Raw genomic sequence first — 57442 nt, forward strand, 5'->3', positions numbered from 1 at the left:
TGCAGAGAGTGAATACCAAGAGTCTCTTACCAAAATCGGCCTGATTCTGGAAACACTCAAGCAGCTCTGAACGCCTGCAGCGACACCCCAAACGGGTGCCACTGGCTGAAGCCGGCTTACAGGCTCAGATCGCGAATACTGGCCTTGATAAACTCTTGCTTGAGATCTTCATAGGTGTGGACCGCGGGATACTGCGGAAACTCGTCTATTACGTTTTGCGGTGACTTAAATAGAATACCGGCATCTGCTTCCGCCAGCATGGTGGTGTCATTGTAAGAATCGCCCGCCGCGATAGTGCGATAATACAGGGATTTAAAGGCAACGATGGACTGGCGCTTAGGATTGGCCTGACGGATGTTGTAATCAGTCACCCGACCGCTGCCATCAACAGTGAGCTTGTGGCACAGCAGCGTTGGGTAACCCAGCTGCTTCATCAGAGGGCCGGCAAACTCATAAAAGGTGTCAGACAGGATGATGACCTGAAAACGTTCCCGCAACCAGTCGATAAATTCCCCGGCACCTTCCAGGGGGCTCAGAGTGGAGATCACATCCTGGATTTCATTCAATCCCAATTTGTGTTTGTCGAGCTCAGCCAGACGCATGGTCATCAGCTCATCATAATCCGGGATGTCCCGGGTAGTGGCTTTGAGGGCTTCGATGCCGGTTTTCTCAGCAAACTTAATCCATATTTCCGGGATCAACACCCCTTCAAGATCCAAACATGCCAGTTCCACAAGTGACTCCTGTTGATTGCACAAGGTTTACTTTATCGCAAAGCGGGCAATCTACCTGTTTCGCCGCAGCTAGGCAATTTCAGATCGAGACAGTTTTAGGCAGGTTTAACGGTTTTCACGTGAAACACTTAATATATTACTTTAAGTCTTCATCATAAGCTTACAGTTTATAATTTACACAAATCAATGAGATCCCCTTTATTAGATAAAGCAATATGGTTAGCATATACTGACATGCTAGAGATAAAACGACGGATATGCCGGCAACATGACCAAACATCAATCGATGTTTCACATAAGCAATCCGCCACTGGATAACAGCGTCAGTGACAACATCTGCGCAAGTCTTCCGGGCGTCGAGCTTTGGTTATAAGACTATTGCCCTAGATTATTTTTAAGTTATGAAAGCCTCTGGTATCCTTCGCCGCCATTCCAATGCCAAAACAGATTAGCCCGAATTTCAGGAAGTACCACATGTCAAACCTGCTCGACACTGTTGACCTGGACCAGCAACTGCAACAGCAGTCACCCCAGGAAATCCTTCAGTTCGCCATCGAACAACATGGCAACATTGCCATCTCCTTCAGTGGCGCCGAAGATGTGGTCCTGATCGATATGGCCCACAAGATCGACCCCGACGTTGAGGTGTTTTGCCTGGATACCGGTCGCCTGCATCCGGAGACTTACCGGTTTATCGAGCGTGTGCGCGAGCACTATGGCATCTATATTGACGTCCGCTACCCCGACGGTGAAGCCGTGCGCGAACTGGTCCAGGAAAAAGGCCTGTTCAGCTTCTATCAGGATAATCACCAGGAGTGCTGCAGTATCCGCAAAATTGCACCGCTGCGCGCCAAGCTGCTGGAAGTGGACGCCTGGGTCACCGGTCAACGCAGGGACCAAAGCCCCGGTACCCGTGCACAGATCCCGGTGATACAGGAAGACAAGGTGTTTGCCAGGGAAAATGACACGCTGACCAAGTTCAACCCACTGGCAAACTGGACCTCAAAACAGGTGTGGAACTACATTCGCACCTATGACGTCCCCTACAATGAACTGCATGACCGCGGTTTCGTCTCCATCGGCTGCGAACCCTGCACCCGCCCTATTGGCCCTGGACAACACGAGCGCGAAGGTCGCTGGTGGTGGGAAGAAGCCACCAAGAAAGAATGCGGGCTTCATGCCACCAATATTGAACAATAATCAATATTGATCAACAGAAACGGCAGTCTTGCCCCAGTCGGGACGAGACAGAGCCAAGAGTACGAAAGGAGCTACAGGTGAAAATCACCCTGGTTAAGAAAATAATGGCTGATGGCTCACCCTGCAAAAAGTGCGGTGATGTACTTCAAAAGCTTGAACAGAACAATCAGATGCAATACATCGACGAAGTTCTGGTGGCTGACGAGCGCGACAGCAACAGCGACGGCATGCTGCTGGCAGCCGAGCACAACGTAAACCGCGCGCCCTTTTTCGTTGTCGAGGAAGAGGGTCAGCCTGTCAAGATTCACACTGTCTATTTTAAGTTTGCCAAGGAAGTTCTGGCCCAAAAGACCAGCGAGAAGGAAGAACTGAAGGAAATCATGAACGACAACCCGGATCTGGACTTTATCTGATCCGGAACTCGGGACTCTAAATCAGGGAGGCTGTTGAAGGCCTCCCCTATTCACGCTGCCAAGATCAATAGGTTGGCAACTCAATACTGGAGAACAGCTCCTCCACTTCCACCTTTGAATGACGGTTGTAGGCCTCAGTCACAATATCCTTGTGCAGATGCGGCGCAAACAACTCGATAAATTCGTACATATAACCCCGCAGGAATGTACCTCTACGGAAGCCAATCTTGGTCACACTGGACTGGAACAGATGGCTGGCATCCAGTGCCACCAGATCCTCATCCAAGGTCTCGTCATAGGCCATTTTGGCGATAATTCCCACACCCAGCCCCAGTCGCACATAGGTCTTGATCACGTCGGCGTCGGCAGCAGTGAACACCACCTTGGGTGCCAGCCCCTTCTCAATAAAGGCCTCATCGAGCTTGGAGCGCCCGGTAAAACCGAACACATAGGTAACAATTGGGTGCTTGGCCACCTCCTCCAGCGTCAGCTCAGACAATTGACACAGAGGGTGATTACGGGGCACCACGATACAGCGGTTCCAGCGATAGCACGGCATCATAATCAGATCACTGAACAGCTCCAGAGCCTCAGTAGCCACGGCAAAATCAACAGTGCCATCGGCGGCCATTTCAGAAATCTGCATAGGGGTGCCCTGATGCATGTGCAGGGATACGTCGGGGTAACGGTTAATGAAGGTCTCAATCACGCTGGGTAACGCATAGCGAGCCTGGGTATGAGTCGTGGCCAGAGACAGGCTGCCTTTCTTCTCGTTGCTGAACTCCTGGGCAACCTGCTTGATGCTCTCCACCTTGCGGAGAATTTCGCCTGCGGTTTTCAGAATGGCCTCACCGGCCGGGGTAATTCTTGTCAGATGTTTGCCGCTGCGGGAGAAGACCTCCACACCCAGCTCATCTTCCAGTAATCGAATCTGCTTGCTGATACCTGGTTGCGAGGTGTACAAGCTTTGGGCAGTCGCGGAAACATTGAGATCGTGATGAGCCACTTCCCAAATGTAGCGCAGTTGCTGCAGTTTCATAAGCCCTCCAAATGGCCCAATTCTGTCGATCGATTATAAAAATATAAAAAAATATTCTTTTCCAGAATAGTAACAAATGGATATATTTGCCAACCAATTTTTACGAAAGCTTATAGCAAGCATCGTTATACATAACCATAGCCTATATATTGATGGAAATCTTACTTTATATTTTTGCAGGAGCAGCCGTTGGATTGGCCGTGGGTGTGACCGGTGTGGGCGGTGGTTCGCTAATGACTCCGCTGCTGATTCTGTTTGGATTTCCCTACCATGTGGCGATAGGCACCGACCTCCTCTACGCCGCAGTTACCAAGGCCGGCGGAGTGGTCGCGCACCATAAGCACGGCACCATTAACTGGCGAATTGTGGGTTTGCTCGGGGCCGGCAGCATCCCCGCCTCCATCGCTACTGCCATGCTGCTGGATTCCGTTTTTAATGGTGCGGCCGACTATAAGCCACTGCTGACCACCAGTCTCGGTGTGATGCTGATTCTGACTTCCGCGGTTCTGCTGTTTAAGTCGCGACTGCAGGCACCGCAAACTACGGCATCCACCAGCTGGCTGAGACGTCAGGCGGCACCGGTAACGGTGGTAATGGGGCTGTTGCTGGGAATCTTCGTCACCTTGAGTTCGGTGGGCGCCGGCGCCATCGGCACCGCAATTCTATTGGTACTCTTTCCGGCGCTAAAAGCCAAACAGATTGTGGGCACTGATATCGCCCACGCTGTCCCGCTGACTCTGATCGCGGGGCTGGGGCACCTGATTTTCCTTGGGAACGTAGACTTTGTACTGCTGGCCTGCCTGTTGATTGGCTCTCTGCCCGCCGTCAGCCTGGGAACCAAACTGGGTGCCAATCTGCCCAACCGGGTGCTGCAGCCAATTCTCGCCATTATTCTGATGTTACTGGGTGTAAAATTCGCGCTGTTCTAACCCCTGCCGGCATTCCGGGGCACAGAAGCTCAGGCCCCTCGATGATATACCCCTTCATCAGACAACTTGCACCAGTTGCGGGGACTGATCATGGGCACCATATAGACCGGAACTTTGGACAACTGCAATACGCGGGAAGTCACCGATCCCAGCATATTATTGCCCATGGCCTCCGGGCCATGGCTGCCCATGACAATCAAGTCTGCCCCTACCCTGTTTGCCTCTCTGAGGATCACTTCTGCAGGCCGTCCCTGGACCACACACACATCCGAGAAATATTCAAAACTGAGATCCGAATCGGAACACTCATCTGCCAGGGACCGCAAGATACGGGATTTGATGGAAGCGAGCAGAGGCGCTGAGCCGTCTCCCGGCGAGGTGGTTTCGTCCAGATAGGTGGATACCATAGCCTGAGCAAAGCTGTTGAGAGGTTCGACGGCGTGTACTACGACCACCCTGGCCCGATGACTGACCGCCAGATCCACCGTATGCTCCATAGCATGTGCCGAAAACGGCCCCAGATCAGTTGCGAACAGTATTGTCTGAATCATCCTAACGCTCCCATACCTCAGCGCCAATTGACCTTCAGTTAGTCACTCTTAACTAGAAGAATAGCATCCTATGGGAGTTTTCAAGGTGGAAATTACAAAAAAGCGAAAACAGGCGGTGAATTAAACTTCAGATTCAGAGGCAGAGGGCTGGATATTGGGAACTGAAGGCTGGTCATTGCGAGCTGAGGGCTGGTCATTGCGAGCTGAGGGCTCATTTGCCACACCATGGGGGACGTGGCCGGTGGCGACATGGCCTCGGGCTGACTCGCAGTGGCTATGCTGGTCATCAAAAAATACGTCGGCGCCGTAGGCTTTCAGGAATGCGCCCTTGTCCAGCCCGCCCAGGAACAGGGATTCATCAATGCGGATGTCCCACGCTCGCAAGGTTCGAATCACTCGCTCGTGAGCAGGTGCTGAGCGCGCCGTGACCAGCGCCGTTCTGATCGGCATTGGCTCATCTCTGAATTCCTTTTGCAGCCCCTGCAAGGCAGACAGGAACGGCTTAAAAGGCCCCCCCATCAGCGGGTTTTTGGCCTGTTCTTTTTCCTGTTGGGCGAAGGCCTGCAAGCCCTGCTGTTTGTAGACTCGTTCCGCTTCGTCTGAGAACAGCACCGCATCGCCATCGAAAGCAAAGCGCAGCTGATCCTTTTGCTCAGTGTCCACGTTGGAGGCCATCAAAGTTGCTGCCGCCACACCATTTTCGAGGGCGTGGCGCACGTCGATCGCATCCGTCGAAAGAAAAAGATGGCAGCCAAAGGCGGACATATAGCGATAGGGGCTTTCTCCACCACAGAAAGCGGCGCGGGAAATGTCCAGACCATAATGCTCAATGGAATTAAAGACCCTTAACCCCGTGTCGGCACTGTTTCGAGACAGTAAAATCACCTCTACCCGGGGTTCACCATCAAGCAAACTATTGAGATTCAGCAGCTTCTGGACAATAAAAAACGCATCGCCGGGCTTGAGAACATCGTTTTCATGACTGACTTGATACTGGGAGTATGAAGCCAGACCCTCGCTCTCATATACCTCGTGACTCTCCCGCAGATCAAATAGCGCCCGTGAGGAGATCGCAATAACCAGCTTAGAACCAAATACAGCCGACATAGCCGCCCTACTCCTCCAGCGTCAGCACCGTTGAGCCGGTGGTCTTGCGTGCCTGCAACGCGTCCTGGGCTGCGGCAGCCTCTCGCAAGGGATACGTTTGCCCAATCTGGACCTTCACCACCCCCTGCTCTACGGCAGTAAACAACGTTCTCGACAACTCCAGCAGTTCGTCCCGATCAGCAACAAAATCCGCCAGACTCGGTCGAGTCAGGACAATGGACCCTTTTTGCAAGAGGGTCAGCGGTGCGATTGCAGGTGCCGGACCCGAGGCGTTGCCATAACTGACCAGCCACCCTCGCCGCGCAACACAATCCAAAGACTGTTCAAAGGTATCCGCACCCACAGAGTCATAAACCACTTCGACACCTTTACCTTGTGTCAACTGCCTGACCTGCTGAGCAATATCATCTTTCGCCAGGACAACATCGGTGCAGCCGGCAGCCAGCGCCTGCTGTTGCTTTAACTCTGAGCTGGTGACGCCAATAACACGCAGCCCCAAATGATTGCCCCACTGACACAGAATCTGCCCCACTCCACCGGCCGCAGCAAATACCAGAATATCCTCCCCCTTCTGCATGGGACGAAGACTCTGCAACAGGAAGGCGGCGGTCAGACCTTTCAAGGTAATCGCCGCCGCCTGCTCAAAGCTGACGGCATCCGGTAGCGGCACCAGACATCGGGCCGGCACCACGTGAGCTTCCGCATAGGCTCCAAGTGGCGACATGCAATAGCTCACCCGTTGACCGATTTTGACCTCGGTTACACCTTCGCCGACAGCCTCGACCACGCCGGCCGCTTCAAGCCCCAGGCGTCCGGGCAAATCCATAGGGTAAAGCCCCTGACGGAAGTAGATGTCGATGAAATTAACGCCGACCGCGCGGTGCTGAACCCTGACTTCACCAGGCCCAGGCGCAGGTACCGTAACGTCCCCCCAGCACAACACCTGCGATGTTCCATGTTCATTCAGTGTAAATCCCTGTACCGACATCATCTGCCTTCCTCTGTTTGAAATTGATGCTTTTGGGGGAAAATGCCAAACACGCCCCCGGTGTGCACGAACACCACATCCCTGGCACCGGCCAATGCGCCAGTTTTTATCTCTTGCACCAGTCCATAGAAGGCTTTGCCGGTATACACCGGGTCCAGCACAATCCCTTCGGTGCGTGCCAACCAGCCAATCGTTTCAAAAACTTCGGGGTCCGCCTTGGCGTAGCCGGGGCCAATGTACCCATCGTGGACGTGAATTTCGCAAGCTTCCACGTCTTCATGTCGATCGTAACCCCGTTTCCAGGCTCGCATATCCGCCCGGACCTTGTTTTGAAAATAGTCTTCATCATCGCACACGGCAATACCCAAGACCTGAGAGTCCCAACCATGGAGATAGGCACCGAGAGTCAACCCGGCCTGGGTACCGCCAGATCCCGTCGCGCACACGACGTGCGAAGGCACAATTCGATGGCGGTGAAAATCAACCTGCAGCTCCTCGGTAGCAGCAATGTAACCCCAGATCCCGACACCATCACTGGCACCCGTTGGTATAATCATTGCGTTCACACCCTTGAGCTTCAGTTCACGCTGTTTTTGCAGCAGCAAATCCTGAAGTTCGCTCGCAAACTGACGCACAGGGTAGGCATTGATATGAGCCCCCGCCAAATAGTCGAGCAGTAAATTGCCGTCGGCCGGACCTTCTGGCTCGCCTCTCAATACGAGATGCACCTCTAATCCCAACTGCGCCCCCAACAGTGCTGTGGCCCGACAATGATTGGACTGCAGGCCACCGCAGGTGATAACGGCATCGCACCCTTGGCGCATCGCTTCTGCAAAGCTGAATTCCAGCTTACGGACTTTGTTGCCACTCAGGACACTTCCGGTAAGGTCATCCCGCTTTATCCAGAGGTTCACACCCAGCTCAGCAGAGACTCTTTCCAGTTTCTGCAAGGGTGTGGGCGTCTGCGCGAGCGACAGACGTGGCGGAAATTCGATCATGGCTACCCCCAAAAACACAAAAGGCAGCTTATCGCTGCCTTCCGGTGTTGATCAACTGCGATATGCGCTTCAAATGGACTTGATAGTGCCCTTCGGAAGCACAGCGTGAACCGCCACCTTTTGGAACTTGAGCTCAACATTATTACCGGTTTCGATCACCATATAATTGTCATCCACCTTGGTGACCTTACCCAGCATGCCGCTGTTCATGACCACCTCGTCGCCCTTGCTCAGGTTCGACACCAACTCGGAGTGCTCTTTTTGGCGCTTGCGCTGTGGGCGGATCATAAAGAAGTACATAAAAACAAACAGGCCACCAAACATCACCAGAGTGATCATGGGGTTGCCCTGAGGGGCTGGAGCCTGGGCTTGTGCCATGGCGGCAGGAATAAAGAATTCCATCAAGGTTCCTCAATTGCTACGGAATGGTTATAAAAAAGGTGATCGCTCAAAGGGTTGAAACTCTACCGGTTTTGCGGAACTCAGGCAATCTGAATTGACCGGAATTGACGTTATGACGGACTCACAACAGGAAAACCCACCGCGGCATAGCCGGGGTGGGTTCAAAATGTTTACCGGCGCGACCTTGGATCCCTGGTCGCTGCTCGAGTATGTCAGGCGTAGTCGCGGAACAGCTTGCGGAAAGTGCTGGGGGACAGACCTGTCCAGCGCTTGAACGCATTGGTAAAGCTGGTGCGGTCAGAGAAATCCAGAGACGCCGAAATGCTGTCAATGCTCATAGTGTGCTCAATCAACAGGTTGATCGAGTGATGAAAGCGCACTTGATCACGCAATTGAGCAAAGCTGATGCACTGCTGCTGCAAACGACGCTGCAACGTGCGCTTGGAGAGATTCATCTCCTCAGCGATAAAATCAATAGACAGCGAAGACTTGCCGATGCGCTTCTGAAGCACCTCTACAACTCTACCTGGGACGCCGTAGACCTCTGGTAAACGAGCCTGCTGAACATACTCCTCGAACGATTTGATACCCTCGGTGGCGAAACCACCGCGCATCTTATCCGGTTCAATGGGCTGAACTTTTTGTAGCTCGATCATCTTGGCCACTCCTTTTGCCATGTAGTCAATGGTTTCTTCATCTTCTCTGGTAAAGAAACTTTGATTGGCCTCCGCTTTGAAGAAGCACAAAACCCCATATATTTGACCTCCAACAAAGACAGGCGAACAAAGATATCCTCGAATAGCAAACCCATTATAGGCCATGGCGCGCAATTTCACAGAGAAATTATTCTGCACAATGGTCTTTTTTTGCTCGATGATACTGGCACACCACTCAACATCCTGGTCAAATGTGGCAATTTGTTCGCCAAGGGGCCCCTCACGCGCCTCAATCACGGCATCATCGTGAAGAAACCGGAGTCTCAACAACATGCCGGAGTCCGCACCAAACATGCTCATACCGGCCTTGAGGTAGGCGCTGGCATGCAGATCAAAGCTGTCAAACCGGTCGGTTAGCAAATCGTGAAGGTTACGCAGGCGCTCGACCAGGATGGCTTCACGGGTTAAGGGGGATTGGGCGGAGCGCACCGCTGCCGGACCGTCCATTAACGCTTCGGAATTATCTGTCATAGCTGCCGCTGCTGTCCTTTTCTGACTTCTTTTACGATTGAATTCATCGGGGGTGGAAAACTATTCCTTATATGCGGAATACGCCAGCCTGATTCACGCCAGGAGGTTGATTTAGGCGACAATACTTGCTTCCAGCCACTTTCTTCACCGAATTTCTGGGAATTACAGCAAGTCTCCTTTCAATTCCGATGATTCCGGCCAAGAGCACACCTTAATCAAGCAGGCCAGTAGGATGCTAACCGCTGGGAAATATTACGAAAGTCACTGATGAGAGATTTGTGACAGAGATTACAAACTGAAGGGATTATGGCGCCTTAAACGACGCCACAGTGGATTCTGAGGCCTGTTTTACAAATCAAGTTCGCCCAGCTGCTCCAGCACATCGTCGTGGTGAGACTTGGTTTTAAACTTGTCCATCACCGCCTTGAGACGGCCATCTTTGCCGATGATGAAAGTGGTGCGCAGGATGCCCATGAATTCCTTACCCATGAACTTTTTCAGCCCCCAGACACCGTACTTTTCAGCGATGGCATGATCTTCGTCAGACAGCAGGTCGAAATTCAATTCCTGCTTGTCGATAAACTTCTGCAACCTGGGATAGGCATCCGGGCTGACTCCCAGTACCACGGTATCCAGATCATCCAGCTCCGCCTTGGTATCCCTCAGACCACAAGCCTGGGTGGTGCATCCCGGTGTCATTGCCTTGGGGTAAAAGTAGAGAACCACATTGCTGGTACCACGAAAGTCTTTGAGACTGACCTTGGTGCCATCCTGCTTTTGCAGAGTGAATGCCGGAGCCATATTGCCGATTTTGGGGTAAGCCATATCCGTGAGCCTGTTGTGATAGTTCTAAGAGCAGCGGATTATATAACCGACGGACAGAGATAGGCTAGCAAGCAAGATAACCCCAGCGGCCGTCCCTGCGGGTGTATAGCCCCTTCTCCCGCAGCTGCTGCAGCAGCAACTGCAGGTCTTCAGCAGACAAGAAGTCGCCCAGCTCCACCAAGCCACTGTCACCGCACAGGGTCAGATGGTGAATTTCATCCATATCGTCCAGGCTGATCATTAAAGAGACCTTCTCGCGATCAAAGCGCCAGTCCCAGTGTCTGCCCGCGAACAGTTTGTGCACCTTGACCTGGGAACCGCTGATGCTCACCTCTTCACGTGCCCGGCCTCTTGCCTGCACCAGGCCCAACACCATGATAATCAGGAACAGCTCCAGCGCGATAAAGGGCACCACAAGCCAGGCACCCAACACCACGAACAGGACGCTAAGTACAATAAACAAACCCGTCATGCAGACAAGTAACAGATGATGAACCTCCGGTGAGAGGGAGTGATTGGGTTCCAGCACCAGCGAGGTGATGTTGGAAGGGTCTTCTGTGACAGTAACCATGGTCGTGCACCGCTGCCTTTTCCCTTAAGGCTAGCAGCCCCCATGCCGCCTAACAGTTCAATTGTGAATATGAACCATCGCCGCCATCGCTGAATTTGCCATAAGCGCAATCACAGCCCCGGAAATGAAAAACGCGGCCTGGGCCGCGTTTTTCATACTGTACAGATAGCCTGGAAACTATCAGGAAGGCAGCAGATCCTTAACGGCGTCGCGCTCTTCTTTCAGCTCGGTTTCAGTCGCGGTCATCTTCTCGCGAGAGAACTCATTGATGTCCACTCCCTGAACGATTTCCCAATCACCGCCCTTGCAGACGCATGGGAAGGAGTAGATCAGACCTTCTTCGATACCATAGCTGCCATCGCTGAATACGCCCATGGAAACCCAGTCACCCTCTTCGGTGCCCAGAGCCCAGTCACGCATGTGGAAGATAGCGGCATTCGCGGCAGATGCAGCGGAAGAAGCGCCACGAGCTTCAATAATAGCAGCACCACGCTGCTGAACAGTGGGGATAAAATCGTTCTCGTACCAGTCCTGCTCGATCAGGCCCATGGCATTAGCACCGTCGACCTCGGTCTGGTGGATGTCAGGGTACTGGGTGGAAGAGTGGTTACCCCAGATGGTCAGTTTGTTAACATCGTTGATGCTCTTGCCGGTCTTCTGAGCCAGCTGAGTCAGGGCACGGTTGTGGTCCAGACGAGTCATGGCAGTGAACTGACGCGGATTGATGTCAGGGGCATTGCGCTGGGCGATCAAAGCGTTGGTGTTGGCAGGATTACCCACAACCAGCACCTTGATATCACGAGAAGCATGGTCGTTGATTGCCTTGCCCTGAACGGAGAAGATGGCTGCATTGGCTTCCAGCAGGTCTTTACGCTCCATACCCGGACCACGAGGACGAGCGCCTACCAGCAGAGCGTAGTCAGCATCCTTGAATGCGACATTGGCGTCATCGGTGGTCACCATACCCGCCAGCAGAGGGAAAGCACAGTCATCCAGCTCCATGGCAACACCTTTGAGGGCGTTCAGAGCGGGAGTGATTTCCAGCATTTGCAGGATGACGGGCTGGTCTTTACCCAGCATTTCACCGGCAGCAATGCGGAACAAGAGGGAGTAACTGATTTGACCGGCGGCGCCGGTCACTGCAACACGTACGGGTGCTTTCACGATAAATCTCCGTTTAGGCTCTATTTTTTGAAGGGAACCTGTCGACGGGCCGTTTGTGGGCCAGATTTGTTGCTCGCCGAAACACCCGCCAGGCGGTGGGCCATTATAGGGATTTTGCGGGAAATTGCACGTCAATCCGGTGCGCCTACGACTAAAGGTGAGTGTCAGGTCACAGGCACACCCGCGGTGCACTCATCTCATCAGACTGACAAGCGCGCACCATTAGCTGGCAGATGTTGATTCAGGCCTGAACTGCCTGATAGCGCTGGCTCAGGGCCCGATACAGCTGGTCCTGAAAATCCGGTTCGGCGGCATCGAGGGCCTGGCTTGCCTCAACAAGGTGCTCGTTATCTTCCCGACCATCCCAGATCTTGGTGTAGGTTCCGTCCTGGTAGCCGTGATCCTGGCGGAAAAAATTCAGCACGTTCTTACCCACATAACCCTTAAACAGCATTTCGAAATCCATATCGATGCCCGCCATCAGACGACCAAAGCTGGCTACGGAAAAGCTGCGAGTGGTCAAAACTTCACCGGCAAAGCGCTCAAGATCCAGACGAAAATCCTCTTCATCGGTTGCCAGAACCAGCTCTTTCTCAATAGTGGTGGCGATCGCTTCTGAAGACTGGCCAGACTGCAGCAGAATACTCAGGCCAAAGTGCCAGATATCGATCAGCTCCAGTTGCACCTGCTCAACATCCGGGGTCTGCTTTTTCCACCACTTCCAGCCATAGTGATCCAACAACTCACCGCACTCAATCCAGATAGCCCGGTACCACTCAAACCCCTGCGACCGCCATTCACTGTTGACCTTGGTGTTCATGCTGTCCTGTAGCTCGAGCATGGTTTGGATCTGCTGCTGCATGTAACTAAGACTCCGATTGATAAGAGATAAGAAAGCTGGCAAGTCTACCAAGAAATGACCTCCCATTGGCACTTTTGCGAACAGAAAAATCCTGCGCTGAAATCAAACTGTCAAGATAATCTCACATAGCTGTCATATGCGGTGCCTAGGCTGATCACATCAAGGCGAGGTTTAAGCAAAATCACCAGAGAGCCGCAAGATACCACTATGAAACTGCTGCAAAGTCTCCACAACTACGATTTGAGCACATTTGACTGGTGTCTGCGCCGGCGACACCGCCAGCAGCTGGTGGAGATCAGCCGCTGGATATCCAAAAGTGCCGATGGCCACCTGTATGCAGTTGCCGCACTGGTCTTTCTCATCACCCGGGACTACCCACTGCTGACGTTACTGCTCATCGCCTTTGCCATAGAGCGCAGCATCTATTTTGTCGCCAAGAAGTACTTCCGTCGCAATCGCCCTCCTCAGGCGATTCCCGGATTCCAGAGTATTGTCCAGCCCAGCGACCAATTCAGTTTTCCGTCCGGCCACACGTCAGCCGCCTTTTTGATGGCAACGCTGGTATCGACGCTGATTCCAACCGCGGGGTGGATTCTGTTTCCTTGGGCCGTGATGGTGGGCATGTCCCGCGTGCTGCTCGGCGTCCATTTTCCCACCGATACGGTCGCCGGCGCCTTGCTCGGCCACAGTATCGCCCTCTTCGCCCTCACTACGCTGGGCTATTTGGCAAGTCCTCTATGAAAATACTTTACGGTGTCCAGGGCACCGGCAACGGTCACATCAGCCGTGCGCGCGCCATCTCCAAACACCTCTGCAATACCGACGCCCAAGTCGACTATTTGTTCAGCGGTCGAGACCGGGAAGCCTACTTTGACATGGAGGGGTTTGGTGACTGGCAGTGCCGCAGCGGCCTCAGCTTTGTATCGAAGGCCGGCAAGATCAGCACCTTGGCCACCATTCGCAGCAACAACCTATGGCAGTTATACCGGGATATCTGTGAACTGGATTTGAGTGCCTACGATCTGGTGATCTCCGACTTTGAACCCGTTACCGCCTGGGCGGCCCGGCGCCAGAAAAAAAACTGCATTACCCTCGGCCACCAGTATGCGTTTCAGCACGACATCCCCATTACCGGAGATTCGTTCAGCTCCAGGCTGATCATTCGCCATTTTGCCCCCGGCCAACAGCAATTGGGGTTGCACTGGCATCACTTCGGCGCTCCCATTCTGCCACCGATCATCGACCACAGTGAGGACGATCTGCCATCAATCCCCAACAAAATCCTGGTGTATCTGGGCTTTGAGGCACCGGCTCAGGTAATACCTTTGCTGCAGCAATTTCCATCCACCCAGTTCGTTTACTATGGCGAATTTGATCAACCCAGCGAACAGGGGAATGTGTCATTACGACCCTTATCTGTGGACGGATTCAAACGCGATCTGGCGGATTGCAGTGGTGTTATCTGCAACGCCGGCTTTGAACTGGCCAGTGAAGCGCTGCATATTGGCAAACGCCTGTTGGTGAAACCCCTGCACGGGCAAATGGAACAACTTTCCAACGCACTGGCCCTGGAGCAGTTACGCTTGGGCAGCAGCATGCAAAATCTCAGTGCTGCCGCCATCGGCAGTTGGTTGAAACAGCATGAATCACCACGCTGTCACTATCCGGATGTCGCCAAAGCCATCGTTGACTGGTTGCTGGAAGAGCAACGCTGCCCGATCGACGAACTGTCGCGCCAACTGTGGTCGCAGGTAAAATTAAGTGGTGTCGACTGGAGCCAGCCGCAGCTTCGACTGGCTATAAGCTGATGCTCAGCAGCGCCTGAGATCAGGCTTTGGGAAACAGCCGCTGGAAGTTTTCTCCGGTGGCCTGTACCAACGTCTCATAATCCAGCCCTTTCACCTCGGCGACAAATTCCGCCACTTCGCGAACAAAGGCCGGCTCGTTGGGTTTGCCACGATAAGGAACCGGCGCCAGATAGGGTGAATCCGTCTCCACCAGCAGGCGATCCAACGGCATCTTGCGAGCCACATCCCGCAGCTCCTCGGCATTGCGGAAGGTGACAATACCGGAGAGTGAAATATAGTAGTTCATGTCCAGCGCCGCGGACGCCATCTCCCAACTCTCGGTAAAACAATGCAACACACCGGCGTGTTCAAGGTTGCCATGCTCCCGTATCAGGTCCAATGTATCCTGTCTGGCGTCGCGGGTGTGCACAATGACCGGCAGGCCCGCTTCCCCGGCAGCCCGCAAATGTACGCCAAAGCTCTCGTGCTGCAACGCCTTATCATCGGTTGAATAGTAGTAGTCCAGCCCGGTCTCACCCAATGCAACTACACTGGGATTCGCGCCCCAGGCTACCAGCTGCTCCTCAGTAGCCAGTCCGCTGGCGACATCCAGGGGATGAACCCCCACCGAAGCCACCACGTCATCGTAGCGCTCCGCCAGGTTGACCACCGCCTCGCGGTTGTCGAGACTGATGCCCACGCACAACATTTTCTCGACGCCGCGTTGCCGGGCGTGCTCCAGTGCCGCATCCAGGTTGCCGTCATATTTATCCAGTTTGAGCCTGTCCAGATGGCAATGAGAATCCACCAACATGGTTTTTACCTTTTTTAACCTGTGTACAAAAAAAGCCAGGCATAGTGCCTGGCCTTTGGGGTTTATAACACTGTGGAATAATCTACATCGTATGTGTCGGTCGATCCGACTCCAGTGAACCTGCCAGATAGGTTTCTATTTTTTTGGCCGCGGTATCATCCTGATCACTGAACTGTACGCCCACACCTGCCGCCCGATTGCCTTGGGCCCCCTTCGGAGTCACCCACACAACCTTGCCGGCTACTGGAATTTTCTCGGGTTCGTCCATCAGGTTAAGCAGCATAAACACTTCGTCGCCCAAACCATAATTCTTATTGGTGGGGATAAACAAACCACCGTTCTGCACAAATGGCATATAAGCCGCGTAGAGCACGGCCTTATCTTTGATCGTCAGCGAAAGAATGCCATTGCGTGCGCCGCCACCCAGACCTTGCATCTTTGATATCTCCCCGGTTACTACCTCTAAATTAATCCATTAACCAGACGCTGTCTACTCTCTGACGCCTGGGAGGACTGACGGGCCAAAGCTTGCCAATCCATCATCAGCTCCTCCAGCAGCAGCTGTTTATTGGGATTGGCTGCACTTAGCAACTGTCGCTTTAGCGAGACCAGCTTATCCCAAAAACGGAATAGAATCTGGGAGGGCACTGAGGCCAGTAGTTGCTGCAATTGGTTATCTTGTTCGGATACTTGCTCAGTGGGCTGATCTTGAGCCTGCCCCTGAATGCGCAGCCCCTGTTGCAACCAGTGCATCACGCTCTCGACGACAGTCAGCGGATCGCCGGATTGCAGCTTTGCCGCCAGTTCCAGCGCCGAAATATGATGGCCTGCCAACGCCAGCAGGCCCTTTGCCAACAGTTCCCGCTGCTCCAGCGCGTCACCTTCCAGCAACTCCAGTGCCTTCAAGGGAGCCCCACCACTGCAGGCCAATAGGTATCCGGCATCCTGGCCAACCGACAGAGGCGTGAGCCAGGACAGACTCTGCTCCTGGTCCGGCATGGGGAATTCAAGCTGCTGGCAGCGACTGCGAATAGTGGCCATCACCTGGCTGGGCATATGGCTCACCAGCAGCAACAGGCTATCTCCCGACGGCTCTTCCAGGCTCTTCAGCAGCGCATTGGCCGCGTTGATGTTCAAGGCTTCCACCGGCTCGATCACAGCCACCTTGCGGCCACCCTGCTGTGACGTTTTGGCAATAAAGTCGGTCAGGCGTCGCACCTGATCGATCTTAATCACGCGACTGCCGTCCTCAGGGGCCAGCACGAACAGATCCGGATGGGTTTCGGCGCGATTCAGCTCACAGCCTTTACAGCTGCCGCAGGGCACCTGGTTTACTGGAGACAAACACAACATCAGGTAGCCAACCGCCTGTGCAAAGTGGCGCTTGCCAATCCCCTTGGGACCGGCCAACAGCAGAGCATGGGGCAACTGGTGATTAGCGCTCAACTGACACACCCGCTGCCACTGTTGCTGCTGCCAGGCATAGGGAATGGCCAGGCTGGCGGTTTGGTGTTGATCGGTCATGGCTTTCCTGTATCAGAGATTGAGAGCTGCAATAAATTCGGCCTGCAGCTTACCAACAACCCGGTAGTTTTGCGATAATCCCGCCCCGGTTTTCCACCGACCTGCAATCTTTAAACAATCAAGACCGAAATCCCACCTTATGGCTCCACTCGCTGCCCCTATAGATGTTTTGTATCAGGACGCTCATCTGTTAGCCGCCAACAAACCGCCCGGCCTCTTGAGTGTTCCCGGCAGAGGACCCGAGAACCAGGACTGCCTGATCAATCGTCTGCTGGATTCCTTTCCGGACTGTCGCACGGTGCACCGTTTGGACATGGCAACTTCCGGCATTGTGCTCTTGGCCCGCAACCTGGACAGCCTGCGGTCCCTCAGCCGCCAGTTTGAACAGCGCAAGGTAGAGAAGGAATATGTGGCGGTGACCGAAGGTGTTCTCGCTAATGACGAGGGGGAAGTGAGTTTACCGCTGATCTGCGACTGGCCCAATCGACCTCGCCAAAAGGTTTGCCACATTGAAGGTAAGACAGCCCTCACCCGCTACAAGGTGATGCAACGGGACGCGGTCAGCAATTGTACCCGGGTACTGTTAATGCCGGTGACGGGACGCTCCCACCAACTGCGGGTACATATGATGGCAATGGGCCACTCTATTCTGGGAGACGAATTTTACGCGCAGGGCGACGCCAGATCGGCGTCCTCCAGGCTACTGCTGCATGCCTCGCGAATTCGCTTTACCCACCCGATCACCGGTGATGCTATTACGCTGGAATCAGCCCCCGAGTTTTGACCCCAGCAGCTGCTCTAAAATCTGGCCGATATCCTCTTGCACCTGTTCCAACGGCTGCCCGGCATCCACAAGGCGATATCGCTGCGGTGCGGCCTCAGCCCTGGCTCGGTAACCGCCCCTGACCCGCTCGAAAAACGCCACCTGCTCAGACTCAAACCGATCCAGGTCAGCTCTGGCGCGAGCTCGGGCCAGACCAACTTCAACGTCAATATCCAAAACCAGGGTCAGATCGGGACGCAGCTCCTGTTGTACCAGCTGCTCCAGCGACTCAATCATACTCAAAGACAGGCCACGTCCTGCTCCCTGGTAGGCGTAGGTGGCGTCGGTAAAACGATCACAGAGTACCCAAGTGCCCTGCTCCAGCGCCGGGCGTATAACAGTGTTTAAATGTTGGGCCCTGGCGGCAAACACCATTAGCAGTTCAGAGACGGGATCCACTTTTTCGTCGCGTTTGCACAACAACAACTCTCGGAGTTGTTCGGCCAAAGGGGTGCCTCCGGGCTCGCGGGTAACCAGCAGTGGCACGTCGCGGTCCTGCAACCAATCCCGAATAAACTCCAGGTTGGTGGTTTTACCGACACCTTCTGTGCCTTCCAGGGTCAGGAATTTGCCTGTAGCGGTAACTGTGCCTTCTGAATGCTGGGCCAAGAGAATCTCCATTCGGTGAATATTATTATGAGTGCCTGAGTTCAGCCGTTTGGCGCCGAGCGGTAATCTTCCGCCCGTCTCAGCTGGTAACGGCGAACCGCTGCCTGGTGCTCTGCCAATGTCTCTGAAAACTGGTGGCTGCCATCACCTCTGGCGACAAAATACAGTGCTCTTCCAGGCGCGGGATGCAATGCCGCAACAATGGCCTCCCGCCCGGGCAATGCAATGGGCGTCGGAGGCAGCCCTTTAATCACATAGGTATTGTACGGGGTTTTCTGGCGCAGGTGTTTGCGCTTGATGTCGCCCCGATAGGAATCGCCCATCCCATAGATGACGGTAGGATCGGTCTGCAGCCGCATGCCCTTTTGCAGGCGCCTCACAAAGACACCGGCGATTCGCTCACGCTCCGAGGCCACTCCGGTTTCCTTCTCGATGATGGAAGCCATTATCAGCGCTTCGTAGGGGCTTGCGTAAGGCAAGTTCGGCGAACGCTGCTGCCACTCTTGCTCCAACACTTGTCGCATGCGCTTGTGGGATTGTTCAAGCAATGTCCAAGCCGACGTTTGACGGGTAAATTGATAGGTATCCGGAAACAGCCAGCCTTCCGGGTTGCTCTGTTCAATACCGAAGACGCTGGCCAGGTTTTGCACGTTGAGTTCTGTAGCGTCCGCAGCGAGATTCCTTTCAGATTTCAGTAGGGACAATACATCACTGACGCGGGTACCCTCCACAAAGGTGATACTGCGATGCAGGACCTGACCATTTACCAAGGTTTTTAATACAGACACCGGCGACTGTTCAGGCCTGAGCAAAAACTCGCCAAATTTAATGTTATTTAATCCAGTGAGACGTGCGTAGTTAATCAATAGACGCGGGTATTGCAATCCGGTTTCGCGCTTTAACCGGTAGGCCGTTCTCGCCAGGGAATCACCGGAGCGAACTTCAAAAATAATCTCATTAGCTGAATTTGCAGGTGCCACCATAAAGGGCACATGCAACCAGCGCCAGGCGAGGCAACCTACAGCGGTGATTAACAGCACCAGCAGCAAGCACAGCAATCGCAACTGTCGCGACGCCAGGATGCTTTTCAAACGCCCTCGAATCACGAAACTATCCCCAGGTGTTTTGCAAAACTCCGACTGAGTGCTTCACATAACGAAGAAGTGGGCCAGACAACAGGTTGCGACTGCATTGCAAACACGTTTGCAATGGGTGTGATGCCTCGAACACTGTTGCAAACAAATGCCGAATCAAACGATTTCAAACTCGCCAAGGGTAGAGACTCTTGCCTGACCGTTATCCCGAGCGATGGAGCCAAGGTATCGATAATCAGGCGTCGACCAACACCTCGAACCCCACACGCGTCCAGCGCTGGTGTCATCAACTCGCCTTCACGCTCGAAAAAAATATTACGACTGGTGGTTTCAATCATGTTGCCCTGAATATCCAGAGCAAGACCATCCTCAACTCCGGCATTCTGGCACTCCAATTTAAGCAGCACATTATCCAGACGATTGAGATGCTTAATGCCCGCCAGCGCAGGATTGTGGGGCAATCGATGTTGGCAAACCAACAGCTCCAGGGCCGCCTCTTGGGGCAACGTCTGGGGAAAAAATGCGCATATCACCGTGGCTTCGGCAGTACCATCGACCGCGTAGCCCCGGCCTCCCACGCCACGAGTCAGTACCAGCTTGAAAATACCCGACGAATGCTGATCGAGCTTGTTCAGCAATTGCTCGCGCCACGCATTAACGCTATCGAGACAAAACGGGATGCTGAGGCGGCTGGCTCCCTCTTCCAAACGCTGTTCATGAAGAGCCCAAAGAGGAATCCGTCCTGAGACAACCCGGGTTGTCTCAAACACACCATCGCCAAATGCCAGCCCTCGATCCAACGCTGATACAGCGTCCGAAAATTGGCCGTTAACAGTAACTAAAGGAGAAGCGGCAGCAGACATGATAAAAATCACCCGACTTGGCCGGGTGATTATTCGCAGGGAATCAGGACAGTTTGCGGAAGATCAACGAACCGTTGGTTCCGCCAAATCCAAAGGAGTTGGTCAGCACGGCGTCAATAGTACGCTCTTGTGCGGTGTGTGGAACGAGGTTGATATCGCAGCCTTCGTCCGGATTGTCCAGATTGATGGTCGGTGGGGCAACCTGGTCGCGAATCGCCAACACACTGAAGATAGCCTCAACGCTGCCAGCCGCGCCCAATAAGTGGCCGATCATCGACTTGGTTGAACTGACGGCCACCTGATCGACCGCGGACCCCATAACGGATTTCACCGCCTTACACTCGGCGATATCGCCAGCTGGCGTGGAAGTTCCGTGGGCGTTGATGTAATTGATATGGGCAACATCAATCTGCGCATCGTTAATGGCGTTTTGCATAGACATGGCCGCACCTTCACCATTTTCAGGCGGTGATGTCATGTGGTAGGCATCGCCACTCATGCCAAATCCAACCAGCTCGGCGTAGATTTTGGCTCCCCGGGCCTTGGCGGTTTCGTACTCTTCAAGCACCAGTACACCAGCGCCATCACCCAGTACAAATCCGTCGCGATCCTTATCCCAGGGGCGACTTGCCGCCTGTGGATCATCATTGCGAGTGGAGAGTGCGCGAGCGGCAGCAAAGCCACCCAGACCCACTGGTGTACAAGCCATCTCGGCGCCACCGGCTATCATCGCATCAACTTCGCCATGTTGGATCATGCGAGCCGCAAGACCAATATTGTGAGTGCCGGTTGTACAAGCGGTCACCACGGAAATATTGGGGCCTTTAAAGCCGTACTTGATGCTCAGGTTACCGGCGATCATGTTGATAATGGCGCCCGGTACAAAGAACGGAGAAATACGACGAGGTCCCTTGGTAGCGATGGTTTTTGCTCCATCTTCAATAGAGCCGATGCCACCAATACCGGCGCCGATGGCCGCACCAATTCGAGGCGCGTTTTCTTCAGTGATTTCCAGGCCGGAGTCCCGCATGGCCTGGATACCGGCCACCATACCGTATTGGATAAACGGGTCCATCTTGCGCGCATCTTTAACGGGCAAATAGGGTTCAACGTCAAACCCTTTAACCGGCGCACTGAACTGGGTGGTGAAGGGCGAGGCATCAAAGGTATCAATGGTGGCAGCGCCACTGCGCCCCGCCACAATACCTTCCCAGGTAGAAGTGACATCATTACCCAGGGGACTGACCATCCCCAGACCGGTTACTACAACTCTACGACGCGACACAGGGCCTCCTTAATCGCATAGTGGTCCTCGCCACCCCACTCAGGCCAAAAGTGATTAAAAAGTCACCAAAACAACCAGGGCGGCATTAAAAATATACAGGGGTATTAAACCAGAAAAGCCGCTCTATTTTTCAATAGTGCGGCTTTTCAGAAACGCTGTCGTCCCAGACGAGGATCTCTGTTTGACAGAGACTTCGGCTTTCGCTCAGCCGCTAACGGGAATTAACCCAGGTTAGCGTTGACGTAGTCGATGGCCAGCTGAACCGTGGTGATCTTTTCAGCTTCTTCGTCAGGAATCTCGGTTTCAAATTCTTCTTCCAGAGCCATTACCAGCTCTACGGTGTCCAGGGAGTCAGCGCCCAGATCTTCAACAAAAGAAGCTTCGTTTTTTACTTCTTCTTCTTTAACGCCCAGTTGTTCAGCAACGATCTTTTTTACGCGCTCTTCAATGCTGCTCATGTTGTTTTCAACTCCTAGTAGAAATAAATAGTTAGCAGTTTGAGCCGATTTCCCTTAACCCCAAGATACCGGCTCATTTGGGGTACGGCCAACTCGAAGGCGCATTCTACATCGAAAAAACCCGAGTTGTAACCGATCCAACTAAAAATCTTTATTACCCATTCAAAATGGCATGAATAACAAAGACTTAGGACATATACATACCACCATTTACATGCAGGGTATCACCCGTGACGTAACTGGCTGCGTCGCTGGCCAGGAAGGCCACCACGCCGGCGATTTCCTCGGGTTGCCCCAGACGACCCAATGCAATCTGCGACTGCATCAGTTCTTTCTGCTCGTCGCTGAGTTCTTTAGTCATGTCGGTATCGATAAAACCGGGGGCAACCGTGTTAACGGTAATTCCGCGCGAGCCCACTTCTTTGGCCAGAGCGCGGGCAAAGCCACCGACACCAGCCTTGGTGGCCGCATAGTTGGACTGCCCGGCATTACCCATAGAGCCCACTACGGAGCTGATGTTGATGATGCGCCCCCAACGGGCCTTCATCATGCCTCGCAGGCAGGCCTTACTGAGACGGTAGATGGCACTCAGATTGGTGTTGATCACGTCAAACCACTCGTCGTCGCTCATACGCATCAGCAGGTTGTCTTTGGTGATGCCGGCGTTGTTGACCAGAATGGCCGGCGCGCCGAATTCACCCTGGATATCCTTCAGCAGTGCCGCGACGGAGTCTGCATCGGTCACGTTCAATACCTTGCCCACACCCTGTATGCCCTTCTCGGCAAATCGCTCACTGATTTTGGCTGCACCGCCCTCACTGGTGGCGGTACCAATAACAATGGCACCTTCGGCACCCAGCTTGTCGGCAATGGCTGCGCCAATGCCACGACTGGCGCCGGTTACCAGCGCCACTTTATCTTTAATGCTCATAATCACCCTTAGTTTTGCGATAGAGGCTTAAATTGTGATAGAGGATCAACCCAGCTCCGCCAGCGCCTTATCCAGATCTGCCGGAGTTTCAGTAGCGAAGGCCGACAGACTTTTCTGGATTCGACGACAGAGGCCGGACAGTACCTTGCCGGGACCACACTCAACCACCTGGGTCACTCCGACATCCACCAGCGCGCGGGTGCAATCGACCCACAACACCGGGGTATAGATCTGCTCGATCATCAACTCCTGAATACGGGCCGGATCGGTTTCGGTCTTGGCATTAACGTTGTGAACAACGGGCACATTCGGGGTGGAAAACTCAGTCGCGCGAATCTGCTCGGCCAGATTATCGGCGGCAGGCTGCATCAGAGAAGTATGGAAAGGGGCACTCACGGGCAGCGGCATGGCGCGCTTGGCACCCGCTTCTTTACAGGCCGCAATAGCACGCTCAACCGCACCGGCGTGACCGGCGATGACCACCTGACCGGGTGAGTTGAAGTTAACCGCGGAAACCACTTCATCCCCGGCAGCCGCTTCGCAGGCCGCATTGATGGCGTCGTCGTCCAACCCGATAATGGCCGCCATGGCGCCAACGCCAGCGGGAACCGCCTGCTGCATATACTTGCCACGCAACTGCACCAGCTTGACGGCATCGGCAAAGGCAACCACTCCGGAACACACCAAAGCAGACCACTCTCCCAGGCTGTGACCCGCCATCAGCGACGGCTGAGCGCCACCCTTCTGCTGCCAAACCTTCCATAGAGCCACACTGGCAGTGAGCAACATGGGTTGAGTACGCTCGGTAAGATTCAATTCTTCCTGGGGGCCTTCCTGGATCAACGCCCAGAGATCGTATCCCAAAACGGTTGACGCTTCGGCGAAGGTCTCCTGAATAACCGGATAATCGGCGGCCAGCTCTGCCAGCATGCCGACCTTTTGGGAACCCTGACCGGGAAATACAAATGCGAGTTGCTCACTTGCCATAGAGGTATTGATTCCATATTGGACAGACAGCCATCATCAAACAAGCTCAGCTATCTGTTGATTGATTTTTTGCGGGACACCGTGGATCGCCTGCTCCCTTGCGACCTGAAGTGCGTGGCCAAAACCCCGCTCATCAGCGCTGCCATGACTTTTCACGACAATTCCCTGCAAACCTAGAAAACTCGCGCCATTATAGCGAGCAGGGTCAAATTTTGTATGCCATTTTCGCAACAGGGGACTGGCAATTTGGCCAGCCAGCCGTCCCAACCAGTGACTTTGCAGCTGTTCTTGCAGCTGTTCACCCAGAAGACGGGCCGCGCCCTCCCCTACCTTAAGTGCCACATTGCCGGCAAAACCGTCGGTGACCACCACATCAAACTCACCGGAAAAGATGCCGTCCCCCTCCACAAAGCCGCCGTAACGGATACGCGGGTTGGCGGTTAAGGAATTGGCCGCCAGGCGAATCTGTTCGTGTCCTTTTATGTGTTCAGAGCCCACATTAAGCAGCCCCACGACCGGATGCCGGATGCCGTCTGACTCCGCCAGAATGCTGCCCATCAGTGCAAACTGCTCCAATTGCTCCGAAGTACAATCCAGGTTTGCCCCCAGATCCAGCATATAACAGTGGCCGCCTCGACAGGGCACGGCCTTGCAGATAGCCGGCCGATCAATCCCGGGATAGGTTTTGAGCATAAATTTGCCCATGGCCATCAGCGCACCGGTGTTACCGGCGCTGACGCAGGCGCTGGCGCGCTCATCCGCCACTGTCTCAATGGCCTGCCACATCGACGACTGCTGTTTTTGGCGCAGTGCCAGCGCGGGCTTGTCGTCCATGGCGACCGTATCGGGAGAATGAACAAAGGTGACATTGGCGGGCAAATCGGGCAGCTGCAGCTGCTGTTCATCGCCAAACAGGGTGAGATTAAGCTCGGGGAAGCTACCGGCGAAGACAAGGGATGCCGGTAACGTAGAACGGGGACCTAAGTCCCCGCCCATCAGATCAACGGCGATCGTCAATCCGGCTGACAAACGAAAGATTCGCTGTCTTAGCTATAGTCGATATCGACGATTATTCGTCGTTACCGGTCTCAACGACCTTGCGGCCCTTGTAGAAGCCATCAGCAGTAACATGGTGACGCAGGTGCTTTTCACCAGTGGTTGGATCTACGGACAGGGTTGGTCCGGACAGGGCATCGTGAGAACGACGCATGCCACGTCTGGAACGGGTTTTCTTACTTTTCTGAACAGCCATGTTGTGCTCCTATTACTCAAAGTTCGCCGGAACCGGGGCGCCTCAGGATTTCGGCGAGCCCTTAAGTTGTTCCAGCACTTGAAACGGGTTACTGGTTTGAGAGGCCTCTTCTTCGACCTCCTCACCAAAGCTGGTCTGCTCTATGCACTCCTCTTCGTGGTAGGACACCATGGGCAGATTCAGCAATAATTCGTCTTCGATAATGGTATAGAGATCCGCCTGGCCTTCTCCGAGGATCAACCCATCCAACGCCCGCGGCAGCTGTTTGGCTCGCTCTTCGTCCCAGACAATCGCCAGATTCAGCTCCGCCGCGAGGTTAATCTCGACAGGTTCCAGGCAGCGCTGGCAGGCTACTTTCAGCCGACACTGGGCGCTACCGGTAATCAGGCGATGCTTCTCTTCGTCCACACCGAACTCAAGTGCCACCTCTACATCTGTGCTCGGATCCACCGAGGCCTCGGCCAGTCGGCTGAGCTCGCTGACGGCGACATTGCCGTTCAGACTCAGGCCCTGCTGGGCGAACTTGCGCGGGTCTATCAGACGCGGCAAATGCTTGTTAGAGGGGGTACTTGACATAAGCGCGCAATTCTATGGATCAGACCGGCCCCTGTCAAAGGAAAATAGGCGTCTAACGGCCTGATTTTGCGATTATTTGGGCAATTCTGGCCGTAAGTCTATAAAATCCCCGCTGACCCCACTTGAATGGACGCAAAAGCCCCTTATGCAACCTATTGTTCTGGCCTCAAGCTCCCCCTATCGCCGTCAATTATTGAGCAAATTGGGATTGGAATTTTCCGCCGCCTCGCCGGATATCGATGAATCACGCCTGCCCAAAGAAACACCCCTGCAGCTGGTGGAACGGCTGGCCAAAGAAAAAGCACAGGCACTGGCACAGACATTCCCAAATCATCTGATTATCGGCTCAGACCAGGTGGCCGCTCTGGACAGAGAGGTGGTCACCAAACCGGGCACCCACGAGGCAGCTGTGGCACAGTTGCGTCGAGCCAGCGGCCGCAGCCTGACTTTTTTAACCGGAGTCTGTCTGCTCAATAGCCACACCGACAACTTTCATGTGCGTATCGCCAGCTACGAGGTGTTATTTCGGAAGCTGAGTGACCAGCAAATAGAAAGATATCTGCAGGTCGAGCAACCCTATGACTGTGCCGGCAGCTTCAAGTCGGAGGGGCTGGGCATCAGTCTGTTTCAGTATATCCGGGGAGATGATCCCAACACACTGGTCGGACTACCACTGATTGAACTGACCGATATGCTTCTGAACGAAGGCGTAGATGTCTTAGCCGGCACCTAGTGTAGTGTATTAGGTAGATTGTCGATTTCAGCAAGTCGCTAAGGGGCCAGCTCCTAGGCGCGTTTGTGAAGGAATATTGGTGATCTTTCGAACAAATGCAACAACGGAGATGGCCCCTTAGCGGCTTGCCCGCAGGGTGACCCTCAAATTCGCCACAGCGTTGTCGCAGTTTTTGAAAAGGTTGACGACATTTCCTGCAAACTGCTCCTAACTGTGACGAATTTGAGGGCCACTGAAACGGCAATCTACTTAATACACTACACTAGATTCATCAGGTCAATCTTGATTTCCAGGGCATCGAGCATTTCAAAGGGCGCGCTTTTGCCGTGGCGCAGTATATGGGTCATACGGAACACCCGATCAACACCTCGGGTGGCCACACACTCACAGCGAAGCTTGACCAGTGGCTTGTCAGGCGCCGTCTTCAGCCCCACCAGCAGGAAGTCCTTTTTACCAAACTCCGGCCACTCTTCGCCCTCGGTATCCAAAGCCAGGCGCATAGCCTCCTCGGAGAAGTCCAGCAGATAAGCCGTGGTCACAGTCTCCTTGCCGTTCTTGCAGACAGTTACCACCAGACTGGTCTCCACCCGCGAATGGCGCCTGGGCTCATGGGTATCCAAAGTGCCCAGCATCACCTCCAGCAGAGCGACGGCCAGACCGCTGTGAACCCCTTCTATCAACTTTTGATTGCGAGTGACCACCGCTTCAAACTTCAGGTGCTCACTGTTGTAGCTGTGAGACATCACCATCAGGTGTGAATGGGGAGCAAATGGCCCACGGCGCCCCAGATTGGCGCGGGAATCGTAGTCGAGTTTGCGCTCCTCGCCAATACCACCCGGGACCACCAGCTGCAGATCCTCTACAACCGTGATGTCCTCCTGCCCCTTACCGGTATTGACAATCAAGCGGGGTGAGTGCTCATCATCATCGAAGACAACATCGTTCTGACGAAAGATAAAGGTTTTGTTGATGCGATATCCCACCACCAGGCTTTCAAGGATGGTGCTTTCTTCATATTCCTGGTGGTAGCGTATACGGCTGCCGATTTTGGCCGCGCTCAGCAGTCGAAAAACCTGGCGCAGGTGCTTTTGGGCGGCGCGGGACATACCTGCGCTCTGCTTGGGCTTTTCAACCGTTGTCTTGACCTTCTTTTTGCCGCCAAACGAAATCATGCCATCCCCTGCAATGCTCTTCATCTATATCGGATAATAACCGAAAAAATTGAGCCCGGCAGAATCTCACAGGGGGATAACGCGTTTAATGTGACTCAGACACGCCTGATCGGGCTCTGAACAGCGGCAACCAATAAAGAAAGCCGAACAGCAGGGTTTGCAGAAAGTGCCCGAAACCACCTCCCGGCAGCCCTTCAAATCGCTTCCGCACCACCAGAAACTCAAGCATATGCGCCACCGCGAGCACCAACACCACCTTCAAAAACAGGTCCTGATATGCGGACAGCACATCAACCCACGGACTGATAGCCGCCACCGCATAGAAAGCCAGCAGCTGCACTTTAAATAGAACACCAACAGTTTTGTTCAAACCTCTCTCCTCCGGACCGAATTGGATTTCCATAAATCAGAAACCAAGATGGTAGGTGCTCAACCCCAATCAACCAATTACACAAAGCGACAAATTTCTTGTGAAATAAGGACATTCCTGCATCATCTGGCCTGATGGAATAAAAACAACTGGCCTGTCGCCAGCGAGCAATTTTCGAGTAGGGTTATTCAAGCAACCACAATTCCAGAGGAAACGGATGAAAACTCTGCTTAAGACCAGCCTCGTTATCATTGTAATCACGACACTGGGTATCTATCTGGCCATCTCACCCGAAGACCCTCCTGCCAGCCAGCTGTTTATCAACGCACACGTGCTGACGATGAATGCAGATACTCCGCTCGCTGAAGCCGTGGCGGTTGAGGGCGACCGCATTCTGGCAGTGGGCAGCAACGAGGCCATCCTCGCCCTCAAGAACGGCTCCAGCATAATTCACGACCTCAAGGGCAAAACCCTGATACCGGGCATTATCGATGCGCACGGACACTTCCCCGGCTCTGGCCTGGTCGCCCTGACAACGGACCTGAGCAGTCCACCGGTCGGCCAGGTCACCAACATCCCACAACTGCAGGAAAAGCTGCGCCAACAGGCTGCCAACACACCGCCCGGCGAGTGGGTCATCGGATTTGCCTATGACGACACCTTGCTGTCAGAAAAGCAACATCCCACCCGCGCGCAGCTGGATGCGGTTTCCACCGAGCACCCAGTGCTGGCAATACACGTGTCCGGCCACATGAGCGTGGCCAATAGCCTCGGGCTGGAAATGGCCGGCTACGACGAAAACACGCCCAACCCAGCGGGCGGAATCATCGTCAAAGACAGCAATGGTCAGCTCACCGGCCTGCTGGAAGAAAAGGCGCACCAGGAGCTGGCCTACCATGCCATGGACCTGTCACTGATTGATTTCTACCACATCCTGAATTTCGCCACCGAAGAGTATGCCTCAATGGGCGTGACCACCGCCCAGAGCGGAGCGGCCGACACAAGCACCATTCAAGGTCTGTCGATGGCAAGTAAACTGGGGCTGATCCCCTTCCGGCTGGAACTCTGGCCCTATTACGACATGTTGGGTGAGGACATACTGTCAGGCGAATTTGACCTGGAAGATTTCAATAGCGACCGGGTTCGCACCCGCACCATCAAAATTGGCGCGGACGGCAGCATTCAAGGCTTTACCGGTTATCTCAGTCACCCCTACCACACCCCCTTCCGCGGAGACGAGGACTATCGCGGCTACCCCATCATGAGCCGCGAAAAACTGACCGATTGGGTCACCCGCTTTCATCAAGCTGGATTTCAAATGGCGATTCACGGCAATGGTGACGCCGCCATTGATGATATTCTCTACGCCTTCGAGCAGGCACAAATTGAGCACCCGGCAGAAGATCCACGCTTGATTTTGATCCACTCCCAAATGGCCCGGGACGACCAGCTGGATAAAATGAAGCAGCTTGGCGTCACCCCCAGTTTCTTCTCCGCCCATACCTATTACTGGGGTGATCGTCACCGGGATATTTTTATGGGCCCGGAGCGAGCCATGCGCATGAGCCCGGCGCACTCCGCCGAAGAGCGACAACTGCGCTACAGCGTGCATCTGGACACGCCCGTGGTACCTATGAATCCTATGTTGCTGGTGTGGAGTACCGTCAATCGCCTGTCCAGTGGTGATCAGGTAATTGGAGAGGAACAACGGGTGCCCCCCATGAGCGCGCTACGGGCTATTACCATAGACGCTGCCTGGCAGATCTTTAAGGAAGAGGAACTGGGCTCTATTGAAGTGGGCAAACTGGCGGATCTGGTGGTGCTTGATGGCGATCCCCTGGTTAACCCCGAGGCCATTCGCGAGATTCAGGTACTGCAGACCTTTGTCGGTGGCGTGAGTATTTTTAAACGAACATCAGACCAAGGATACTGAAACAAAAAAACCCGGCTCTTGCGAGCCGGGTTTTCAAATAGTGGAGGCGCGGGTCGGAATCGAACCGGCGTACACGGAGTTGCAGTCCGCTGCATGACCACTCTGCCACCGCGCCAAAGTGGGAGGCATTGTACGGATATCTCTTTATGAGTCAAGGACTTATTAGCCCCGCTTTTTCTCCTCGATCCATCCGCGGATGTTTGCCTCCAGCACCGGAAGTGGCACCGCCCCTTTGATCAGAATCTGGTCGTTAAACTCACGCAGATCAAACTCTTCACCCAACGCTTGTTCAGCCATATCCCTCAGCTCAAACAGACGAATCTGCCCCAGCTTGTACGAGGTCGCCTGACCTGGCCAGACACTGTAACGCTCAATCTCACGAGTGACTGCGGCCTTGCTCTCACCGGTGTTGCTGTACATCCACTCGATAGCCTGTTCACGAGTCCAACGCTTGTGGTGCAGGCCGGTGTCCACCACCAGGCGGGCTGCGCGGAACAGCTCAGACTGCAGACGTCCCAGGTCGCCCAGCGGGTCGCTCTCGTAGAGCCCCAGCTCTTTGGCCAGACGCTCCGCATACAGCGCCCAACCTTCGCCATACTGGCTGAACCAAAGCATATTGCGGATCATAGGCATATCTTCGATTTCCTGAGCGATGGTCACCTGAAGGTGATGCCCGGGGCTGGCCTCGTGGTAGGTCAGCGTCGGCAGCGTAAAGGCTGGCCAGTCGCCGGTATCCTTAAGATTGATCCAATAGATTCCCGGGCGTGAGCCGTCCAGGGATGGGCCGGTGTAGTAACCGCCCGGTGCACTGTCCTGCTCGTACTCCGCAATACGGCGTACCTCTACCGGCGCCTTGGGCAGGGTCACCAGAATTTTGGGCAGCAGACCGGTAACTTCGTCCATCTGTTTGTTCAGATCGTCCAACAGCTGCTGACGACCCGAGTCAGTATTGGGATAAAGGTGTTTCGGATCTTCCGTCAGGGCGATATAGCGTTCAATAATGCCACCTTCGGTATAGCCCTGCCCCTTCAAAATCTCATCCATTTCCGCCTGAATGCGGGCAACCTCGTCCAGCCCCAGCTGGTGCACCTGCTCGGCGGTCTTGCCGGCCGCTCCGTAGTTTTGCAGGGCAAGCTCATACAGTCGCGTGCCGTTTTCCAACGCCCATATGCCTGCATCCCCCTGAGCCTTTTCAGCGGCCTGTTCCAATGCCTGCTTCAGGGCGGCGTAACCGGGATAGACTTTTTCGGCCACCAGCTTGGTCGCGCGCTCAGCGTAATGCTGACGCTGCTCCTCAGTAATGCTCTCCACCGACTTGAGCCGTTGAACCATGGAGTTCACCAGCGGGTGTTGGCTGGCCTCCACTGCGGTCATCTCGGTAATCACATTGATGGCACCCTGCAGGGCAAACTGGGGAGGAGTCAGTCCCTTGTCCGCCTCCAGCGTCACCACTTGAGCGGTATCGGCCAGAGCCTGGTAAACGGCCTCCAGCCGCGCAAAGTAATCCTCCACATCGTCACTGTTGGTCAAAGGATGTTCTGTCTGCAAAGACCGGGGCAGATCGATATGCGGCCCCGAGAGCTGAGTCACGGTATAAGGAGAAAATACCCCCAAGGCAAAATAAGCTCCGAAAACATAGGGTTTGAACTCGGCCGCCAGATCCAGTGTGGTTTGCATCACGTCATAAGTGGTGGCGGCAGTGCCGGAAAGACTGGTGCGATCAATAGCCGCCAGCCCCTGGCGCAATTCGTCGGTATGGGCCTTGGCCCTTTCAATGGACGCCACCGAAAAATCCGGCAGGCGGTCATTAAATTTCTGCCCAAGGTAGTCTTCAGACACCCCCAAACTGGTGGCAAAGGTGGGCTGCTCGCGCAGAATACGCTTGGCCTGCTCCTCGGTAAAAGCCAGGAATGCTGCCGATGGGGTTTCGGCAGAGGCGCTTTTTGCCGTGCTCTGGATTTGATTTTGTGCATCGACTGCCTGGCCAGCGGCCTGGTCGGCAGTATCGGAATTATTGGCCTGGCAAGCGGCCAACAGTGTCAGAACGCTGGCGCTGGCCAAAAGAGTGAGTTTTTTCATTAGGGTTATTCCTCCGTGTACCAGTGTATGACGAACCCGAGTGAATAACCCGCAATGATTTGACGCCACACCATTAACCAGCGTTTGGCCTGCAGTCGCGCAAGTGCTGCCACATGGCTGCCGGTTACAATAATTGATATGGTAGAAACGTTAACTCAACAAAGCGAGATCCCACTTTGGTCACTTCAAGCAATACACAGTCAGCCTCTGAATCTTATCGAGGCCTTCAGTACCCTCTGGGTCGGGGCTTCTTCCCTGAACCCCAGAAGCCCTATGAGATCGCCGAAGGTGTATATTGGGTGTGCATGCCTATGCCGGGCAACCCGGACCATATCAATTTGTGGTTATTGGAAGACGGCGATGGCTGGACAGTGGTCGACACAGGCATGAATATCCCCTCCATGCGCGACATCTGGGAGCAGCTGTTTGAAGGCTTTATGAAGGGCAAGCCGGTGAAGCGGGTGATTGTCACCCACCTGCATCCTGATCATATTGGCTTGGCCGGATGGATGACCCGTCGTTTCGACTGCCGTCTGTGGATCTCCCGCGAAGAGTACATGATGTGCAAGGCGATGGTGACCGATACCGGCAAGCCGGCACCAGACGTGGCGATCAATTTTTATAAAGCGGCCGGTGTCGGCGAAGAGGTACTGGAGCGATACCGGCAGCGCTTTGGCCATTTTGGCGAAATGATTTCTCCACTGCCCGACAGTTATCGTCGACTCAAGAACGGCGAGACCATTGAGATCAATGACCGCTACTGGCAGGTGATTGTGGGCAGCGGCCATTCTCCGGAACATGTGCTGCTCTATTGCCCGGCCTTGAAAATCCTGATTTCCGGTGATCAGATCCTGCCACGGGAAACCTCCAACGTCAGCGTAATGCCACCCGAGCCGGACAGCGACCCACTGGATGAATGGATGGCGTCCTGTGCCAATATTCGCGAACAGATGCCGGGCAATGTACTGGTGTTACCCGCCCACGAGGAGCCTTTCAAAGGTGTCGGGGTGCGTTTGACCCAACTGATTGAATTCCACAAGGACAAACTTTCCCAATTGTTCAACCTGGTAGATGAGCCCAAGCAAGTGGTCGAGTGTTTTCCGGCAGTATTCCGCCGCGAAATCAGCGGTGGCGCCACGCTCCCCGCCGTGGGGGAAACCCTGGCGCACCTTAACAGCCTGATTCAGCGGCGAATGGTGATGCGCCAGGAAAACCCCGATGGCGTCGACACCTACTTGCAGCTGCCGGACGCCTGCAAATTTGAGTAACGGCCTACCAGGGTAATTCCTGACCGTTCGAATGCCAAAAGGTCCCTGAATTATCCAGATTCAATTCGTCGATACGCTGGGCCAAACGCTCAGCCGCCTGATCGGGCGTGATATCACCGCGCCCACCAATCATGTCCGTGCCGACCAGGCCCGGATGCAAGATGGCTACCGCCACACCCTGGGAACTGAGGTCATGAGCCAGGGACACGCCGGCCATATTTAACGCGGCTTTTGACATACGGTAGCCATAGCGGCTACCGCTGGTATTATCAGCAATGGAGCCCATTCGGCTGGTGATTAACGCAATCTTGCCTCCAGATGACAAGTTATCTCGCAGGGCTTCGCACACCATCAACGGCCCCAGTGCATTGACTTCAAACTGACGCCGAATGGAATCTGCATCAATGCCGCCCAAAGCATCGTAATGCAACACACCGGCATTATTGATCAACACATCAACACTAGCGCCCTTAAGCGCGTTGACTAACTGGGTGATACCCTCTGGATCGGCAACATCAGCACCTTCTATCACATTGACCATTAAGCCATTCAGCTCAGAGCTGCTTTGCCGACAGCCTGCGTACACGGTCCAGCCTAGGTCAGAATAGTAACGCGCAAATGATAAGCCGATACCCCGGTTGGCGCCGGTAATCACAACTGTTTTTGACATCTCAATATCCTCTGCTCTTGCCTTTTAATCTCTGCCTTTGGGCAGCCATTTTCCAACACGGGATTTAATGCCGCTGCCCAGTTTTCGAGTTCCCCCTCCCGTCGCTTTGATGCCTGCCAGCAAGAGTCCGGCCCCTTTCTTTCCACTCTGAGCAACCATACTGGAACTGCGATTGAGTACACGGGAAAATTTGAATCGCCCCACTTCTTCAAAAGTTCGAGCCACCCGTTCAATAGCCAGTTCTTCGCGCTCATCCATGGCACCATCCACTTTGGCAATGCACTCCAGAAAAGCCAGCAGCTCTTTGCTCATGGATTCGTAATTACAGTCGGGGTTTTCGCGTTTAAATTCCGCCAGCGCCTGAGCGATTTCCTTAATGGAATTGTGCGCCCCCTTCTGCTCGATAAAAGTCAACCCGGATTCAACAAACTGCGAATCAAACCCCCACTCATCGATAAAGTAGCTCTCGATCAATGCCCGCTCGTCAGCCTGAACCTCGCCATCGATCGCCGCAACTTTTAACGCCAGGATGCCCATAAAATCAAACAAGGTTAACGCCAATACATCCATTGGCGTATTGATAAATTCGGGTATTACTTTGACACGATCGGCGCTCTGCTTTTTAAGGTATTTTGTCACGCCGACCCATGCCCCGGCGGAAACGATACCTGCGGCAGCCACCCAGCCAACAGGTGTTGCCGCCGTTCCCAGCCCAATAGCACCCAGAATACCTTTGGGAGCAAAAAAAGTCGTGGCCACCAGCGACGATTTGGCAACCCCGGCGCCGGTGGCCGCCACCCCCAGGGTATCCCATGCGTCGGTCAGATGTTTTTTGACCCTCAGGCTTTGGTACGCTTCCTCACCAATATCAAGCTTGAGCTTGAATCGCAGCGGCTCACGAACCACGGCGTCAACATCCTTAAACCACTCGCACTGCTCGAATTGAGACATCGTTTTCTCCACATCAACACAGGTTAATGGTGGCCAACTGTAAATTTGCTGTTAACACTGCTTACCCTCGTTAAGCCAGTCCCGAAATTCAGTGTTAGACTGCCACTACAAACCTCCTTCGACGGACTGAAGCGAACACCGGGGAACCATGAAAGGACTGCTGATCTGCGCGTCAATTGCCGGCGCCGCCCTCATCTACCAGATGATACAACAAGAATGGACGGGGTATGCCTATGTCGGTGGCTACCAGCCCGACAACCGAGTTGTACTGGGTACCTACCCCACCTTAGAAAGCTGCCGAGAAGCCGCCAAATGGAAACTTTCTCTCCAGAACGGAATGGACGGGTTCTACGAATGCGGATTGAATTGCAAAAGCGGTAACTGCGATGAGGTAACGCAATAGCTTTGGAGGCCACTGTTTAGGGGACTCTCAACCATTCAGATTGGTGATGCAGAACCACCTGGCTTACATCGCCCTCTTTTCACTGACCCCAGCAGCCCGATAATTAAAACCTCCCTTCGAGACCTGCCTCACAGAATGTTGAATCGCGCGCCATTATAATCTGCTCCCAGAGCAATCAGAGAGAAGCGGATTCTAATGACCCCACAAGAAGAAATGACTGCACCCTACTCTGGCGACCTGCATTCGTTGCTGGAAGACATTGAATTTTTGACAGCCAGGATTCAGGCACTTCAAGACCGTCCTTTTGCTTTTGCGTCCCTTCGAGAGGCCAAAAAGCAGCTGAGCGGAAAGAGGAAACTGCTCGTTGCCAACCTCAGAGAGCCAGGCTTCTGAAAACACCGAAACCCAAGCAAAAGGCGATTGAGTTTTGCGCCTAACTCTCTGCAGAGAATTAGCCGGATGTCTTCGTTCACCAGCTTGTAAGATATATCTCACAACAGATAGAGAAATTTGCCACTACTTTGGCACGCAATATCTCTTATCATTTATTTCGATGGTTACCTGTCTGAACCCTGTAAGAATGGAGAATCTAGGTGTACAACCGATCAACATCTATAGAATCCTCGCTCCAGGAAGACATCGAATATCTGCAGGCCAGAGTTCAAGTATTGCTAAACCATCCTTCTGCCTACGAGTCATTGGCTAAGGCGAAGCAAGAGCTTGTAATGAAGCAGCAGAATTTGGCAATTCTGCGAGACCGGCAAGGTGCCTTAGTTACGCCATAGTATCTGGCTGAAGTGAAGACCAGCACTAGTCATAAAGACTGCTACACTGAAATAAACCCCAAGGACATTCGAGCCTACCTCGATTGCGAAGACGGATCTTCACCGCAAACACAAACACACCGTAAACAGATTTATCCAGGGAAGTAGCCTGGGCACGGAGCCGTTATGTTTGAGTGTCGACGCAAGAACTGTGACAACAGCGATCATTGCGACCAAGATGGAAATCCCCTTCCAGATCGCCGGAAAAACCGAGGACTGTTTGATGTGAAGGAGCAGTGGTGGCTGAAGGTACAGACGCTAGACAACCATCAGAATCAGGGCTCGCTAGAGCTGGCCCGAGAAGTCATGTCACTGTCACAGAAACGGGCTTGATTTATTGCAGGCAAAATTACCGAGGTGCCGGTATTCTCCTGAAATATGGTGCCCGAGGCCGGACTTGAACCGGCACGACCGTGAAGTCGGGAGATTTTAAGTCTCCTGTGTCTACCAATTCCACCACTCGGGCTATGAGCATCGGCAGGCCAGCAATGAGGGGCCACCGATTAAAGGCGGAGTCGCTTCAGAAACCCTGGCGGCCTCCGAGCGGACGCAAATCCTACCCCACAGGCCGGGACAAATCAATCTAAAATCAACACCTTAGCGATACAAGCCAAAGCTTCGGTCAAGTTTTACTCAGATGGGGATACAGTGGTTTCCGCCATCAGCTCCGGCCAGGCTGCACGAAGGTAGATAACCATGGACCAGAGGGTTAAAAGCGCGGCGATATAGAGCATCACGTAACCCAGAATCAGCCAGTCCGCATGGCTGTCCGGGCTGACCGATAAGAGCGCGATAATGGCCAGCATCTGGAAGGTGGTTTTTACCTTGCCCACATAGCTCACCGCGACGCTGGCCCGTTTGCCCAGCTCTGCCATCCATTCTCTCAGTGCGGATATCACTATCTCTCGCCCGACAATGACCAGAGCAGGTATCGCCAGCCAGGCATTGGCGTGAGCGCCGACAAGCAGCACCAGGGCCACCGCCACCATCAGCTTGTCTGCCACCGGATCAAGAAAAGCACCAAATGGCGTGGACTGGTTGTATCGACGAGCGACGTAGCCATCCAGCCAGTCGGTGATGGCTGCAATCGTGAATATCATGGCCGCCACCGGGTAACTCCAGGCAAAGGGCAGGTAAAACACGATGACCAGTAGCGGAATCAGGACGATGCGGAACAGGGTCAACTGGTTGGCGAGGGTCATGGCGGCCTATTTGTTTGAAATTTATACAACTGTGGGCGGCGTGGCGCGCCCGCGCTGTGCAACTTACTCGCTGTTCAGGGCAGTGTAAATATCCTCGGCGATTTTTTTGCTGATGAGCGGCACTTTGGCCAGATCCTCTATGCTGGCTTTCTGTATTCCCTGCAGACCGCCAAAGTGTCGTAACAACTCCCTTCGGCGCTTGGCACCGACACCGGGAATGTCCTCCAAGCGGGAAGTGCGACGCTTTTTATCACGACGCTGTTTATGCCCGGTGATCGCAAAACGGTGAGATTCGTCGCGAATATGTTGGATAAGATGCAGAGCCGGAGAGTCACCATCGAGTGTCATTTCGCTGGTACCGTCGGGCAGAATCAGGGTTTCGAAGCCCGCCTTGCGGGTGGTGCCTTTGGCAACACCGATCATCAGTACGTCCGTCACGGCCAATTCCGCCAGCACCTCTCGGGCTCTGTTAAGCTGCCCCTTGCCACCATCGATCAGCAGGATATCGGGCATCACGCCCTCCCCCTTCTGGAGCCGGGTATAGCGACGACGCAGCGCCTGCTCCATGGCGGCATAGTCGTCGCCACCGGTAATGCCATCGATATTGAACTTTCGATAGTCGCTCTTCAGAGGACCATTGGTGTCAAACACCACACAGGAGGCGACGGTAAGTTCGCCGTGGCTGTGGCTGATATCAAAACACTCCAGCCGCTCCGGCATGGATTCCAGCCTCAGGGCATCCTGTAAAGCCTCGAATCGCTGTAACGTATTCTGTTTGTTAGCCAGTTGCGCCTGCAGGTTTTCCTTGGCAGCGGTCAGTGCCATCTGCATCCATCGATTGCGCTGACCACGCAAATCAGACTGGAAGGCAATCTGGCGGCCACACTGCTGCTGAATGGCTTCACTGATGACCTCGTGATCACTGACTTCGTGACTCAGCAATGTCACTCTCGGATAATCCCGCTCTGCCCCTTGCAGGTAAAACTGGGCCAAAAATGACGCCAATAATTCACCGCCCACTTCCAGCAGCTGCCCCTTGGGAAAATGACTCTTACTGCCGAGGATTCTACCCTGGCGAATATAGAGCAGATGAACACAGACCATACCGGCCTGCTGATGCAGGGCGATCACATCAATATCAGCGCTGCCGCTTTCGACAATATTCTGGGCCTGGACACGCTTGAGAGCGGCAATCTGATCGCGATAAACCGCCGCTTTTTCGAACTCCAGATTGATGGAAGCCGCTTCCATCTGATCGGCCAGCTCCCTGACCAGCTCATCGCTTTTGCCACGCAGAAACATCTCCGCATGGCGTATGTCTTCTCGATATTCTTCTGCCTTGATCAGACCGACACAGGGCGCAGTGCAGCGATTGATCTGATGTTGCAAACACGGCCGTTGGCGGTTATTAAAAATGCTGTCTTCGCAATTGCGCAGGCGGAAGGTTTTTTGCAGGAAGCCGAGACTCGACTTGACCGCTCCCACATTCGGGAAAGGCCCAAAATAACTGACGCCTTTTTTTTTGCCCCCCCGATGCATGGCCAGACGCGGAAATTCATCGCCGCTGGTAAACATAATATAGGGGTAAGACTTGTCGTCCCGCAGCAGAATATTGTACGGCGGACGCTGCTGTTTGATCAGGTTTTGTTCAAGCACCAGGGCTTCCGCCTCAGTGGGTGTCACCGTAACCTGAATATTGCGAATCCTTGAGACCAGAGCGCGGGTCTTGGGCGACAGGCCTGACGAAGATTGAAAGTAGCTGGTCAGCCGGTTCTTGAGGTTCTTGGCCTTGCCCACGTACAGAATGTTGCCGTCACCGCCATACATCTGGTAAACGCCCGCCTGGCGAGTCACCTGCTTGAGAAAACCGGCAGCATCAAAATGGTCTATGCCGGAGGCGGACGTTTCCTCTGCAGGCTCATTGGGAGCGTCAGGGGTGGTGTCAGACGTTGGTGTGGAATCGATCACAGAGAAAGCTTACTGGGTACAGGTCAAGCGTGACAGTTTACACCCGGGGCACCACCGAGGTCCAAAGCCACCCCGTCCGGGAGAGATGGGTGTTCAACTTGCAGGCAGCCAGTTGAAAAAGCAATCAGACCAGGGCTTCTACATCCAGAATATTGTGCTTGATGCATAGCAGAGTCAGCTCAACGTCACTGTTGATACTGAGCTTGTCGAAGATTCGATACCGATAGCTGTTGACGGTTTTTGGGCTGACACAAAAGGTATCGGCAATATCCTGGGCTTTCTTGCCACGGGCAATCAACATGGCCGTTTGCAATTCCCGCTCGGACAGTTTCTGGAAGGGGGACTCTTCCTGTTTGCCGCCAAAATTCTTCAGCGCCAGCTGCTGCGCCACACTGTTGCTCATGTAGAGATCGCCACCGCAGACGGCGCGAATGGCCTTGATCATCTCGTCAAGGTCTGCACCCTTGGTGACATAACCCATGGCACCAGCCTGCAGCAAGCGGGTCGGAAACAGATCATCGTCACAGGCGGTGACGGCAATGATTTTCACGTAGTCGTGAATGGCCAGAAGCTTCTTGGTGGCTTCGATACCCCCAATGCCGGGCATCTTAACATCCATCAGGACAACATCGGGTGCCAGGGAACGTGTCAGCTGCAAGGCCTCCTCGCCAGTGCTGGCTTCGCCCACCACCTCGAATTCATCCACATCTGACAACATGCGAACCAGGTCATGATCATCAACCACCAGAATCTTTGTCAAAATACGTTCCCCAAGACGCCGCCGACAGTTGGCCGGGGCTTATTGTACGGTTGGAATTGTTGTTGCCTCTTGATTACGAATCCCTTTATCCCGCAATGGATACCGACGCCAATTCATTTCCCAAAGTCCCTGCCGATATCACAACGAATGTACCACCTGCGGACCGGGTTACCCAAGAGAATTCTGTTAATTTCGTCACAAAAACCGGAATTTTATAGCGATTGCGAATAACACAAAATGACATCGCTCAGTTCGCCTTCATTATAGTCTCGGAATCAACGACAGATGAGCCTAAACGTAAGATTTATTCGTTCACCCACCGCCTGGCGGGTTTTCGGCAAGGCATGGAGCCATTGGTGTTGTGTCTCTCCTGCCATCACCAACAGGGCACCGTGATTTAAAGTAATAGTCACAGGGTCAATATCTTTGCGGCGCCTGTGTTTGAGAACAAAACGGCGACTGGCCCCAAGGCTGATGGAGGCGATCACAGGGCGGGGGCCCAGCTCCGGTTCATTGTCGGCATGCCATGCCACGCTGTCATGGCCATTGCGATAGCAATTGGCCAACACCGAGTTAAAGCTGATCCCCAATAATTGATGCAGCTGAGCCCTGAGCGCCAGCAAATCCTCCGTCCAGGGATGCAGCGGTAATTGATATCCTGAGTAGCTGTAATCGCAGTGCGGATCCCCATACCAGGCATTGAGACGGGGAATGGGCGTTGGTTTGCCATAGATCTGTATGACAGACTGTTCCCAGGCCAATTGTTGGCGCAAAATCTGAAAATAGTGATTGGCGTCGTGCAACGGCAGCCAGTGCTCGATCAGGCGAATGTCCGCATCCGGCAGATCCAATCGCTGTTCTGTGCCGTTGCCCGAGCCTTGATCAAACAGCGAGCCCTGGCGCATCAGCTTCTATTCCGCAGCATTCGGCCGCCCAAGATACACCCGAGGTTCTATTTCCAGCTCTACGCCGTAACGCTCATAGATATCGGACTTGATGTCGTCGGCCAGTGCCAATAGGTCCGCACCGGTGCCGCAGCCATCGTGTGTCAGCACCAGCGCCTGTCGCTCGTGCACCCCCACGGCTCCCTGCTGACGACCTCGCCAGCCTGCCTGATCGATCAGCCAGCCAGCCGCCAGCTTTACTTTGCCACCCGCTTGGGGATAGGCAACCATATCCGGGTAGCGCTGCTGCAATTGTTGGTACTGAGCATCAGATATCACCGGATTTTTGAAAAAGCTGCCGGCATTGGCAATCTCTGCCGGATTCGGTAATTTACTGCGCCGAACCTCACACACAGCTGCAAAGATATCCAGCGGCGTCTCGGGCTCGGTCTCCCGCTCCGCAAAATACTGCTGCAGGGCCGGGTAATGCCAACACAGATCCGCTTCCTTGCGCAATTTCAGCGTCACGGAAGTGATGATGTAGCGATCCCGTAAACGCTGTTTGAACACACTGTCCCTGTACCCGAAGTGGCAGGCATCACGATCAAAGGTAACGCTGACCCCGCTGCTGATCTCCACGGCCGTGAGCTCAGCAAACAGCTCACAAAGCTCCACCCCATAAGCACCGATATTCTGAATGGGGGCCGCCCCCACATTGCCGGGAATCAAGGCCAGGTTTTCCAACCCCCAGAGATGAAAATCCATACAATGCCGGACAAGATCATGCCAGTTCTCACCCGCTCCGATCCTGAGCCACACAAATTGATCGTCTTCCTGGACTTCTTCCCGCCCCTGGATATCAACCTTTATCACCAGCCTTTGAATGTCGCCCGCCAACACCAGATTGCTGCCTCCTCCCAATGCCATCACCGGCAAGGATGTCCTTTGAGACTTCCACCACTTGAGAGTTTCCTGCAATTGCGCCACCGAATCCACAGAGGCGAAATAAGCCGCCTGGGAAGGCAGTGCCAGGGTATTCATCGTCGTCAGATCCGCATGGGGAATGACCGAGGACAGACTCACTGATTTGCCTCCAACTGTCGCTGGATACGGCTCAACAGCTCCTGTGAGGCGGATTCGATCAGATCTACCACCAATTGGAACCCGTCTGCTCCGCCATAGTAAGGGTCAGGTACCTCCACCTCCCGGGTACCTTCATCCAATCGTAAAAACAGCTCAAGAACCCCATCGTAGTGGGCCGGCGCCAGCGAACGCAAATCCGACAAATTGTCTTTATCCATGGCCAGAATGTAGTCGAATTGATCAAAGTCGGCGCGCTTGACCTGCCTGGCCCGCTGACTGCTCAGATCAACCCCACGCTCCAGCGCCGCCGCTTGAGACCTGGGATCCGGGGGATTACCCACATGCCAGGCTCCAGTGCCGGCAGAATCGACCCGCACGCAATCATTGAGGCCGGCGTTCTGAACGGCGGCGGCAAAAATACCGTGAGCAGTTGGGGAGCGACAGATATTACCGAGACAAACAAACAGAACGGAAACAGTTCCGTGCTTTTTCAATTGAGGAAACTCCTTGATCAGTACACCATCATGGCGCCGGGATAGAGTATGCAGCAGACCTCCAGACAACCGAGATTTACCTCGGAAATCACCGCTTCCAGATCCGCCTCTTCGGCCCCGGCAGCCCGCAGCAGCTCTGAATCCATCTGCAAGGTCGAGAGAGTCGCACTGTCGTGGCGCTTGCTGTCTGGCTCCGAGCAATCGTCCAGCCGTTTGGCGAGATTCAGGATGGAGGCATAACGCTGATGTTCACCAGCCTGATCCGGATGGTGAATATGTTGCACCGGCTTCCACAAAGACTCCGCCAACTTCCAGCGCTGCATCAGTGCCGCAGAGATGTCAGTACAGGTATAGCCCAACACCTCTTTTTCCACTTCGAAAACGGGTCTGCCCGTATCGGTCGCGGTTTGACGAATTCTCGCCGAGGTTTCGCGGCACTGACTGGCAAGCACGATGATGCCAAGATTGTGCATCAGACCCATCAGGAACAGCTGCTCTGACATCTTGCGGTCGTCAAGAATGTGTTTTGCCGCCAGCCCCACAAAAACGCTGTGTAGCCAGAAATCGTTCATATCGAGCGAATCCGGAGCAATACGCTCTATTGCATCAACTGCTGAAGCGGAGAAAATCAGAGATCGGAGCTCCGTCAAACCAATCAGAGTGATCGCTCGACTGATGGTATCGATTTTTGCCGGAAACCCATAAAAAGGGCTGTTGACCAGCTTTAGCAGCTTGGCACTCAACGAAGGGTCGAGTGACACCAACTCGGCAATATCGTCGATCGTGGAGGTACCGGAATTGATCAACTCGTTGGCTTTGATCACCACCTCGGGCAGTGAGATCAGATTTTCTACGTCGTCAACGAGTCCTTTGAGCTGGGGGGTGTGCGCCATAATTCGCCTCTAATCCATGACAGAATTCAGGTGACAGAATCCGGATAACAACAGCAGTTTACGTTCAAATTCCAGCATTCGCCAATCGGATGTTCAGCTCAGTAATCTGCAAACCCGATCCAGGTCTTCCTGTGTGTCCACTCCACCTGGCACCTTCTCTTGCGCCTCTGCCACATGGATACGCTGACCGTTCCAGAGTACCCGCAGTTGCTCCAGGCATTCGAGCGTTTCCAGAGGCGCCTGGGGCCAAGTTACAAACTCGTTGAGCAACCGAACCCGGTAGGCATAGATGCCGATATGACGCTGGAACAGGTTTGCGGCGGGCAACTGCGGTGGATTTTCCAAGTCCATGCCGGCAAACGAGTCCCGTGGCCAGGGAATGCTGGCACGGCTGAAATACAATGCCAGGCCGCTTTTGTCCGCCACGACTTTGACAATATTGGGATTGAGGTAATCCTCGGCATCCTCAATCGGCTCGCTCAGTGTAGCGACACTGGCATCGGCATTTGCCGCCAAATTGGCGGCCACCTGATCGATTACCGCCGGTGGAATCAGCGGCTCATCACCCTGCACATTAACGACAATGTCGTCGTCTGCAAGTGCCAACTGTTGAGCCACTTCCTGCAATCGATCCGTGCCGGATTCGTGTCGGTCCGAGGTCATGCAAACTTCTGCGCCAAATGAACGCACCTGCTGTTCGATACGCTGATCATCGGTGGCGATGACCACTCGATCCGCCCCACTTTGAGTGGCCTGTTCATAGACTCTCTGCACCATGGTCTTTCCAGCGATGTCTTTAAGCGGCTTACCCGGCAGGCGGGTCGATGCGTAGCGGGCCGGAATTACGACCGTGTAGTTCATGACTGTAACTCTCTTTGTACGGTTGAAACTCTGGGTTAGCTGGAAGACCTCAGCAGCCCATGTCGTTGAAGCAATTGATCCAATCGCTGGTAAAAAGCCTTGGGCAGCTCCGCTGAAACCACCAGATACCACCAGTCTTGTGCCGCAAAGGGCTGACATTTTACCGCGTCCTTGGCCGTCATCAGCAGGGGCTTGTTCAGGGCAAACGCCAGATCCTGGCTAACGAAGGGATGATGATCGGGAAACGCCATTCCGCGCACCTTCACCCCCATCCCGGTCAGTGTTTGAAAAAATCTCTCAGGATTGCCGATGCCCGTGACTGCATCCACCGTATCTACCGAACCCCAGGGCTGAGGATGCAATGACCGGGATTCACCATCAACCACCCGTCGCCAGTACCGCGGCTGCAGTTGCATGGCGTGGGCATCAACCTCTTGGATCTGAGCGTCTGCCCCCAATTCAACTGAGGCGCCATTAATCAGCACGCAGTCAACCTGCTGCAGCCTTGACGGTGTTTCTCTCAAGGGGCCCGCCGGCAGGCATTTGCCATTGCCCAAACCCCGGGCGGCGTCCAATACACAAATCTCCCACTGCCGGGATAAGCGATAGTGCTGCAAACCATCATCACTGAGCAACACATTGCATCCGTGCTCGGTAATCAGTTTTTCAACAGAGCCGACACGATCAGGTCCAACCATGACCGGGCAACCGGTTTCCCTGGCTATCAACAGGGGTTCATCGCCGCTTACCCCGGGCGGCGTCTCCGCAGTAACCAGCCAGGGATACTCGGACGCGCTGCCGCCATATCCGCGGCTGACGATGCCCGGATTGAGGCCCTTGTCTCGAAGGTATTGGCACAGTGCGATGATCACCGGCGTTTTGCCGGTTCCCCCAAGGGTGATATTACCGACAACAATGACCGGGGCTGAAAAGGGTTTGGCCAGCGCTTGCTGTCGCTGACGGCGCCAGCCCGCCAGGGCTCTGAACAACAGGCTCAATGGCCACAGCAGCCACAGCCACCAGCGGCCCTGGTACCAGGCATTGAGCCAGAAATCTTCGCTTTTCAAGGTTGTTCGTCAGCCGGTTTGCGGGTGGTGATACTCAAGTGCACGTAGCCCAATTGCCCGGCCGCGTCCATGGCGGTAACCACCGACTGATGGGGGGTTTTGGCATCCGCCGTAATTGTCATGGGCCACTGATTATCGCCGCCACTGACTTTGTCGATGGCGGTCATCAAGGTGTCGATTTTCTGGTTAACCAGCCCCCGGCCGTTGATGGAATAACTGCCATCGGCAGCGATAAGGATATCCACCACCTGATCCGGTTCCAGTGCGGGCTCGCCATTCGCTTCGGGGAGATCGACACTGAGATGGGTCTCTTTGGTAAAAGTGGTGGAGACCATAAAGAATATGAGTAGCAAAAACACCACGTCGATCAACGGCGTCAGGTTAACCGAATCTTCGACCTGGGTTTGTCGTCTGAATTTCACCCGTTCTGATTCCCTGCCGCCGCGTTATCCTTGAGAATTCTTGACGTCGACCCGACGCTCGCTGTGGAGTGCATCGACCAGCTTGACCGCTTCTTGCTCCATGGTGACCACCAGGCCATCCACCTTGCGGGCAAAAAAGCGGTGAACGATCATGGCCGGAATCGCCACGCACAGTCCCGCCGCTGTCGTCACCAGCGCTTCCGAAATACCACCGGCGAGAACACCGGCGTTACCGGTGCCTTCCACCATAATGGCCGTAAACACCTTGATCATGCCCAACACCGTGCCCAACAGCCCCAACAAAGGTGCGATGGCCGCAATGGTTCCCAGAGCACCAAGATAACGCTCCAGGTCATGCACCACCTGATTCGCGGTCTCTTCGATACTGTCCTTCATGACCTCGCGGCCATGACGGCTGTTGCTGAGCCCCGCAGCCAGGATCTTGCCCAGTTCCGAAGACTGCTTGAGCTCTTTGAGTTTCGCTGCATCAAGCTGATTATTGCGAATCCAACCCCACACCTGTGCCAATAATTGCTTGGGTGCGATCTTGTTTGGATCCAGGGTCCAGTAGCGTTCGATGCTAATGGCAATCACCGCAATCGAACACAAGATGATGGGCAGCATCAGCCAACCACCCGCCGTAACTATTTCGAGCACATCCCCTCCGACATCTCTTTTATTTGTTCACCGCGACCCGCGACGGCTGGGAGGACTTTACCACACTCAAGCCCCATTTAAAGCCGCCGCTGCCAATGCCAATAATGCCGGTCGGTTTCACGAAAGGCTGTGATCTGTGGCCCGGAATCGACGTCCCGGTCGCTCCAGTGAAATCTCAGGGCTCCCATTTCAGCGGTTTCAAACACTACCGCCCCGGCCTCGCGGTAACGTTGCACCACTTTGGGGTGCGGATGGCGGTATCGATTGCGGTAACCCGCGCTGACAACGACTTGCCCGGGTTGCAGCTGTTTGACAAAAGTCCTGGTTGAAGACGTCAGACTGCCGTGATGAGGAGCCACAATCACCTGAACCGGCTCTTGCAAGAGCGGGTGCCGCAACAATTGGTACTCGCGACCGGACTCGATGTCACCGGGCAGCAGAATGCGCGTTCCTCTGACTTCCATGAGTATCACGCAGGAATAGTCGTTGGATGAAGCCTCCCTCTTGCTCTGCCTGGGCAGCCGCCAAAGCCGGACTTCCCCCAATCGGAAGTGTGTTTGAGTGTCGCAGTTTTCACCGCGCTGAACCTGCGGCAATGGTTGGCCTAACCACCATTCCTTAACAAGCATGGCCTCTTCAATGGCGGACACGCCACCGCTGTGATCCGTGTCAGCGTGGCTGACGACCCCCAGCGTCAAGCTGCTTACACCCTGATCGCGCAGAAACGGCAGGATGACAGACTGGGCGGCGTTAAAACCGCCTTTGAAGCTCGGGCCGGTATCATAGAGAAGGGTTTGTCCCTGACTTTGCACCACTACTGCCAGTCCCTGCCCCACATCCAGCACCCAAAGTTGAGTGTCCCTGTTGCCGGAGCCCAGGGGAAACAACACCGGCAATAGGGCCAATGCCGCCAACAGTCGAGTCGGTACCGCGACTGGTAATATGGCCATCCCAATTCCGACGAGCGCGAGCACACTGAACAGCGGTGATACTGACCATTCGGGCAACCATTGATTGGGTATCCAGGTGTCCAGTTGCGACAAGGCTTCCAACCCCCACCAGAATCCATCCAGTAACCAGGCCGACAGTCGCCAGAGTGGCTCTGCCAGAGGAACACCCAGCAGATCTGCGAGCGCCCCCACCAACAGCGGCGGCACTACGGCAAAACTGACATAGGGAATTGCCAGCAGATTGGCGAGCGGTGACACGGGATTCAATCCGATACCCCAGGAAATCTGTACCACTGAGAGCACGGCAAACACCACTATCTGCAGCAACAACAGTCGAGCGACAGCAGCGGGCACTTCTCTGATACTGAACCAGATTCTCTTGCCGGTTCTCTCCTCATGGTTCCGGGCCAGATCACTATCCGCAACCACTATGTGAGTCCGTTCACTTCTACCAACGGTCAACAAAGCCGCCACAGCGGCAAAGGAAAACCAAAATCCCGCATCTCTCAGCGCCAGGGGTTGCCAGAAAAGTACCAGCACCATAGACAGCCACCAGGAAAGCCAGGGACTGTAGCGACGACCGATAAGATACCAAAGGCTCCAGACAGCGAGCATGATCAGAGCCCTTTGAGTCGGCAGCGACAGGCCTGCCAACAGCGCGTAAAAAAGCGCCGCCATCCATGCCGCCTGAACCGCCACCCTGGGACTGAACAAAACCCCCGAATTCAACAACACCAAAAAACGGCCGCACGCTCTTCCCAGCAAGAGCCCTAAACCGGCTGCCAGGCCGATATGCAATCCGGAAATCGCCAGCAGATGACTCAAGCCCATTTGCCGAACCTGATCCCGGGTAACCGAGTCCATCAGGCTCTTATCACCGACCATCAGCGCCGTCAAAACACCGAGACTGCGGGGTGCCAAAGACAGCGCTTGAAGACGCTCGCGCAGGTGTTCACGCAGGCCCGATATTGAAACAGAAGCAGGTTTCAAGCGAATATTGTCGGTCGAATTGGCGACATATCCCGTTGCGCTCAAGCGACGGCTGAACAGCCAGAGTTCATAATCAAAACCACCCGGGTTCCAGAAACCGTGGGGGCGCTTAAGCCTCACCGCCAGCTGCCAGCGCTCCCCACTGGCGACTCGCTCGAGTCCATACCAACTCAAGCGCAATCGGCCCTTGAGCTTCACATGCACGCCATCGAGCCGGGCCCGGTTCGGAACAAGCTCAAACCGCTGTAACTCTCCCAGGTCGGCGGGAAGCCCACTGACCTTCCCCTCTACCAGCAGCAACCTGCCCTCAAGTTCGGACGGCAATTGGTGCTGCCACTGCCAGTGACCCCAGACAACCGCGGACGAAAAAGCTACGGCAACAGCAATGAAAATGACCGCCGATCGAAAAACCAGTGGCTGCCGGGTTATCATTTTTTGGAATAGAAGCCGAAGCAGAAACAGGAGTAAAACCAGGGCTAACCAACCCAGCCCCAGATGTCCGAGTGGTGGTAAAACAGGTAACTGGGCAGCGAGGGCAAAACCCACCACCATCGCGATCAGCACTGACATAGCCGTCATCCTTGAAGGCAAAGTACCGGGCAGGAATTCCTGACAGGGTGATTTATTAGAATATGCCAAACGCCAGGCCACAGGCCAGCGTTTGCCCCATTTCCCTGGCGAGTTGTCGATGCCCCTCGGTAATCTCACCTCGCGCGATCACCGGTTCAAGCACCTTTTTCATGGGATAGCCCGTGAGGATGCGGTCACATTCCCTGACAGCACCCTCCCCGTCATTACCCGCAGAGATAAACAGGCCGTAAGGGCGATTGAGCTCGTAGGGTTCTGCGGGATAATAGGTTCGATCAAAAAAATCCTTGAGCATACCGCTCATATAACCGAAGTTTTCCGGCGTGCCGAATAACACAGCGTCACACCAGAGCAGATCCTCCAGCCCGGCCTGCGAGGCTTTCAGCAGGCGGGTCTCCACCTCAGTTTCTTCCTGTGCCCCCGCATATACCGCTGCCGCCAGTTGACCGGTGTTGCCGGACTGGGTGTGGTAAACAATCAAAAGATGCTTCATGGCGCCATTGTCGCCCTGGCGCTAGAAAAGATCCACTGCTCCGGATTTCATCGACTCCTGATCCCGGTGCACGCGGATATGCTTAAAATCTTCCAGTTCATGGATTAATTGCACCACGGATTCCATCTCTTCAGGTTTGCCATCAGTCAGCTTCAGGGCCTGCTGCATCAGGTTTTTCATGGTGCCCAGTCGCCGATTCAACTGCTGCAACTGCTGTGCGGTAATATCCTCGAACTGCAGCTGCACAATACTGTCACCCACCAATTGGTCAATGTTCTCTGCCACCGAAGATACCCTGGTGGAGCGGGACTGAGCGTCGTTGGCCAGATACTCTACGTCCTTCCACATATCCGCAATTTGTTGTTGCGCGGCTGCCTGGGTATCAATATCAAAATTAGTCACCGTGGTCATATGCGTTTTGACAGACTGAATGGCATCCCCCAGATCCTCGACCTTATCGCGAATCTGGCCGCTGAACTCCTCTGTACGGCGGGACAGATTTCGCACCTCATCGGCCACCACCGCAAAACCACGTCCGGCCTCGCCTGCTCTGGCCGCTTCAATAGCGGCATTGAGTGCCAGCAGATTGGTCTGTGAGTTTATGGTCACAATATCTGACAACAACTCTTCGATGACGTCGATCACTTCCAGCATGGTGTTAAAACGGTTGCTGGCCTCAACACTGGCGTGATGGATGTCGTGCAGCGACTGCAACAGACTGGACACGACCCTTTCAGAGACATCCGAGTACTGTTCCAACTCCTCTGAGCCCGGCCCCTGGTGGGCCAACTGCACCAATTCCTGCACCAGTCCCGCCAAAATATCCTGCTGATTTTTAGACGCATCGCGGAGACCGTGCAGGCTGTTATTCAAACTGCGGCTGGCGTTACCCACCACATCCTTGACGTGACCCACATCGTCGAGCGCTTCGCTGATTTGCAGATAAGTGACGTTAAAAACATCGCGGAGATAGGAATCGTCGTCTTGCGGGGCCACCTCAATTGAAGTCGCAGCTGCTGTACCCTCCGACCATTGCCGCCAAACCACTGTTGCCGCCAATCCGAATAACATCAACAGAAGCAGCCAAGTGAGCTCTATCCAGACACAGACAGCTGCCGTCACTATCAGCAACAATTGCAGTAGAGAACTGAGCGAAAACAACGAAGGTTGTGTCGCTTGATCATCCATAATAAATACCACTCTTCCAATTTTATTTGGCCCGGGACAACAGCCAAAACATCAATCCATAGATTTAACTCTAGACCACGCTGTTCAACAAATAACCCGACACGTGGAATAGCGCGACAATAATCCTTACTTTTTAAAGGGTTACTTTCACTATAAAACTCGCAGTGGCGATACTTTACCTACAGATTCGACAAAAGCGAAGTCCGCTGGCTTCCCTGGCACCAATTTGGGGCGTGATTCATGGCGCAGCAGTCCCACGGTTTTTGACCGCATCCGAATTTGCTAAGCTGCCACCGAACAACACGTGCAGGCAGATATGGCCACTATTGGTACCCACTACATCAAAACCGCCCTGGGCGGCGCCATAGCTCGGGGGCTGGACCCTAAAGCCCTGTTAAGGCAGGCGCGCATTCCCGAAAAACCGCTTCGCGATCCCAAGGCCCGTATCCACGTGGATTTGGTGGCCAAACTTTACGACGGTATCGCCAAGGCGCTGAATGACGAGTTTATGGGGTTCACCGAAAGGCCTTTGAAGGTTGGCACTTTTGATCTAATGGCTGAATGGGTTTCCAGTGCGGAAACGCTTGAGGAGCTGCTTCAAAAGGGGATTCGCTTTTATAACCAGATCACCGATGAGCTGCATGTGACACTGGAGTACGAAGGCGATCATGTATACTTCACCACGGAATTACGCCGCCCTGAGTTGGATTTCGAGCACTTTTATATCGAATACTGGCATGTTATCTGGCACAGGTTCGCCAGTTGGTATATCGGTAAGCCCATTAAGTTGCTGGGTGCATACATCAACTATGTGCCGCTCGACGCCGAGGAATTCCAGGTTCTCTACCGCTGCCCTACTCATTTGAAAGCCAAATACAACCGCTTCGTCTTTCATCGCAAGTACCTGCATGAACCCTTGGTGAAAAGCCAGCGCGAGTTGCAGATCTTCCTGCATCGGGCGCCGATCGACCTGCTGACGATTCCCGGTGAGGACACCAGCCTCAGCGCCCGTATCAACCAGATGCTGGACCCCAAACCCAACACCGTTCTGGAGTTGCCTAACTCACAGGAAATCGCCCGTCGCCTGGATATCAGCGAGCAGACACTGCGGCGACGATTGGGGGCAGAGGGCACCAGTTACCAGCAGATCAAAGACAACCTGCGCAGTGATCTGGCGGCCAAGTTATTGGCCAATCGCAGTCTTAGTATCTCTGAAGTCGCTCGTTTACTGAATTTCAGTGAGCCGCGGGCGTTTACTCGGGCGTTCAAGCAATGGCAAGGGGTTACCCCACGAGCATTTCGAGCACAGCGACAGGCTCGCAGTAGTTTAGTGCGGTAAACGCACCAACTTGCCGCACCAAACATCCATTTCTGCACTATGCTTGAGCCGTAGACGCCAACACCAACCATCCAGAAATAGACTTAATCCGCCACAGAAAATCACTTTAGAGGACACGTCGTGAGCGGATTTGTCACGTTTATATATATTTTTTTGTCAAAAAACAAACCTTTGTAAATATATTAATTTCATATATTTCAATAACTTAAATCACAATCAACGAATATTGCACATTTTTTAAACTATTCACACAATAGACATTAGTCATTATCATTTCATCATCTTGATTGGTTCCTTCGGAGGAACCCAAAGGTACTAAAACAGAACAGCAAGACAAGAACACACTACTACAAAACCCAGTTGGAACTTCACTAGCATGAGCAAAGCAAACAAGCCGCAAGCGTCACTGGTCAACCCGTTTGACGACGCCAAAGAAGTTGAATTCAGCGTACCCGGCCAGGCCTCCTACTCCCCCGGTCTCTACGAAGAAAACCTTAAAAAAGGCTATGAGCTGATCCAGCGCCCACGCAAAGCCGCTGGCGTGCGCAACATTGAGCGCCAGCACGCCAAAAAGCGCATGACCATCTGGGAACGCCTGTCCGTGCTGACCGATGAAGACCCTACGGTACTGTTCCAGAACTGGGGTAAAAACCTCGACGGCGCCTCCATCGTCACCGCCATCGTCAAGATCAACGGTCGCGATGTCGCCGTCTACGGCCACGACTTCACCGTTCGCGCCGGCTCCATGGACGCCACCAACGGCAAAAAACTCGCCCGCCTGTTCGAACTGGCCGGCAAGCGCCGCATTCCTCTGGTAGGCATGAACGACTCCGCTGGCGCCTTTGTACCCGCCGGTGTGGGTGGCCTCGACGGCTACGCCGAAGCCTTTACCGCCCTGCGCAAGATCAGCGGCGTAGTGCCTTCCATCATGTGTATGTTTGGCTTTAACGCCGGCGGTGGTTCCTACCTGCCGCGCCAGGGCAGCTTCCTGATTCAGCCCAATGAAACCTTCTTCGGCCTCACTGGCCCAGGTGTGGTCAAATCCGTGCTGGGTGAAGACGTCACCGCCGACGAGTTGGGCGGCCCCGGCGTACACAGCCAGAGTGGCGTCACCGATTTTGTCGTCCCTGACGAAGTCTCTGCGCTGCGCAAGGTGAAGGAACTGCTGAACTACATCCCGGACAACAATGCCACCCTGGCACCGTTCCAGGAGACCTCCGATCCGGTGGATCGCAAGACCTGGGACATCGATATTCTGCTGAAGAAAGCCTTTAACTCCCCCAGTGGCTTTAACACCCCGCTGGATATTTCCATCATGATCCAGCAGCTGTGCGACCACGGTGACTTCCTGGAGATCCAGCCGGACCGCGCCCGTAACACCGTTACCGCCCTGGGCCGTATGGGCGGCAACGTGGTCGGCTTTGTCGCCAACAACTCTGCCGTGGGCTCCGGCCAGATCGACATCGACGCTGCCCTCAAGAACGCGCGCTTTATCCGCTTCTGTAACCTCTACAACATCCCGGTGATCTTTATGGAAGACACCACCGGCTTCCGTCCCGGCAAGGATCAGGAAAGCGGCGGTATCGTCCAGGCCGGTCGCGCCATGCTTGATGCGATTATCGATCTGCGCACCCCCCGCTTCCTGGTGATCGTGCGTAACGCCTACGGCGGTGCCTATGCCTCCTACAACAACTACCCCACCGGTGCCGACTTTGTCTGCGCCCTGCCCTCGACCCGTGCTGCGGTCATGGGTCCGGCCGGCGTTGAGTTTGTGTACAAGCGTGAACTGCAGGAAATCCGTGCCACCGTTAAGCAAAAATTGACGGCCGGAGAAAGCCAAGCCGACGTAGCCGCCTGGCAGGCGGGCGAAGAGGCCAAGCTCAAAGATCGCTACGAAGAAGAATTGATGAACCCCAATGAGGCGCTGAGCCTGGGATCCATTTCCCAGATCGTGATGCCTTCAGACTTGCGCGAAGTACTGTGCAAAAACATGGAATTCCACTTGAAACACTACACGCCAGAGCCGTTTGCCGGCCCCCAGCGTGAGTTTCATTAATTGAATTCCACACAGTAACGCGAACCGAATTAACAAGAGACTGAAGCCGTGTCTAACAGCAACGATTATTACCTGCACAACCCACTGATCCACGCCGATCGTCGCCTGGGCAATGCCACCAGCGAATGGGTCAAGAGCTTTGACTGCACTCACATGCGCCCCCTGATCATCTGCCGTGGCCCCATCCGCAAGGAAGCCATGGACGTGTTTGACGAGATGGGCGTTAACACCTACGGCATTCTGTTGTCCGAGAAGGACTCCATCACCTACCAGAATGCCCTGGCCCCCGAACTGCGCAAGTTGACCGATCCCTCCCGCGTTCACCGCGTGCCCGACTACACCGGTGCCGACAAGGAAGAGCGTGCCCAGCGTATCAAACAGATCGTTAACATCGCCCTGACCAATGGCTATAACTCCATCTTTGCCGGCTATGGCTTTATGTCAGAAGACGCCGAGATGGTGCAGGCCATGGAACAGGCCGGCCTCAACTTTATCGGCCCCTGCTCCTTTACCCAGGGCGCCGCCGGCATGAAAGACCAGGCCAAGCGCACCGCGCTGGAAACCGGTGTCTCCGTCACCCCGGGCGTCAACAACGCCACCAGCCTGGCGCTGTTTGCCAAGTACGGCAAAGACGGCCTGGAAAAATGTGCCCAGGACAATGATCTTGACGTCAACTTCGCCGCCTGCAAGGACGATGAAGAAAAAGCCCTGGCGCTGCTGGCTGCCTCCTACGCTGCCGCCATAGACATCATCGACGCCGCCGACATCGGCGCCGCCCTGCAGGTCGAAGCCAAGCGCATGCTGGCCGAGAAGCCCAACAACCGCTTCCGCCTCAAGGCCATCGCCGGCGGCGGCGGCAAGGGTCAGCGTATCCTGCAGTCCGCCAACTCCTACGAGGGCGATACCCTGGAAGAGCGTGTCGAAAAGGCCGCTGAAAATGTTCCCTCGCTGGTACTGGAGTGCCTGATCGAGCTCAAGACCAACGGTGTCGGTGACAACAAGAACGTTCTGATCGAAATGAACATCGACACCACCCGCCACCAGGAAATCCAGGTGGTGGGTAATGGCGAGTGGTGCATGACCATGGGCGGTCGTGACTGCTCCCTGCAGATGCACGAGCAGAAGCTGCTGGAAGTGTCCGTCACCCAGGAAGAACTGAAGGAAGCCATCGAGGTTGCCGAACAAGCCGGTAAGGGCGCCGAAGCCGAGCAGCTGAAGAAAGACCTGGTGATCCTGGAGCGCATGGAGCACGAAGGCGCCGTCTTCGGTGAAGCCGTTAAACTCGACTCTGTCGGCACCTTCGAGTGTATCGTTGACGGTGAATCCCACTACTTTATGGAGATGAACACCCGTATCCAGGTGGAGCACCGTGTCACTGAGCTGTGCTACAAGCTCAAATTCACCAACCCGGAGAACCCCAACGATTCCTTTATCGTGGAGTCCCTGGTTGAAACCATGTTACTGCTGGCCGCCCACGGCCCGCGCCTGCCCAAGCCTGAGCGCATCCTGCGCAGCAACGCCTCCGTAGAAGCTCGCATGAACGCCACCAACCAGGCTCTGCAGCCCCACGCCGGCGGTGTGATCGATAACTGGTCCGACGCCATCGAAGGCGAGATCCGCGACGACCAGGGCATCAGCATGCACAACCCGGACACCGACGTGTTCATGAAGTACCACCTGGCCGGCGCCTACGATTCCAATATCGCCCTGCTGCTGACCATTGGTCAGGACCGCACCACCACCTACGAGGCCATGGCCGAGGTTCTGCGTGTCACCGAACTGCGCGGCAAGGACCTGGCCACCAACCTGGAATTCCACTACGGGCTGGTGAACTGGTTCCTGGGCAACAACATCAACGCCCGTCCCACCACCCGTTTTATTGTGCCTTACCTGACCGCTGTGGGTCTGCTCAAGCAGTCCGCCAACAGCCTGGACCTGGCCTATGCCTACAAGCAGGTTTGCCAGAACGCCATTAACGCGGCAGCAGACAAAGAGGCCAAGCTGGCACTGAAGGAAGTTCTGGAGCGCAAACAGATCCTGCTGACCCGACCGCTGGAAATGCTGCTGGCCGAGCCGCACGTACTGGCGGGCTGGCTGTCCATCAACCAGGCCAATTTCTCTGTCGAAGGCGGCAAGGTCAGCTGGAACGCCAACCTGGTTCGTGTATTGGCCGAGACCTACCACTTCCTCAACATGGATTACTGCGAGAGCAAACCGGCGGCCAACATGATCTGGGATCACGACAACGAGATCCTGTCCCAGGCCGTGGCCTTCTACGACGCCCTCGAAGCCAAGCTGGGTACCAGTGACTATGCCGCTGTCGAAGCCGCTCTGGCGGGCGCTGCGCCGGCCGGCATCGATGCCGAGCAGTGGGCCGCCGCCCAGGCCGCACACGCCGGTTACCAGGCGGGCACCGAGATCCTGAGCCTGCTGCCCTACATTGCCGGTGCCACCAACTTCTTCGACCTGAAGGTGAATGAAGACCTGAGCATCCATATCCCGGACAACCTCACCGACGAAGAGCTGCAGAAGGCCATGGCCAAGGTTCTGGTGCCGCCTCCGGTGGCCAAGTCCGATGAGATCCTGGCGCCCACCGGTGGCATGTTCTACTCCTGCGAAGCTCCGGGCATGCCTCCGTTTGTTGAGGTCGGCACTCACTTCGACGCCGGTCAGCCGCTCTACATCATCGAAGTCATGAAGATGTTCAACAAGGTTAACGCCCCCTTCTCCGGCACCATCGACGAGATCCTGATCGAAACAGACGGCACCATCATCAAGAAGGGCCAACCGCTGTTCAAGATCACACCGGATGAAAAAGTGGTGGAGGAAACCCCCGAAGAGATCAAGGCCCGTCGCCAGGCCAGCACCAATGAATTCCTGGCCTCCCTGAGCGCCGGCACCACCAACACCCCCGAGCTGGCAGAAGCCTGAGCCTGGAGACACAACATGATTGTTGCACTGGACCACATCGCCATCGCCGTCCCCGATCTGGAAAAGGCGATCAAGCGATTTATGGAAGACTTTGGCCTGCCTTACAAAGGCCAGGAAGACGTTGAAGCCGCCAAAACCAGTACCGCCTTCTTCCCGTTGCCGGAGACCAGCATCGAGCTGGTCCATCCGCTCAATGGCGAAGGCCCGATCGCCGGTTACCTGGAAAAGAAAGGCGGCGGT

General features: G+C 54.6%; 61 protein-coding genes and 2 tRNA genes (2 of these 63 cut by a window edge). 17 read left to right on the forward strand and 46 right to left on the reverse strand.

Annotation, left to right across the window (positions count from 1 at the left end; genetic code table 11):
* Positions 1-70 carry the 3' portion of an aminodeoxychorismate synthase component I gene (gene pabB / locus HBA55_RS16465; protein ID WP_166993669.1) on the forward strand. The gene continues 1304 nt to the left of window position 1, outside the view, so 70 of the gene's 1374 nt are visible here — the last part of the coding sequence; its start codon lies beyond the left edge, outside the window; it ends in the stop codon at positions 68-70.
* Between the two features lie 46 nt (positions 71-116).
* Here pabB and thrH read toward each other — a convergent pair whose 3' ends face one another.
* Complete coding sequence (gene thrH, locus HBA55_RS16470) at positions 117-734, reverse strand: bifunctional phosphoserine phosphatase/homoserine phosphotransferase ThrH (RefSeq protein ID WP_166993671.1); 618 nt, start codon at positions 732-734, stop codon at positions 117-119.
* Positions 735-1208: 474 nt separating this feature from the next.
* Between thrH and HBA55_RS16475 the strand changes: the two genes are divergently transcribed.
* Together HBA55_RS16475 and HBA55_RS16480 are read left to right on the forward strand one after the other, a co-directional pair.
* Positions 1209-1934, forward strand: a complete 726-nt coding sequence (locus tag HBA55_RS16475) for a phosphoadenylyl-sulfate reductase (RefSeq protein ID WP_166993673.1) — start codon at positions 1209-1211, stop codon at positions 1932-1934.
* A gap of 77 nt (positions 1935-2011) precedes the next feature.
* The gene (locus HBA55_RS16480) at positions 2012-2347 is read left to right on the forward strand and encodes a hypothetical protein (protein WP_166993675.1); all 336 of its coding nucleotides are present in this window, start codon (positions 2012-2014) and stop codon (positions 2345-2347) included.
* A 64-nt stretch (positions 2348-2411) separates the two neighbouring features.
* Here the strand turns inward: HBA55_RS16480 and cysB are convergent, their stop codons facing one another.
* Entirely contained in the window at positions 2412-3386 is a 975-nt protein-coding gene (gene cysB / locus HBA55_RS16485; protein WP_166993677.1) for an HTH-type transcriptional regulator CysB, read from the reverse strand.
* Between the two features lie 152 nt (positions 3387-3538).
* On the opposite strand from cysB, the gene HBA55_RS16490 reads away from it, so the two are divergent.
* Complete coding sequence (locus HBA55_RS16490) at positions 3539-4315, forward strand: sulfite exporter TauE/SafE family protein (protein ID WP_166993679.1); 777 nt, start codon at positions 3539-3541, stop codon at positions 4313-4315.
* 29 nt (positions 4316-4344) lie between these two features.
* Here the strand turns inward: HBA55_RS16490 and HBA55_RS16495 are convergent, their stop codons facing one another.
* The 10 genes from HBA55_RS16495 to HBA55_RS16540 form a co-directional block, all read right to left on the reverse strand.
* Positions 4345-4866: a universal stress protein gene (locus HBA55_RS16495; protein WP_166993681.1), complete on the reverse strand. Its 522-nt coding sequence runs from the start codon at positions 4864-4866 to the stop codon at positions 4345-4347.
* 120 nt (positions 4867-4986) lie between these two features.
* A complete protein-coding gene (locus tag HBA55_RS16500; RefSeq protein ID WP_166993683.1) occupies positions 4987-5973 on the reverse strand; it encodes a 5'-nucleotidase in 987 nt (328 codons plus the stop codon).
* Positions 5974-5980: 7 nt separating this feature from the next.
* Positions 5981-6964, reverse strand: a complete 984-nt coding sequence (locus HBA55_RS16505) for a quinone oxidoreductase family protein (RefSeq protein WP_206019833.1) — start codon at positions 6962-6964, stop codon at positions 5981-5983.
* Positions 6961-7959 carry a 1-aminocyclopropane-1-carboxylate deaminase/D-cysteine desulfhydrase gene (locus tag HBA55_RS16510; RefSeq protein WP_166993685.1) on the reverse strand — a complete coding sequence of 333 codons (999 nt, stop codon included), beginning with the start codon at positions 7957-7959 and terminating at the stop codon, positions 6961-6963. The genes HBA55_RS16505 and HBA55_RS16510 overlap by 4 nt, the downstream gene beginning before the upstream one ends.
* A 69-nt stretch (positions 7960-8028) precedes the next feature.
* Positions 8029-8361 (reverse strand): preprotein translocase subunit YajC, encoded by a 333-nt coding sequence (gene yajC / locus HBA55_RS16515; RefSeq protein WP_166993687.1) that lies wholly within the window; start codon positions 8359-8361, stop codon positions 8029-8031.
* Positions 8362-8573: 212 nt separating this feature from the next.
* The gene (locus HBA55_RS16520; protein ID WP_166993689.1) at positions 8574-9548 is read right to left on the reverse strand and encodes a helix-turn-helix domain-containing protein; all 975 of its coding nucleotides are present in this window, start codon (positions 9546-9548) and stop codon (positions 8574-8576) included.
* Positions 9549-9896: 348 nt separating this feature from the next.
* Positions 9897-10373: a thioredoxin-dependent thiol peroxidase gene (gene bcp / locus HBA55_RS16525; RefSeq protein ID WP_166993691.1), complete on the reverse strand. Its 477-nt coding sequence runs from the start codon at positions 10371-10373 to the stop codon at positions 9897-9899.
* A 64-nt stretch (positions 10374-10437) separates the two neighbouring features.
* Entirely contained in the window at positions 10438-10944 is a 507-nt protein-coding gene (locus tag HBA55_RS16530) for a DUF2244 domain-containing protein (RefSeq protein ID WP_166993693.1), read from the reverse strand.
* A 180-nt stretch (positions 10945-11124) separates the two neighbouring features.
* Positions 11125-12108 carry a malate dehydrogenase gene (locus HBA55_RS16535; protein WP_166993695.1) on the reverse strand — a complete coding sequence of 328 codons (984 nt, stop codon included), beginning with the start codon at positions 12106-12108 and terminating at the stop codon, positions 11125-11127.
* Between the two features lie 241 nt (positions 12109-12349).
* Positions 12350-12970, reverse strand: a complete 621-nt coding sequence (locus HBA55_RS16540) for a dUTP diphosphatase (protein ID WP_166993697.1) — start codon at positions 12968-12970, stop codon at positions 12350-12352.
* A 207-nt stretch (positions 12971-13177) separates the two neighbouring features.
* Here HBA55_RS16540 and HBA55_RS16545 point away from each other — a divergent pair, with 207 nt between their 5' ends.
* Both HBA55_RS16545 and HBA55_RS16550 read left to right on the forward strand, forming a co-directional pair.
* Complete coding sequence (locus HBA55_RS16545; protein WP_166993699.1) at positions 13178-13711, forward strand: phosphatase PAP2 family protein; 534 nt, start codon at positions 13178-13180, stop codon at positions 13709-13711.
* Entirely contained in the window at positions 13708-14778 is a 1071-nt protein-coding gene (locus HBA55_RS16550) for an MJ1255/VC2487 family glycosyltransferase (protein WP_166993701.1), read from the forward strand. Before HBA55_RS16545 ends, HBA55_RS16550 begins: the two co-directional genes overlap by 4 nt.
* A gap of 19 nt (positions 14779-14797) precedes the next feature.
* Here HBA55_RS16550 and HBA55_RS16555 read toward each other — a convergent pair whose 3' ends face one another.
* The 3 genes from HBA55_RS16555 to HBA55_RS16565 all read right to left on the reverse strand — a co-directional run bounded on the left by HBA55_RS16555 (position 14798) and on the right by HBA55_RS16565 (position 17095).
* Positions 14798-15571: a TatD family hydrolase gene (locus tag HBA55_RS16555; protein WP_166993703.1), complete on the reverse strand. Its 774-nt coding sequence runs from the start codon at positions 15569-15571 to the stop codon at positions 14798-14800.
* An 82-nt stretch (positions 15572-15653) separates the two neighbouring features.
* Complete coding sequence (locus HBA55_RS16560) at positions 15654-16007, reverse strand: PilZ domain-containing protein (protein WP_166993705.1); 354 nt, start codon at positions 16005-16007, stop codon at positions 15654-15656.
* A 26-nt stretch (positions 16008-16033) separates the two neighbouring features.
* Entirely contained in the window at positions 16034-17095 is a 1062-nt protein-coding gene (locus HBA55_RS16565) for a DNA polymerase III subunit delta' (protein ID WP_166993707.1), read from the reverse strand.
* A gap of 139 nt (positions 17096-17234) precedes the next feature.
* Here HBA55_RS16565 and HBA55_RS16570 point away from each other — a divergent pair, with 139 nt between their 5' ends.
* The gene (locus tag HBA55_RS16570) at positions 17235-17879 is read left to right on the forward strand and encodes a pseudouridine synthase (RefSeq protein ID WP_166993709.1); all 645 of its coding nucleotides are present in this window, start codon (positions 17235-17237) and stop codon (positions 17877-17879) included.
* On the opposite strand, the gene tmk is transcribed toward HBA55_RS16570, so the two are convergent.
* The 10 genes from tmk to HBA55_RS16620 all read right to left on the reverse strand — a co-directional run bounded on the left by tmk (position 17862) and on the right by HBA55_RS16620 (position 25973).
* Positions 17862-18527: a dTMP kinase gene (gene tmk, locus HBA55_RS16575; RefSeq protein WP_240946129.1), complete on the reverse strand. Its 666-nt coding sequence runs from the start codon at positions 18525-18527 to the stop codon at positions 17862-17864. The genes HBA55_RS16570 and tmk overlap by 18 nt on opposite strands.
* 41 nt (positions 18528-18568) lie before the next feature.
* The gene (gene mltG / locus HBA55_RS16580; protein WP_206019834.1) at positions 18569-19618 is read right to left on the reverse strand and encodes an endolytic transglycosylase MltG; all 1050 of its coding nucleotides are present in this window, start codon (positions 19616-19618) and stop codon (positions 18569-18571) included.
* 11 nt (positions 19619-19629) lie between these two features.
* Positions 19630-20484, reverse strand: coding sequence for an aminodeoxychorismate lyase (gene pabC / locus HBA55_RS16585; protein WP_166993713.1), 855 nt, complete (start codon positions 20482-20484; stop codon positions 19630-19632).
* Between the two features lie 43 nt (positions 20485-20527).
* Positions 20528-21769 (reverse strand): beta-ketoacyl-ACP synthase II, encoded by a 1242-nt coding sequence (gene fabF / locus HBA55_RS16590; RefSeq protein WP_166993715.1) that lies wholly within the window; start codon positions 21767-21769, stop codon positions 20528-20530.
* Positions 21770-21990: 221 nt separating this feature from the next.
* Entirely contained in the window at positions 21991-22227 is a 237-nt protein-coding gene (acpP, locus tag HBA55_RS16595) for an acyl carrier protein (RefSeq protein WP_166993717.1), read from the reverse strand.
* A 187-nt stretch (positions 22228-22414) separates the two neighbouring features.
* Positions 22415-23158 (reverse strand): 3-oxoacyl-ACP reductase FabG, encoded by a 744-nt coding sequence (gene fabG, locus HBA55_RS16600; protein ID WP_166993719.1) that lies wholly within the window; start codon positions 23156-23158, stop codon positions 22415-22417.
* 45 nt (positions 23159-23203) lie between these two features.
* Entirely contained in the window at positions 23204-24145 is a 942-nt protein-coding gene (fabD, locus tag HBA55_RS16605) for an ACP S-malonyltransferase (protein ID WP_166993721.1), read from the reverse strand.
* A gap of 36 nt (positions 24146-24181) precedes the next feature.
* Entirely contained in the window at positions 24182-25162 is a 981-nt protein-coding gene (gene plsX, locus HBA55_RS16610; protein ID WP_240946130.1) for a phosphate acyltransferase PlsX, read from the reverse strand.
* A 52-nt stretch (positions 25163-25214) separates the two neighbouring features.
* The gene (gene rpmF, locus HBA55_RS16615; RefSeq protein WP_166993725.1) at positions 25215-25397 is read right to left on the reverse strand and encodes a 50S ribosomal protein L32; all 183 of its coding nucleotides are present in this window, start codon (positions 25395-25397) and stop codon (positions 25215-25217) included.
* A gap of 42 nt (positions 25398-25439) precedes the next feature.
* Positions 25440-25973: a YceD family protein gene (locus HBA55_RS16620; RefSeq protein ID WP_166993727.1), complete on the reverse strand. Its 534-nt coding sequence runs from the start codon at positions 25971-25973 to the stop codon at positions 25440-25442.
* Between the two features lie 145 nt (positions 25974-26118).
* Here HBA55_RS16620 and HBA55_RS16625 point away from each other — a divergent pair, with 145 nt between their 5' ends.
* Positions 26119-26706, forward strand: coding sequence for a Maf family protein (locus tag HBA55_RS16625; RefSeq protein ID WP_166993729.1), 588 nt, complete (start codon positions 26119-26121; stop codon positions 26704-26706).
* Between the two features lie 257 nt (positions 26707-26963).
* Here the strand turns inward: HBA55_RS16625 and HBA55_RS16630 are convergent, their stop codons facing one another.
* On the reverse strand, positions 26964-27902 hold the full coding sequence (locus tag HBA55_RS16630) for a PilZ domain-containing protein (RefSeq protein WP_166993731.1): 939 nt from the start codon (positions 27900-27902) through the stop codon (positions 26964-26966).
* Between the two features lie 61 nt (positions 27903-27963).
* The gene (locus tag HBA55_RS16635) at positions 27964-28248 is read right to left on the reverse strand and encodes a hypothetical protein (protein ID WP_166993733.1); all 285 of its coding nucleotides are present in this window, start codon (positions 28246-28248) and stop codon (positions 27964-27966) included.
* Positions 28249-28465: 217 nt separating this feature from the next.
* Here HBA55_RS16635 and HBA55_RS16640 point away from each other — a divergent pair, with 217 nt between their 5' ends.
* Entirely contained in the window at positions 28466-30181 is a 1716-nt protein-coding gene (locus HBA55_RS16640; protein ID WP_166993735.1) for an amidohydrolase, read from the forward strand.
* 41 nt (positions 30182-30222) lie between these two features.
* Here HBA55_RS16640 and HBA55_RS16645 read toward each other — a convergent pair.
* Together HBA55_RS16645 and HBA55_RS16650 are read right to left on the reverse strand one after the other, a co-directional pair.
* Positions 30223-30296: transfer RNA gene (locus HBA55_RS16645), tRNA-Cys, on the reverse strand.
* A 47-nt stretch (positions 30297-30343) separates the two neighbouring features.
* Entirely contained in the window at positions 30344-32260 is a 1917-nt protein-coding gene (locus tag HBA55_RS16650; protein WP_166993737.1) for a DUF885 domain-containing protein, read from the reverse strand.
* A gap of 311 nt (positions 32261-32571) precedes the next feature.
* Between HBA55_RS16650 and HBA55_RS16655 the strand changes: the two genes are divergently transcribed.
* Positions 32572-33528 (forward strand): MBL fold metallo-hydrolase, encoded by a 957-nt coding sequence (locus tag HBA55_RS16655; protein WP_240946131.1) that lies wholly within the window; start codon positions 32572-32574, stop codon positions 33526-33528.
* 4 nt (positions 33529-33532) lie between these two features.
* Here HBA55_RS16655 and HBA55_RS16660 read toward each other — a convergent pair whose 3' ends face one another.
* Positions 33533-34198: an SDR family oxidoreductase gene (locus HBA55_RS16660; protein WP_166993741.1), complete on the reverse strand. Its 666-nt coding sequence runs from the start codon at positions 34196-34198 to the stop codon at positions 33533-33535.
* 24 nt (positions 34199-34222) lie between these two features.
* Positions 34223-35149, reverse strand: a complete 927-nt coding sequence (locus HBA55_RS16665) for a tellurite resistance TerB family protein (protein WP_166993743.1) — start codon at positions 35147-35149, stop codon at positions 34223-34225.
* A 148-nt stretch (positions 35150-35297) separates the two neighbouring features.
* On the opposite strand from HBA55_RS16665, the gene HBA55_RS16670 reads away from it, so the two are divergent.
* The 3 genes from HBA55_RS16670 (at position 35298) to HBA55_RS16680 (ending at position 36709) form a co-directional block, all read left to right on the forward strand.
* Positions 35298-35552: a hypothetical protein gene (locus HBA55_RS16670; RefSeq protein ID WP_166993745.1), complete on the forward strand. Its 255-nt coding sequence runs from the start codon at positions 35298-35300 to the stop codon at positions 35550-35552.
* Positions 35553-35747: 195 nt separating this feature from the next.
* Positions 35748-35945: a hypothetical protein gene (locus tag HBA55_RS16675; RefSeq protein WP_166993747.1), complete on the forward strand. Its 198-nt coding sequence runs from the start codon at positions 35748-35750 to the stop codon at positions 35943-35945.
* 557 nt (positions 35946-36502) lie between these two features.
* Entirely contained in the window at positions 36503-36709 is a 207-nt protein-coding gene (locus HBA55_RS16680) for a hypothetical protein (protein WP_166993749.1), read from the forward strand.
* A 46-nt stretch (positions 36710-36755) separates the two neighbouring features.
* Here HBA55_RS16680 and HBA55_RS16685 read toward each other — a convergent pair.
* The 15 genes from HBA55_RS16685 to HBA55_RS16755 form a co-directional block, all read right to left on the reverse strand.
* A tRNA-Leu gene (locus HBA55_RS16685) sits at positions 36756-36842 on the reverse strand.
* A gap of 163 nt (positions 36843-37005) precedes the next feature.
* Positions 37006-37578, reverse strand: coding sequence for a CDP-diacylglycerol--glycerol-3-phosphate 3-phosphatidyltransferase (gene pgsA / locus HBA55_RS16690; RefSeq protein WP_166993751.1), 573 nt, complete (start codon positions 37576-37578; stop codon positions 37006-37008).
* A gap of 63 nt (positions 37579-37641) precedes the next feature.
* A complete protein-coding gene (uvrC, locus tag HBA55_RS16695) occupies positions 37642-39543 on the reverse strand; it encodes an excinuclease ABC subunit UvrC (protein WP_420821504.1) in 1902 nt (633 codons plus the stop codon).
* A gap of 127 nt (positions 39544-39670) precedes the next feature.
* A complete protein-coding gene (locus HBA55_RS16700; protein WP_166993753.1) occupies positions 39671-40306 on the reverse strand; it encodes a response regulator in 636 nt (211 codons plus the stop codon).
* Positions 40307-40581: 275 nt separating this feature from the next.
* Entirely contained in the window at positions 40582-41211 is a 630-nt protein-coding gene (locus HBA55_RS16705; RefSeq protein WP_166993755.1) for an alpha-ketoglutarate-dependent dioxygenase AlkB family protein, read from the reverse strand.
* Between the two features lie 6 nt (positions 41212-41217).
* Entirely contained in the window at positions 41218-42273 is a 1056-nt protein-coding gene (gene murB / locus HBA55_RS16710; protein ID WP_338109419.1) for a UDP-N-acetylmuramate dehydrogenase, read from the reverse strand.
* The gene (locus tag HBA55_RS16715; RefSeq protein WP_166993757.1) at positions 42270-42767 is read right to left on the reverse strand and encodes a low molecular weight protein-tyrosine-phosphatase; all 498 of its coding nucleotides are present in this window, start codon (positions 42765-42767) and stop codon (positions 42270-42272) included. The genes murB and HBA55_RS16715 overlap by 4 nt, the downstream gene beginning before the upstream one ends.
* A 17-nt stretch (positions 42768-42784) precedes the next feature.
* On the reverse strand, positions 42785-43660 hold the full coding sequence (locus HBA55_RS16720) for an HDOD domain-containing protein (protein WP_166993759.1): 876 nt from the start codon (positions 43658-43660) through the stop codon (positions 42785-42787).
* Positions 43661-43753: 93 nt separating this feature from the next.
* Positions 43754-44521, reverse strand: a complete 768-nt coding sequence (gene kdsB, locus HBA55_RS16725; protein ID WP_166993761.1) for a 3-deoxy-manno-octulosonate cytidylyltransferase — start codon at positions 44519-44521, stop codon at positions 43754-43756.
* 35 nt (positions 44522-44556) lie between these two features.
* Positions 44557-45588, reverse strand: a complete 1032-nt coding sequence (gene lpxK / locus HBA55_RS16730; protein ID WP_166993763.1) for a tetraacyldisaccharide 4'-kinase — start codon at positions 45586-45588, stop codon at positions 44557-44559.
* Positions 45585-46010, reverse strand: a complete 426-nt coding sequence (locus HBA55_RS16735) for a biopolymer transporter ExbD (RefSeq protein ID WP_166993765.1) — start codon at positions 46008-46010, stop codon at positions 45585-45587. Before HBA55_RS16735 ends, lpxK begins: the two co-directional genes overlap by 4 nt.
* A 24-nt stretch (positions 46011-46034) precedes the next feature.
* On the reverse strand, positions 46035-46667 hold the full coding sequence (locus HBA55_RS16740) for a MotA/TolQ/ExbB proton channel family protein (protein WP_166993767.1): 633 nt from the start codon (positions 46665-46667) through the stop codon (positions 46035-46037).
* A 77-nt stretch (positions 46668-46744) separates the two neighbouring features.
* Entirely contained in the window at positions 46745-49177 is a 2433-nt protein-coding gene (locus tag HBA55_RS16745) for a DNA internalization-related competence protein ComEC/Rec2 (protein ID WP_166993769.1), read from the reverse strand.
* 55 nt (positions 49178-49232) lie between these two features.
* Complete coding sequence (locus tag HBA55_RS16750; RefSeq protein ID WP_166993771.1) at positions 49233-49688, reverse strand: flavodoxin family protein; 456 nt, start codon at positions 49686-49688, stop codon at positions 49233-49235.
* A 21-nt stretch (positions 49689-49709) separates the two neighbouring features.
* Positions 49710-50876 carry a methyl-accepting chemotaxis protein gene (locus tag HBA55_RS16755; protein ID WP_166993773.1) on the reverse strand — a complete coding sequence of 389 codons (1167 nt, stop codon included), beginning with the start codon at positions 50874-50876 and terminating at the stop codon, positions 49710-49712.
* Between the two features lie 316 nt (positions 50877-51192).
* Between HBA55_RS16755 and HBA55_RS16760 the strand changes: the two genes are divergently transcribed.
* The 4 genes from HBA55_RS16760 to mce form a co-directional block, all read left to right on the forward strand.
* A complete protein-coding gene (locus HBA55_RS16760; protein WP_166993775.1) occupies positions 51193-52215 on the forward strand; it encodes an AraC family transcriptional regulator in 1023 nt (340 codons plus the stop codon).
* Positions 52216-52591: 376 nt separating this feature from the next.
* Positions 52592-54271, forward strand: coding sequence for an acyl-CoA carboxylase subunit beta (locus HBA55_RS16765; RefSeq protein ID WP_166993777.1), 1680 nt, complete (start codon positions 52592-52594; stop codon positions 54269-54271).
* Positions 54272-54319: 48 nt separating this feature from the next.
* Complete coding sequence (locus tag HBA55_RS16770) at positions 54320-57202, forward strand: biotin/lipoyl-containing protein (RefSeq protein ID WP_166993779.1); 2883 nt, start codon at positions 54320-54322, stop codon at positions 57200-57202.
* 15 nt (positions 57203-57217) lie between these two features.
* On the forward strand, positions 57218-57442 hold the 5' portion of the coding sequence (gene mce, locus HBA55_RS16775; RefSeq protein WP_166993781.1) for a methylmalonyl-CoA epimerase. 186 nt of this gene lie beyond the right edge of the window; only the first 225 of its 411 coding nucleotides appear in the window; the start codon lies at positions 57218-57220; the stop codon falls past the right edge of the window.

This window comes from Pseudomaricurvus alkylphenolicus (genome assembly GCF_011683955.1).
GTDB lineage: Bacteria > Pseudomonadota > Gammaproteobacteria > Pseudomonadales > Cellvibrionaceae > Pseudomaricurvus > Pseudomaricurvus alkylphenolicus.

Coding starts and splice junctions, on each gene's coding strand:
- HBA55_RS16475 (WP_166993673.1), top strand. CDS start 1,209: ATGTCAAACCTGCTCGACACTGTTGACCTGGACCAGCAACTGCAACAG.
- cysB (WP_166993677.1), bottom strand. CDS start 3,386: ATGAAACTGCAGCAACTGCGCTACATTTGGGAAGTGGCTCATCACGAT.
- HBA55_RS16490 (WP_166993679.1), top strand. CDS start 3,539: ATGGAAATCTTACTTTATATTTTTGCAGGAGCAGCCGTTGGATTGGCC.
- HBA55_RS16495 (WP_166993681.1), bottom strand. CDS start 4,866: ATGATTCAGACAATACTGTTCGCAACTGATCTGGGGCCGTTTTCGGCA.
- HBA55_RS16500 (WP_166993683.1), bottom strand. CDS start 5,973: ATGTCGGCTGTATTTGGTTCTAAGCTGGTTATTGCGATCTCCTCACGG.
- HBA55_RS16505 (WP_206019833.1), bottom strand. CDS start 6,964: ATGATGTCGGTACAGGGATTTACACTGAATGAACATGGAACATCGCAG.
- HBA55_RS16510 (WP_166993685.1), bottom strand. CDS start 7,959: ATGATCGAATTTCCGCCACGTCTGTCGCTCGCGCAGACGCCCACACCC.
- yajC (WP_166993687.1), bottom strand. CDS start 8,361: ATGGAATTCTTTATTCCTGCCGCCATGGCACAAGCCCAGGCTCCAGCC.
- HBA55_RS16520 (WP_166993689.1), bottom strand. CDS start 9,548: ATGACAGATAATTCCGAAGCGTTAATGGACGGTCCGGCAGCGGTGCGC.
- bcp (WP_166993691.1), bottom strand. CDS start 10,373: ATGGCTTACCCCAAAATCGGCAATATGGCTCCGGCATTCACTCTGCAA.
- HBA55_RS16530 (WP_166993693.1), bottom strand. CDS start 10,944: ATGGTTACTGTCACAGAAGACCCTTCCAACATCACCTCGCTGGTGCTG.
- HBA55_RS16540 (WP_166993697.1), bottom strand. CDS start 12,970: ATGCAGCAGCAGATCCAAACCATGCTCGAGCTACAGGACAGCATGAAC.
- HBA55_RS16545 (WP_166993699.1), top strand. CDS start 13,178: ATGAAACTGCTGCAAAGTCTCCACAACTACGATTTGAGCACATTTGAC.
- HBA55_RS16550 (WP_166993701.1), top strand. CDS start 13,708: ATGAAAATACTTTACGGTGTCCAGGGCACCGGCAACGGTCACATCAGC.
- HBA55_RS16555 (WP_166993703.1), bottom strand. CDS start 15,571: ATGTTGGTGGATTCTCATTGCCATCTGGACAGGCTCAAACTGGATAAA.
- HBA55_RS16560 (WP_166993705.1), bottom strand. CDS start 16,007: ATGCAAGGTCTGGGTGGCGGCGCACGCAATGGCATTCTTTCGCTGACG.
- HBA55_RS16565 (WP_166993707.1), bottom strand. CDS start 17,095: ATGACCGATCAACACCAAACCGCCAGCCTGGCCATTCCCTATGCCTGG.
- HBA55_RS16570 (WP_166993709.1), top strand. CDS start 17,235: ATGGCTCCACTCGCTGCCCCTATAGATGTTTTGTATCAGGACGCTCAT.
- pabC (WP_166993713.1), bottom strand. CDS start 20,484: ATGTCTGCTGCCGCTTCTCCTTTAGTTACTGTTAACGGCCAATTTTCG.
- acpP (WP_166993717.1), bottom strand. CDS start 22,227: ATGAGCAGCATTGAAGAGCGCGTAAAAAAGATCGTTGCTGAACAACTG.
- fabG (WP_166993719.1), bottom strand. CDS start 23,158: ATGAGCATTAAAGATAAAGTGGCGCTGGTAACCGGCGCCAGTCGTGGC.
- fabD (WP_166993721.1), bottom strand. CDS start 24,145: ATGGCAAGTGAGCAACTCGCATTTGTATTTCCCGGTCAGGGTTCCCAA.
- rpmF (WP_166993725.1), bottom strand. CDS start 25,397: ATGGCTGTTCAGAAAAGTAAGAAAACCCGTTCCAGACGTGGCATGCGT.
- HBA55_RS16620 (WP_166993727.1), bottom strand. CDS start 25,973: ATGTCAAGTACCCCCTCTAACAAGCATTTGCCGCGTCTGATAGACCCG.
- HBA55_RS16625 (WP_166993729.1), top strand. CDS start 26,119: ATGCAACCTATTGTTCTGGCCTCAAGCTCCCCCTATCGCCGTCAATTA.
- HBA55_RS16630 (WP_166993731.1), bottom strand. CDS start 27,902: ATGAAGAGCATTGCAGGGGATGGCATGATTTCGTTTGGCGGCAAAAAG.
- HBA55_RS16640 (WP_166993735.1), top strand. CDS start 28,466: ATGAAAACTCTGCTTAAGACCAGCCTCGTTATCATTGTAATCACGACA.
- HBA55_RS16650 (WP_166993737.1), bottom strand. CDS start 32,260: ATGAAAAAACTCACTCTTTTGGCCAGCGCCAGCGTTCTGACACTGTTG.
- HBA55_RS16655 (WP_240946131.1), top strand. CDS start 32,572: ATGCCGGGCAACCCGGACCATATCAATTTGTGGTTATTGGAAGACGGC.
- HBA55_RS16660 (WP_166993741.1), bottom strand. CDS start 34,198: ATGTCAAAAACAGTTGTGATTACCGGCGCCAACCGGGGTATCGGCTTA.
- HBA55_RS16665 (WP_166993743.1), bottom strand. CDS start 35,149: ATGTCTCAATTCGAGCAGTGCGAGTGGTTTAAGGATGTTGACGCCGTG.
- HBA55_RS16670 (WP_166993745.1), top strand. CDS start 35,298: ATGAAAGGACTGCTGATCTGCGCGTCAATTGCCGGCGCCGCCCTCATC.
- HBA55_RS16675 (WP_166993747.1), top strand. CDS start 35,748: ATGACCCCACAAGAAGAAATGACTGCACCCTACTCTGGCGACCTGCAT.
- HBA55_RS16680 (WP_166993749.1), top strand. CDS start 36,503: ATGTTTGAGTGTCGACGCAAGAACTGTGACAACAGCGATCATTGCGAC.
- pgsA (WP_166993751.1), bottom strand. CDS start 37,578: ATGACCCTCGCCAACCAGTTGACCCTGTTCCGCATCGTCCTGATTCCG.
- HBA55_RS16705 (WP_166993755.1), bottom strand. CDS start 41,211: ATGCGCCAGGGCTCGCTGTTTGATCAAGGCTCGGGCAACGGCACAGAA.
- HBA55_RS16720 (WP_166993759.1), bottom strand. CDS start 43,660: ATGGCGCACACCCCCCAGCTCAAAGGACTCGTTGACGACGTAGAAAAT.
- kdsB (WP_166993761.1), bottom strand. CDS start 44,521: ATGAACTACACGGTCGTAATTCCGGCCCGCTACGCATCGACCCGCCTG.
- HBA55_RS16745 (WP_166993769.1), bottom strand. CDS start 49,177: ATGTCAGTGCTGATCGCGATGGTGGTGGGTTTTGCCCTCGCTGCCCAG.
- HBA55_RS16750 (WP_166993771.1), bottom strand. CDS start 49,688: ATGAAGCATCTTTTGATTGTTTACCACACCCAGTCCGGCAACACCGGT.
- HBA55_RS16755 (WP_166993773.1), bottom strand. CDS start 50,876: ATGGATGATCAAGCGACACAACCTTCGTTGTTTTCGCTCAGTTCTCTA.
- HBA55_RS16760 (WP_166993775.1), top strand. CDS start 51,193: ATGGCCACTATTGGTACCCACTACATCAAAACCGCCCTGGGCGGCGCC.
- HBA55_RS16765 (WP_166993777.1), top strand. CDS start 52,592: ATGAGCAAAGCAAACAAGCCGCAAGCGTCACTGGTCAACCCGTTTGAC.